This window comes from Pseudomonas sp. R5-89-07 (genome assembly GCF_003851685.1).
GTDB lineage: Bacteria > Pseudomonadota > Gammaproteobacteria > Pseudomonadales > Pseudomonadaceae > Aquipseudomonas.
The window spans coordinates 4,401,252-4,457,644 of the sequence record NZ_CP027727.1 but is presented as its reverse complement, the minus strand read 5'-3'; the positions used below and the strand labels follow the sequence as shown (position 1 = coordinate 4,457,644).

Genomic DNA, 56,393 nt, shown 5'->3' with positions numbered 1-56,393 from the left:
CTGGTCGACAAGAAAGGCGATGAGGCCTGGACCTACACCCAGTTCAAGGCGCCGTTCCCGGTGACGGACCGCGACTCGTATATCCATGTCACAACCACCAAGGCCGCTGACGGTACCGTTACCCGTACATTGCAGGGCGTGCCGACCTACAAGCCGGAAGAAAAAGGCTATGTCCGGGTCGCCCAGGTGGAAGGCTTCTGGAAGCTGGTGCCCAAAGGCGCCAATGAGACCGAAGTGACCTACCAGGTGCACACCGAGCCGGGCGGTAGCGTGCCGTCGTGGTTGGCCAACAAGTTCGTGGTGGACGCGCCCTTCAACACCTTGAAAGCCCTGAAGGAACACGCCGAAAAGTAAGCGCGGCGGATCCTGTGCCTCCTGCCTTGAGTGGAACGTTTGGCAAACCCTCAAGGTCCGATAGATGTGAGCCCACATGCGGGCTTTATCGAGGAGGCATTGATGCAAAAGTGGCAAATTACTTTCGTTGATGATCACGGCGTGCAGTCCGTGGAGCAGTTCAGCTGCGAACATAAGCCCAGCCTCGAAGACGCTGCGCATTTGATCCGCAGCAAGCTGGTGCCCGTCGCCGCTGAACTCGACCTCAATGACCTCGAGGGCCGCAAACCCGAGCCCACGGTCAAGATCCTCAAAGACCAGAACAGTATTCAAATCCTCGACATCTCATCCGCCGTCTGAACATTTCCTCCAAGCCATTCAAGCGCCTCTGGTAGAGGTGATAGCTTCGCGCTACTCTGCAATCGAGATCAGCGAATGAATCGCTAAGGTCTGGTCTTGTCAGCTACATGCTTGTTTTCCTGCGGTGTTTTCATTGCCGTGGTGCCCGCGCCAGCAGCGCGCGGGCTTCAGGAAGCACGGAAAGTCTATCCATCAGTCTGAGGAGGACGTTTCATGAGCACAGCCTATCAAGAAGACATCAGCACCAACGTTCTGCGCCGCATGAAAGAAGGCGGCTTTGACTTCTCACGTTTTCACCCCATCGAGTTCTACGCCATTTTCCCCGATGAAGAACGGGCGCGCAGAGCGGCGGGTCGATTTCGTGGCGAATCCCTGAACGCCCAGGTCAGCGCCCGCGACGATGGTGCCTGGTACCTGGAACTGAGCAAAATCATGTCCGCAACCTACGACGGTATAGGAGACTTCGAGCAGGACTTTGAGGCGGTGGTAGAGCCGTTGGGTGGGATTATCGAAGGCTGGGGCGTCAAGCAGGAGGTGCGTGGGTTACCCATGTAGTGTTTATGAGCAACACAGCGTATCGGCTGGCCTTAGGGTCGGCCGTTTTTGTTTGAGCGACCGAAAAGTTTTCTGAACTTGCATTGGGCTTTTCCGCACCAAAAAAAAAGCCACCCGAATAGGGTGGCTGAAAGGGAAGATCGAGGAGCCGATCAGTTCACGAGCTGACACGTTACTGGCTGGGCAAAGGGTTTAGCTGTAGGACATATCCTGTTCAGCCGATAGACGCGATTATCCGCAGGTGCAGGCGGGCAGTGAAATCAACTCTGGCTATGCTGTTGATAGTCATGGACCGCATTGCCATGAAGCATGCGACAAGGCTGCGCTCATTCCGCGCACCAGGACGGTGCGATGGGGATTCCCGGTTTATCTAACCTTCTGATTTCTGAGTGTTTATGCCGCTGGCACGGGGCTTGCGAAGGTCCATGCGTCCGGGTGACAAGGAGTACGGCATGATCCGCACTTATTACAATGAAATGTACGATGGGGCAGGGCAGGTCCGTCCCCACTACCGCGAGTTCGCCCGCTGGCTGGCCGACACCCCTGCTGAATTGCTGGCCCAGCGTCGGCGCGAGGCCGATTTGCTGTTCCACCGTGCCGGGATCACCTTCACGCTGTATGGGGACGAGCAAGGGACTGAACGCTTGATTCCCTTTGACACCATCCCGCGCAGCATACCGGCGAGCGAATGGCGCATGGTCGAGCGCGGCTGCATCCAGCGGGTCAAGGCGCTGAACATGTTCCTCGCCGATCTGTACCACGAGCAGCGCATCATCAAGGCCGCGATCGTTCCCGCCGAACAGGTGCTGGCCAACGAGCAATACCAGTTGGCAATGCAAGGCTTGAACCTGCACCGTGATCTGTATTCGCACATCTCCGGGGTCGATCTCGTACGCGATGGCGACGGCACTTACTACGTGCTGGAGGACAACCTGCGTACGCCGAGCGGCGTCAGCTACATGCTCGAAGACCGTAAGATGATGATGCGCCTGTTCCCCGAGCTGTTTGCGGCCCAGCGTATTGCGCCAATTGACCATTACCCGAACCTGTTGCTTGACACCCTGAAAAGCGCCAGCCCCCTGGATAACCCCAGTGTGGTGGTGCTCACCCCGGGGCGCTTCAACAGTGCCTTCTTTGAGCATGCTTTCCTGGCTCGGGAAATGGGGGTGGAGCTGGTGGAAGGCGCCGATTTGTTCGTGCGTGATGACCGCGTATTCATGCGCACCACTGACGGCCCCAAAACAGTGGACGTGATTTACCGCCGTCTCGACGACGCGTTTCTCGACCCCCTGGCGTTTAACCCGGCTTCGATGCTCGGCGTGCCGGGCCTGCTTGCGGCCTACCGCTCGGGCAACGTCGTGCTGGCCAACGCGATCGGCACGGGGGTGGCGGATGACAAGTCGGTGTACCCATTCGTTACCGAGATGATCCGTTTTTACCTGGATGAGGAACCGATCCTGCAGAACGTTCCGACCTTTCAATGCCGTAAGCCCGACGAGCTGTCTCACGTACTGGCCAATCTGCCCGAGCTGGTAGTCAAGGAAACCCAGGGCTCCGGCGGCTACGGCATGCTAGTGGGCCCGGCGTCCACGGCGGCGGAAATCGAAGCCTTCCGCGCGCGCATCAAGGCCAAGCCCCACGCCTACATCGCCCAGCCAACCCTGTGTTTGTCCACCTGCCCTACGTTCGTCGAAAACGGCATTGCCCCACGGCATATCGACCTGCGCCCATTCGTGCTGTCCGGCAGGGAAACCCGGGTGGTGCCAGGAGGCCTGACCCGTGTGGCGTTGCGCGAAGGCTCTTTGGTGGTGAACTCGTCCCAGGGCGGCGGCACCAAAGACACCTGGGTGGTCGAGGACTGACTTATGTTGAGTAGAACTGCCTCGGATTTGTACTGGATGTCGCGCTACCTGGAGCGCGCGGAAAACCTCGCGCGCATGCTCGATGTGAGCTACTCGCTGTCGCTGATGCCCCAGGACGGGCGCGGCGATGGCCTGCACGAATTGGCCATGCCGCTGTTGATCACCGGCACCCTGGAGGACTACCACGAGCGTCACGGTGAGTTGCATGCCGAACGTCTGCTGCACTTTTTTGCCCTGGACGCAGCCAACCCGGCCAGCATCTACAGTTGCCTGGGCTCTGCGCGGGCCAGCGCCCATGCGGTACGTGGGCGAATTACCGCCGACATGTGGGAAAACATCAACGCCACCTGGCTGGATATTCGCGATATCGCCCAACAGGGCTTGAGCCGCTACGGCATGAGCCGGTTTTGCGAATGGGTCAAGGAGCGCTCGCACCTGTTTCGCGGCGCCACCTACGGCACCATCATGCGCAACGACGCCTTTCGCTTTATCCGCCTGGGCACCTTTATCGAACGCGCCGACAACACGCTGCGCCTGCTGGATGCGCGTTACGAAATGGCCGGCCACCAGGCAGCCACGGTCAGTGATGGCACCGCCCACGCCTACTACCAATGGAGTGCGTTGCTGCGGGCGTTGTCGTCGTTCGAGGCCTACACCGAGATTTATCGCGACGCTCCGGGCGCCCGGCAAGTCGCCGAACTGTTGCTATTGCGCGCGGATGTCCCGCGCTCGCTACGGGCTTGCAGCGAAGAGATCGACCAGATCCTCGCCAGCCTGCCCGGCCTCAACGGTCGCCCGGCCCAGCGCCTGGCCGCCGAGATGGACGCGCGCCTGCGCTTCACCGCCATCGATGAAATCCTCGAGGAAGGCCTGCACGCCTGGCTGACCGACTTTATCCCCTTGGTCCGCCAGTTGGGCGACGCCATCTACAGTTCCTACCTGGAGGCGGCATGAGACTCTCCATCAGCCACGAAACCACCTACCGCTACGAAGACCCAGTGCGCGCCAGCATCCAATACCTGCGCCTGACGCCCCATGACAGCGAGCGCCAGCATGTGCTGAGCTGGCAGCTCGATCTGCCGCGCCCGGTGCGTGCGCAAGTGGACCCCTTCGGCAACATCCTGCACGTGCTGACCCTGGACGAACCGCACGACGCCATCATCATCGGCGCCCGTGGCCAGGTGGATATCGACGAGTTGCGTGAGGCTGAGCATGAGAGCCAGTCGGCCTTTCCGTTCCTGCGCTGCACGCGCCTGACCGAGCCCGACGAAGCCCTGCGCGGTTTTGCCCAGCAACACTGTCATCAGCGTCGCGACCGCACGGCGTTGATCGACCTGATGCATGCGCTGAACGAGTCGATGATCTACACGCCGGGCGCCACGCAGGTCGACACCTGCGCTGCCGAAGCCTTCGCTGGCCGCGCGGGCGTATGTCAGGACCATACCCATGCGTTCCTGGCCTGCGCGCGCAGCCTGGGGATACCGGCGCGATACGTATCAGGGTATTTGTACACCGAAGACAGCACGCACCTGGCCAGCCATGCCTGGGCCGAAGCCTGGCTGGATGACGCCTGGTACAGTTTTGATGTGACCAACCAACTGGCCCGACCAGAGCGGCACTTGAAACTCGCGGTGGGCCTGGACTACCTGGATGCCTGCCCGGTGCGCGGCATGCGCCGAGGGGGCGGGCATGAGCAGATGCATGCCAAGGTGTTCGTGGCGCCGACGCCAGTGATTTCCGTGCAGCAGCAATAATCCGAAACTGAGCGCATTCAAATGTGGGAGGGAGCTTGCCCCCGATAGCAGTGGGTCAGCCAGTAATTTGTAGCTGACACAACGCTATCGGGGGCAAGCCCCCTCCCACATTTTTGAACTGCGCCACGTTCACGGTTGTGGTTGCTTGCGCCCCGCCATGTGCTTCAAATACCCCACCAGCAGCTCCAGCTCATTGTCCGGCAGCAAACTGGCCGCGAACGCCGGCATCTTCGCCTGCGGCCAATGCCTCAGGCTTTGCGGGTCACGGATATAGCGCTTGAGGAAGTCACCGCCAAAATATTCGGTGGGGTTGTAGGGGATATTCAGGTCCGGCCCGAACTGCGCATCGCCTGCACCATTGAGGCGATGGCAGGCCAGGCAATTTTTCTGGAACAACGCAAAGCCCTGGTTGACCGGATCGTTTGCCGCCAACTGCGGGTCGGGCAGCAGCGCGGGAAAACGCTCGGCCACCGTCTGCTGCTGCTTGATACCGGAAATCTGGAAGGGCCATTGTTCCGGGCTGATATGCCCGACTTGTGGGTCGGTCCATACCAGATAGAACGGCCCTGCACTGGGTTTGCCATCTCCCAGCGGCGGCCATGGATGGGCCGGATCTTCCACCGCCAGCCAGGCGCGAGCGCCGTTTTTTTCCAGTAACGGCGCAGCACTGAGTTCGGCGGCGAAACCATCAAGGGCGACCGCTTGCAGATGGCTCGCAGGTTTCAGGCCAGGTAGGAGAACCGCCAAGGGCACCGCGCGATAGGTCATGTTGCGCTTGTAGGAAACGTCATCGACGATGTGCACCGTCTGCGCGTCCGGGTGTTTGAGCAGGTCTGCGGTCTCCCAGGTCTTGCTGGCGTGGTCCAGTTCGATGGTCAATTGCGCCGCCGAGGCGGGGAGGGCAAGCAGCAGGGCAAACAAGGCGAGGATCGGTTTCAAGGGCAGGCCGTTTCCAGTTGACGGGGCGTTACCATAGCGCAGATTTGCAGGCAAAAAGGCAGCCCCTGCAGCAGGACCGCTATACGCAATGCCCCGGCAGGTGCTGCCAAAAACTGCAGTCCCGATGCGGTGTGTGCACAGGAGAGGTGAATCGCGTCGTCACCCAATAACCTTGGTTAAATTGGGCAAGATCAGAATCAGTGTGGTGGCGAACAGAATAAGTCCCGCCTGACGTACTTTCGAATGTTTGAACATGGCTGACTGCCTTTTGTTGTTATTCCTGAGCGTCAATGCGCACCGGTTAATCCAGTATCGCGATCTGACGTGACACTTTTCCTACAGCTGCTCCAGCAAAACCCGGCAGCAACTTCTTACTGATTCAACCTTAGAGCCCTCGTTCTTCGCCGCATAGATCCATTTCATATCAGCTAAGTACCTTTTAAGCTTAAAAGGGCATGAGGCGTAGTGCCATCTTGGCGCCAACCCCAAGGCTAGACAGCTAAAACGATTAACCCAGGGTTTCCCATAGCTACCTACCGTTCGTCTGAGCGAGGGGGTCAAAAGCAATGAGCGCATCCGTCATTGAAACCGTGTCAATCGGGCCTAAGGTAGGGGCATACACTCATTGTGGTCCGAGGACATCATGACTCAAGCGTTGATCTTTGATGCGATACGCACGCCCCGAGGCAAGGGCAAGGCCGACGGCGCCCTGTACAGCGTCAAGCCGGTGAACCTGGTCGCCGGTTTACTCACGGCGCTGGCGCAACGCAACGACCTCGACACCCGCCAGGTGGATGACATCGTCCTCGGTTGCGTCACCCCGGTGGGCGACCAGGGCGCCGATATCGCCAAGACCGCCGCGCTGGTAGCAGACTGGGATACCAGTGTTGCCGGCGTGCAAATCAACCGCTTCTGCGCCTCGGGCCTCGAGGCCGTCAACCTCGGGGCGATGAAAGTGCGCTCCGGCTTCGAAGACCTGGTCGTCGTCGGCGGCGTTGAATCCATGTCCCGTGTGCCAATGGGCAGCGACGGTGGGGCCTGGGTACTCGACCCGCAAACCAACCTGCACAGCCACTTCACGCCTCAGGGCATTGGTGCTGACCTGATCGCTACCCTGGAAGGCTTCACGCGCCAGGACGTGGATACCTTTGCCCTACAGTCCCAGCAGAAAGCTGCCAGGGCACGCGCAGACGGTTCCTTCAACAAGTCGTTGATCGCGGTGCAGGACCAGAACGGCATTGTGCTGCTGGACCATGACGAATTTATCCGTGGCGAGTCCGCCCTCGAAGGCCTTGGCAAGCTCAAGCCGAGTTTCGAAATGATCGGGCAGATGGGTTTCGATGCCACCGCGTTGCGGGTCTACAGCCAGGTGGAACGCATCCAGCATGTGCACACACCGGGCAACAGTTCCGGCATTGTCGACGGCGCAGCCCTGATGCTGATTGGCTCCGAGGCCAAAGGGCGCGAACTTGGCCTGCAACCGCGAGCACGCATCGTCGCCACGGCCGTGACCAGCACCGATCCCACCATCATGCTCACCGGCCCTGCACCCGCCACCCGCAAGGCCTTGGCCAAGGCCGGCCTGCGCGTCGAGGACATCGACCTGTTCGAGGTCAATGAAGCCTTCGCTTCGGTGGTCCTCAAATTCATCAAGGACATGGGCATCGACGCTGCCCGAGTCAATGTCAATGGCGGCTCGATCGCCATGGGCCACCCGCTGGGCGCCACCGGCTGCGCAATCCTCGGCACCTTGCTCGATGAGCTGGAAGTGCGTCAGCAGCGCTACGGCCTGGCCACCCTGTGTGTGGGCGGTGGCATGGGCATCGCCACCATCATCGAACGTCTCTGAGCCTCAAGGAAACTGTCATGACTGACGCCATTCGTTACGAAAAAGGCCAGGACCAGATCGTGGTGCTGACCCTGGACATGCCCGGCCAGAGCGCCAACACCATGAACGCCGCGTACCGTGAGGCCATGGCGGCCACAATCGCGCGTCTGGAGGCGGAAAAGCACAGCTTGGCCGGGGTGATCATCACGTCGGCAAAGAAGACGTTTTTTGCCGGAGGTGACCTCAATGAGTTGATCCAGGTCGACAAAGCCCACGCCAAGGATTTCTACGACGGTGTAGGCGTGCTCAAAGCCCAGCTGCGCCGTTTGGAATCCCTTGGCAAGCCGGTGGTGGCCGCGATCAATGGTGCGGCCCTGGGCGGAGGCTGGGAGATTTGCCTGGCCTGTCATCACCGGGTCGCGCTGGACGATAAGTCCGTGCAACTCGGTTTGCCGGAAGTCACCCTGGGCCTGTTGCCGGGCGGTGGCGGTGTGGTGCGCATGGTGCGCCTGCTGGGCCTGGAAAAAGCCCTGCCGTACCTGCTCGAAGGCAACAAACTACGGCCGGCGCAGGCACTGCAGGCGGGCTTGATCGATGAAGTGGCGGCAGATCGCGATGAGCTGCTGGCCAAGTCGCGCGCCTGGATTCTCGACCATCCGCAGGCCACGCAGCCGTGGGACACCAAGGGCTACCAGATACCCGGCGGCACGCCGTCGAACCCCAAAGTTGCGCAGATGCTCGCCATTGCGCCGTCGATCCTGCGCAGCAAGACCCAGGGCTGTTTCCCGGCGCCGGAGAAAATCCTTTGCGCTGCCGTGGAAGGCGCCCAAGTGGATTTCGATACCGCGCACCTGATCGAAACCCGCTATTTCACCGAACTGGTCACCGGGCAGGTGGCAAAAAACATGATCGGCACGTTCTGGTTTCAGCTCAATGAAATCAATGCCGGCCGTTCGCGCCCACAGGGCTTCGCACCGTATGTGACGCGCAAGGTCGGCATACTCGGCGCCGGCATGATGGGCGCGGGCATCGCCTATGTCAGTGCCTGTGCGGGTATCGATGTGGTGCTCAAGGACATCAACCTGGCAGCTGCCGAGAAAGGCAAGGCGCATTCGGCCGCGTTGCTGGATAAGAAAGTCGGCCGTGGCCAATTGACTGCCGAGCAGCGCGAAACCACATTGGCGCGCATTCTTCCCACACAGGATGACGCCGACCTGGCCGGCTGTGACTTGGTGATCGAAGCGGTATTTGAAGACCGCGAACTCAAGGCCCGCGTTTCGGCCGCTGCGCAACGCGTGGTCGGGGCTCACGCGGTGATTGCTTCCAACACCTCGACCTTACCCATCAGCGGTTTGGCAGCCGCAGTGCCCGACCCAGGCACATTCATCGGCCTGCATTTCTTCAGCCCGGTGGACAAGATGCCCCTGGTGGAAATCATCAAGGGCGCTCATACCCGCGACGAAACCCTGGCTCGGGGTTTCGACTTCGTACTGCAAATCAAGAAAACCCCGATTGTGGTCAACGACAGCCGCGGCTTTTTCACCTCGCGAGTGTTCGGTACCTTCACCAACGAAGGCATCGCCATGCTCGGCGAAGGCGTGGCGGCTCCGATGGTCGAGACCGAAGCGCGCAAGGCCGGTATGCCGGTAGGGCCACTGGCAGTGTCGGATGAAGTATCCCTGAGCCTGATGAGTCATATCCGCCAGCAAACCACCAAGGACCTGCAAGCCGAAGGCAAGGTAGCGCCGACTCATCCGGCAACGGTGGTGATCGATCTGTTGGTCAACGAATACAAACGCACGGGCAAAGCCGCAGGGGGTGGTTTTTACGACTATCCAACAGGTGGCCAGAAACATCTGTGGCCAGAACTCAAGGCGCGGTTCGAACAGCCGGGCCAACAGATTTCGCCCCAGGACGTGCGCGACCGCTTGCTGTTTATCCAGGCTATCGAAACCGTGCGTTGCTTAGAGGAGGGCGTGTTGATGTCCACAGCCGACGCCAATATCGGTTCGATCTTCGGCATTGGCTTTGCCGCCTGGAGCGGCGGCGCTTTGCAGTTTATCAACCAGTACGGCCTGAACGACTTCATCGCCCGGTCACGCTATCTGGCCGACGCCTATGGCGAGCGGTTTGCACCGCCGACGCTGTTGCTGGAGAAAGCCGCACAGGGTGAAACGTTCGGCTGATCAGAATAGGGGAGGGGCTTGCTTTGAACAGGTGTTTCAAGGCACGCTCTGGGGTGTTCAATATTCCCATCGCCGTGTCAGGTATTTTTTATGTCGCTACGCGTCTGCATCCTGGAAACCGATATTCTGCGTCCAGGCCTGATCGATCAGTACCAAGGTTACGGGCAGATGTTCAAGCGCCTGTTCGCCCAGCAGCCGATTGCCGCCGAGTTCGTTGTTTACAACGTGGTGCAGGGTGAATACCCACCGGATGACGAAGTATTCGACGCGTACCTGATCACCGGCAGCAAGGCTGACTCGTTCGGCACCGATCCCTGGATCCAGACCCTCAAGACCTACGTGCTCCAACGCTATGAGCGCGGCGACAAGTTATTGGGCATCTGCTTCGGCCACCAGTTGCTGGCGTTGCTGCTTGGCGGCAAGACCGAACGCGCCAGCCAGGGCTGGGGCATGGGCATTCACGATTACACGCTCGATGCCAAGGCACCCTGGATGAGCCCGGAAGTGCCGGAACTGACGCTATTGATCAGCCATCAGGACCAGGTCACCAGTTTGCCGGAAAATGCCACGGTCATTGCCTCGAGTGAGTTTTGCCCGATTGCGGCGTACCACATCGGTGACCAGGTGTTGTGCTTCCAGGGCCACCCGGAATTTGTCCATGACTATTCCCGCGAATTGCTCGAGATTCTTCAGACAACCCTGGGCGAAAAGGTTTACACCCACGGCGTGGCCAGCCTTGAGCGCGACCACCACGGTGCGACCGTGGCGGAATGGATAATGCGCTTTGTGGCGCACAAGCCTAAAGCCATCCCGAACGCTTGAAGCTCGCCCACAGGCTGGTGCAGCCCACCGCAATAAACCCGAGCACTGCAAAATAGCCGTAGTGCCATTGCAGCTCGGGCATGTTCTGGAAATTCATCCCATAAATTCCCGCGACCGCCGTGGGGAACGCGAGGATCGCCGCCCAGGCGGCGAACTTGCGCTGTACCACGCTCTGACGGGAGGCCTCCAGCAACACACCAATCTCGATGGTCTGGCTGGCGATATCGCGCAGGGTCGTCAGGTCTTCCATCTGCCGCGTGACGTGGATCTGCACGTCACGGAAATACGGGCGCATGTTCTTGTCGATAAACGGGAAGCTCAGCTTCTGCAATTCCTGGCTGATCTCCACCATCGGCGCCACATAGCGCTTGAGCCGCAGCACGTCGCGGCGCAGGCCGTGAAGGTTCTGAATATCGCGCTCGCTCAGTGAACTGCACAGCACGTTGCGCTCCAGCTCATCGATCTCGGCGTGGATCGCCTCGCTGACCGGCTGGTAGTTTTCGGTGACGAAATCCAGCAGGGCATAGAGTACGAAATCTTCCCCATGCTCCAGCAACAACGGACGCGCCTCACAGCGTTGGCGCACAAAACCGTAGGACGCCGAATGTCCGTTACGTGCGGTGATGATGTAGCCATTGCCGGCGAAGATATGGGTTTCGATAAACTCCAGCTTGCCGTTCTCGCGCACCGGTGAATAGGTCACGATAAACAGCGCGTCGCCGAAGGTTTCCAGCTTCGGGCGGCTGTGCTTTTCCATGGCGTCTTCGATCGCCAGTTCGTGCAGGTTGAACTGGCGTTGCAGGTTGTTCAGCTCTTGAGCGCTGGGTTCTTCCAGGCCGATCCACACAAAGTGGCCGGGTTTGGCAGCCCAGGCCGCGCCTTCATCGAGGGTGATATCAGTGACTTTCTTTCCGGCGCTGTAGACGGCGGCCGCAACGACTCTACCCATGGTGCTGATCACTTCTTATCAATAGGACAGATGTTGGGCAGCTTAGCCTGAATGGCGTTCCGTTGTGATGAAGGTGGTGGCGGGCTTCTTTTGATGGAGACTATGCTTGCTTGCGCTGGGGCGCGTAGCCCCCAAATCACACAGCCGCAGGTGCCCAAGCGTTTTTCAGCTCGCGATCCATCTGCGCAATGCATTCGTCCATCTGTGCCTGACAGGCTTGCATCAAGGCCGGAACGTCGTCCGCAGTCATCCCCGCAGTAGGAATCGGCGCCAACGAGCGTATGAGCACATCCCCACTGTTCCAGCGATTAAGACGCATATGGACGACGTAGTTACTGACACACACCTGCACGATCGGCACACCGGCTGTAATCGCCATATGGAACGCACCCTTTTTGAACGGCAACAAACCTTTGCCCAGGTTGCGCGTGCCTTCGGGAAATACCCAGATGGACGTGTCTGCATGCTGCAAGGTGCGGGTGGTGGTGAGCATGGCACGGCGCGCCTTGTGCGCATTGCCGCGGTCGATCAATACATTGCCGGCCAGCCAGAACAACTGGCCGAACAACGGCACCCATTTCAGGCTTTTCTTGGCGACGCATACAGTGCGGTAGGGCACTACGGTGCCGAGCACAAACAGATCATAGTTGGACTGGTGGTTGGCAACCACCACGCAGGGCCCGGGCTTGTTACGCAGGGAGTCGACATCGGTTTGCACGTTCAGGCGCAGGATCCACATCGCCGGCAGTGCATACAGGCGGGCACACAGGCGGCTGTTGTCCGGATTGAACGGCCGGCAGATCCCCACCAGTACGCCCATTACACCAGCGACTATAAAATGCAGGCCCATCAACAACATACGTAACAGAAAAAGCATCGACACAAGCCCACCGGGACAAAAGGTGGCGCAGTGTACGGATGTGCACTGTATTCGGCAATTGCCCCTGCGGAGGTAGGAGATAGGCGAAGTTTAAGCGCATGTTTCAACATGTGCTGATACAGGCTGTCTAGAGCGGCGCAGGCAGTTTCGGCTTGGACTGTAAGAAAAAGCCCGACTCCAGGTCGGGCTCCAGCACGGCAGATGTGGGGGGAGTTACATCAGGTTATGGCCCTGGTCCTGGATAATTGCATCGTCCAAGGCCTCCAGCAGCGCCTTGCGCACCTTCAACTTGGTTTGCTTGTGCGCGTTCATGTTGATCTTTTTCAATTGCCGCGCCGCTTCCAGCGCTGCCGCGTGCAGTTCTTCCGGCGCCACTACCTTATCGAGGAAGCCTGCTTGCAGAGCGCCTTGGGGGTCAAACATCTCGGCATTGATCACCGACCGATGAAACGCCGACTTGCGCAGACGATCCCGCGCCAACTCGATACCGGCGTGGTGCATGGTCATACCAATCGCCACTTCATTCAGGCCGATGCTGAACGGGCCTTCCACACCGATCCGATAATCCGCCGACAACAGCAGGAACGCACCCTTGGCCACCGCATGCCCAGGGCACGCCACGATCACCGGGAACGGATGCGACAACAGGCGGCGCGCCAGCGTCGAGCCCGACGTCACCAGGCCGATGGCCTCTTTTGGACCGGCCGTCATCACCTTCAAATCATAGCCACCCGACAGAATCCCCGGCGTGCCCGTGATGACCACCACAGCCCGATCCTTCTCCGCCTGATCCAGCGCCGCATTAAATGCACTGACCACGGCAGGAGAAATGGCATTGACCTTGCCATTGCTCAGGGTCAGGGTCGCGATACCGTCTTCGAGGTGGTAGGCAATCAACTCACTCATGACGCGGTTCCTTGTAGGACTTGTTATAGAAGAATGCAGCAGACGTTACCCACCACGCTCGCGCGGGTAAAGCGCCGTGACTGACTGCCCAGTCAGGCTTTGGCAGCATACCCGGCAGCAGAACGCCTGCGGCAGGGCACAATAGCCAGCGTAGACCATGCCGATCCATGCCCGAGATTGGCACAATCACCATCGCGCACAGGCCCGGTTCCAACATACCCGTCTAACCGCATGAAAATTCTGAAAAAAACCTTTGCCATCAGAAAGGCTTTCGACTACATTAGCGCGCCTCGACAGACTGAACTGGTTTGACGAGATACGGTGAAGTGTCCGAGTGGCTTAAGGAGCACGCCTGGAAAGTGTGTATACAAGAAATTGTATCGAGAGTTCGAATCTCTCCTTCACCGCCACATTCGAAACGACAAGACCCCTGAAAACGTTAAAGTTTTCAGGGGTTTTGTGTTTTTAGGATGGCAGAAAAGGCCGATATGGGAACGTCTATGGGAACACTTGGCCGTGTACGAAGAGCCGAGCCAGTCGAGATGAACACACCTACCCCTTGCTAATACCCCCAACTCAAGTGATCATCCGCATCCTATAGGTAGGGGGGGTATAGTATGTCTCACACACATGCACAAAAAGACAACCTGTTGAAACGCGTACGGCGCATTGCCGGACAGGTACAGGCCATCGAGCGAGCGCTGGAGTCAGACGCCGATTGTGCGAAAACCTTGCACGTCGCAGCCGCCACGCGCGGGGCGATGAATGGTTTGATGGATGAAATCATCGAAGCGCACGCTCACGCTCATGTCGCCGACCCTGCGTTGAGCGATGAAGAGCGGGCCAAGGGCGTTGATGAGTTGCTTGAAGCCATCCGCCGTTATTCGAAGTAGGTCTTTTTATGCCAAATTTTGCAGACTTGCTTCAGCAAGGCGGGGCTCACGCTTGGCTTTATTTTCCCAGCGCAATAGTGCTGGGTGCATTGCACGGGCTGGAGCCCGGCCATTCAAAAACCATGATGGCGGCTTTTATCGTTGCCATTCGGGGCTCGGTAAAACAGGCAGTGTTGCTGGGCCTGGCGGCTACGCTGTCGCACACCGCCGTTGTATGGCTGGTGGCCATCGGCGGTATGTACCTGGGCAAAGGCTTGGACGCTCAAACCACTGAGCCGTATTTCCAGTTGGCATCCGCTGCGCTGATTATCGCCATTGCGCTGTGGATGCTATGGCGGACTTGGCGCGGCGAGCAGGTGTTCAAGTTCGAGCAAGACCATGCGCACCACCACGACGGACATGGCCATCATGACGAGGTTCACCGAGTGGATACCGGCCATGGTCGGGTCGAACTGTCGATCTTCGAGGAGGGCACCGCGCCGCGCTGGCGTCTGAAAACACTCACCGGCCATGCCTGGTCTGCCTCGGATGTTCGCCTGACCACAACCCGACCAGACGGCAGCCTGCAAGCGTTTTCCTTCATTGAGCGCGAAGGCTTTGTGGAGTCGTCGTTCGCTATCCCGGAGCCCCATGAATTCAGGGCTCGCTTGAGCCTTGGGCATGCAGGCCATTCTCATGATTACGATCTGCAGTACACGGAGCATGATCACGGGCACGCGCATGCCGAACTGGCAGGGCTGGAATTAGCGAGTGATGGCTATCAGGATGCCCATGAGCGCGCCCATGCTGATGATATCCGTAAGCGCTTTACCAGCCGGGAAGTCACTACGGGGCAGATCGTCATGTTTGGCCTGACGGGCGGCCTGATTCCATGCCCCGCTGCCATTACGGTGCTGCTGCTTTGCCTTCAGGTTAAAGAGGTGGCATTGGGTGGCATGCTTGTCCTGTGTTTCAGCATTGGCTTGGCGATCACGCTGGTCACCGTAGGGGCTGCGGCGGCTATTGGTGCCAGGCAGGCGTCCAATCGTTGGCCTTGGCTGGGCACGGTTGCTCGTCGTGCGCCTTATTTTTCCAGTGTGCTGATTATCGGCGTTGGCCTCTATGTCGGCATTCATGGCTGGATCGGGTTGGGCGCATAAGGTTCACGCCCCATCCACCCCGTGCTTTACCGCAGCAGATGCACGGCCAGGCCGACGAGTGCGCAGCCCATCAGTACCTGGATGACGCCTCGTTTGAAGCGAAACAAGGCCACCGCCGCCGCCATGGCGATCAGTGCAGAGGGCCAGTCCAGGTTGCCGCTCAAACCCTGCGGCCAAAGCACGTGATAGCCGAAGAAGCACGCCAGATTGAGGATCACGCCAACCACCGCCGCGGTAATGGCGGTGAGTGGTGCGGTGAACTTGAGTTGGTTGTGGGTCGACTCCACCAGTGGGCCGCCCGCGAGGATGAACAGGAATGAAGGCAGAAAAGTGAACCAGGTCACCAGGCAGGCAGCGACGGCCCCCGCCAGAAACATTTGATCTGCACCGAACACCTGCGAGACATAAGCCCCGACAAAGCCGACAAAGGCCACCACCATGATCAGCGGCCCTGGTGTGGTTTCCCCTAGCGCCAGCCCGTCGATCATCTGCGTCGGCGTTAGCCAGCCATAATGGCCCACCGCGCCCTGGTAAACATACGGGAGCACAGCGTAGGCCCCACCAAAGGTCAGTAGGGCGGCCTTGGTGAAGAACCAGCTCATTTGGGTCAATGTGCCTTCCCAGCCAAAAAGAGCGGTCAGTACTCCCATCGGCAACGCCCATAGCGCGGCGCCAATCAGCGCAAGCAGTGCCAGTTTCAACCAGCTGAAACGGGCATGCTCCGGCGGCGGGGTATCGTCATCGATCAAGGCCGGGCCGAAGGTTTTTTCGGCGGCGCGATGGCCACCTGCTCTGAATTTCTCGGGCGCCAGACGACCACCGGCATAACCGATCAGCGCAGCGCAGAGCACGATCAACGGGAATGGAACATTAAACGCAAAGATTGCAACGAATGACGCCGCCGCTATCGCCCATAACGCGTTGTTCTTCAAGGCCCGCGAGCCGATTCGGTGGGCGGCCTGCACCACGATGGCAGTTACGGCCGGCTTGATGCCATAGAACAGCCCCGCCACCACAGGCACGTCGCCAAAGGCGATATACATCCATGACAACGCGATCAGGATGAACAATGACGGCAATATGAAGAGTACCCCGGCAATGACCCCACCCCAGGTACGATGCATCAGCCAGCCAATGTAGGTTGCCAACTGTTGGGCTTCTGGCCCCGGTAGCAGCATGCAGTAGTTCAGGGCATGCAGGAATCTGCGCTCGGATATCCAGCGCCGCCGCTCTACCAGCTCCTGGTGCATGATCGAGATCTGCCCGGCTGGGCCGCCGAAGCTGATGAAGCCGAGCTTCAACCAGAACCCGAATGCCTCGCGCAAACTGATCGCTTGCGGCCTCGACAGGTCTTCTCTCACTACCTTGTCCATTGGGTTGTTCCTCTTTCACAAAACCCGGCGAGCAATATTTGAATGTGACGCTCATCTTCAACTCATCGACTTTTCGCGATGACGTCACCCATATATTGATTCAAGTCGCGAAAATCCTTAACGCTCCAGGCGTGTGGCGCTAGCTTCACGCCATTTTCTCGCAAGGTGTTCGGGATCAAATCTCCATTTGGCCGCAGGATTACCGACGACACGATGACGCCCGGATAATCATGCAACCGCTTCTTGAACGCGGAAGTCGTGAGATCAGGTGTAGGAGGGCTGCTTTTATGGGCCAATGGCCCTGTGCCTCGGATATCGGCTCCGTGGCACATGGCGCATCGCTGTAAATACAGGTTTTTCCCGTTGGCATTGTCTGCCATGGACAGAGGGATTTGCGTCAGCGATAAACCCATCAGCGATACGACGAACGATATCTTCATTTTTATAGAGTCTTTTTGAACGGATCAAATGGGGCAAACGCCAGCGAGCCGCGTCACTCTAATCGCTCAGTTGGCAGGTTGAAATCACTTTGATGGTGTTCACGATCCAGTGTCTAGAGATGCAGCCAAGCCAGGTTGCCGAGCACCACCGCCACGCCGCCGGCGGTGTATGACAGGCGCTTGAGCCATTCTTTGCGCGTCAGCAAGGTGATCGCCGCCAGCGAAATCGCGATCTGAATCGCTGTCATGGCCTGTGCCCAGCGATGGTGCTGATGCAGCGCTTGCTCGGATTTGTGGTCCCATTCCCGCGAACTGGCTTCAAGCGTCTCTGCCTGTTTGCGCACCTCTTCCTTCTGGCTTTTATAGCGCTGGATTTCGTCGTTGTAGTGGGCGGCATCCACGCCAGGGATATGCGTGGCCAGTTCCGCCAGGTTCTGGCGGCTGGATTTGGCCTGGTAGTAATTCCATTGGTTGGCGGCTTCGGTCTTGATGATGGCAGCGTTGTTTTTGTCCATCGCCGCCTCGCTTTCGCTGGAGCCGGCCTGGTAGCTGAGCATGGCGCCAACGGTGGCCATGATGGCGGTCATCACCGCGATGCGGCTGGCGAAGCTGTCGCCACGGCCGTGGGCATGTTCGGTGGTGTGTTCAAGGTGTTTTTCGTGAGGGCTGGGAACTTCGAAGGCTTCGGACATGGCGGCGTCTACGAGGGAGCAGAGGGACCCTGATTCTTCACCAGTGTGGCTGTCTCAAGCCTGTCGATAACGTCGGATCAGTCGCGCATACACCGCGATATTGATCAGCAGCACCAACGCGCCCAAGCCCAGTTGGATCTGCGGCGTGAGCCCGGCCGGGTAGATCAGCGTAAGGATGTAATGCTCGATGAAGCCTGCGCCATAACCGTCCTGCCCGGCCATGTGGCGCAACAGGTTTTCCCAGCGAGTGAGCGGGCAGGGCAGGTGAAATACTTCCACGGCAACGCCCCAGGCGGCAGCGGGCAGGTGCAGCCAGATGAGTGATCGCCACTTGAGGGCCAGCAGTCCGCCGAACAGCACGAACAGAATGAAGCCCAGATGGAACAGCACCAGGCTGTCGGCGGCTATACGAAAGAGCATGCTTGGGTTCGCTTTGAGAGGGGCGCGAAGGTGCCGATTGACCGGGAGGAGGTCATAGCTCAAGTTGACAGGCGTTTATACCAAATGCCTTGGCAATCTTTTCCCGCGTGGTCCGACGCGGCTTGTTTACCGCTTCTTGCTGGGCGAATGCAGGTTGTGAAATGCCCAGTCGCTGGGCGACTTCTTCCTGGGTGAGGTTCAGGTGTTCGCGCCAGGCCCGTATAGGCGTTGCTCCATCCACCAAGCGGCTGACGACTGCATGGGGAATCAGATTTGGGTCGTTTTGCTGGGCCACGTAATGTTCATAGGGAATCACTACGAAGGCTGGCTTGCCCTCGGTATTGTGGATGATCTGTACGGCAATAGGTTCGCTCGTCACGTTTCTTGACCTCTTGGATGCTGACCACATGGATGTCCCCGTCCCAGTCGAACACGACTCGGTACTGACCTACCCGAAGCCGATAGCCGTGGGGCCAATTAACCAGCCTCTTGACATTAACTGTATCGGGCATGCGCTCAAGCGCCGACACCGCATCGCGTATCTGTTGCTGATGATAGGTATGCAGCCGAAGCAGCTGTTTGACGGATTTACGCGTCCAGTGGATCGAATTTATTTGAGGTTAATAAGTCTTTTATAAGGTTTGCAAGGTGTATTTTCAGGCTCTGGTCAAAGGCTGATCGCTGTCTCGCACAAACCCTAGACGGGCGCCGCGCACGCAGGTCGACAAAACTGTTGCCTGGTATGAATACCCAATTCGGGATTTACGAAGGTTGCTTGCAAGCAACCAGGGCCGTTATTGTGCTGAATCCTTTTAGTCCTTCCCCCAGGGTTCTGTTGTGATGAATGCACCGCATACCGCTGTCCAAATCAAGGCCGTTATTTTCGATATGGACGGGTTATTGCTGGATACCGAAGGCATCTACACCGAAGTCACGCAAATCATCGCCGAACGCTACGGCCGCACCTATGACTGGGGCATCAAGCAGCACATCATCGGGCGCGGCGCCCAGGACCTGGCAGACTATGTGGTCAAGGCGCTGGACTTGCCGATTACGCCGGCAGAGTTTCTAGAGATTCGCGAACCGCTGATGAGCGAGCGCTTTCCCAAAGCGCTGGGCATGCCTGGCGCCGAGGCGTTGGTGCGGCATTTGAAGGCGCACAACATTCCGATTGCCGTGGGCACCAGTTCGTCGCGCAACTCGTTCGGCCACAAGACCACTTTGCACCGCGAGTGGTTTGGCCTGTTCGACACCATCGTGACCGCCGACGATCCGGAAGTCGGCGCCGCCAAGCCCGCGCCGGATATCTTCCTCACCGCCGCGCGTCGCCTGGGCGTGGCCCCCGAGGATTGCCTGGTCTTCGAGGACTCGCCGTTCGGCGTGACGGCGGCGAAAGCGGCGCACATGACCGCTGTTGCCGTGCCCGATGAAGCCATGGCCGACAGCAAGTATCAGCATGCCGACCTGATCATCCGCAAACTCGCGGAGTTTGATCTGGCTGAGTATGGCCTGCCGCCCATGCCTTGATTCAACGCCGAAAAAATGTGGGAGGGGGCTTGCCCCCGATGCGGGTGGGTCAGTCACAGATAAATGACTGATACACCGCTATCGGGGGCAAGCCCCCTCCCACATGGGTTGTGCAGTGTTGCCAAAACCTCAGGCGCTGAAGCCACCGTCGATGGTCAAGCTGGCGCCAGTGATGTACCCGGCTTCCGGCCCGGCGAGATACGCCACGAAGCTGGCGATTTCCTCCACGTGCCCATACCGCCCCACCGCCATCAGCCCCATCAGACTCTCGGCAAAATCACTGTCTGCCGGGTTCATGTCAGTATCCACCGGGCCTGGCTGTACGTTATTGATGGTGATTCCCCGTGGCCCCAGGTCCCGTGCCAGGCCTTTGGTCAAACCGACCAGCGCCGCCTTGCTCATCGCATACGGCCCACCGCCGCCAAACGGCATGCGTTCGGCGTTGGTGCTGCCGATGTTGATCACCCGGCCACCTTCGCCCATGTGCCTGGCGGCTTCCTGGGTGGCGATAAAGACACTGCGCACGTTGATTGCCAGGGTCTGGTCGAAGTCTTCCAGCGTGAACGCTTCCAGCGGCGCGATGGCCAGCAAGCCCGCGTTGTTCACCAGAATATCCAGGCGGCCGAAGGTGTCGACCGTTACGTTGACCGCGTTGCGAATCGCCGTGGCATCGGCACTGTCGGCATGAATCGCCAGGGCTTTGCCGCCTTCGCTGATCACGCTGTTCTGTAAAGCCTCAGCCTTGGCGGCCGAGCTGACGTAGGTAAAGGCAACGGCGGCGCCTTGTGCGGCGAGGCGCTTGACGATGGCAGCGCCGATGCCGCGGGAACCGCCTTGAACCAAGGCGACTTTGCCAGTGAGGGTAGGTGTGGTCATGTCGATCTCCAAGTAGTTGATGGAGTGAGTATCGACCTCGCTCGTCGGCACCGGTAGAGCGTGATTGCTATAGTCTGTGTAAACCATAAGTTTAGAGTGGGGCGGTATGGAGAGCTTTGGCAGTATCGAATGCTTTGTGCGCAGCGCCGAGGGCGGTAGCTTCGCCGAGGCAGCGCGACACCTTAGCCTGACGCCCGCAGCGGTCGGCAAAAGCGTGGCCAAGCTGGAAGTGCGCCTGGGCGTCAGGCTGTTTCAGCGCAGTACCCGACGCCTGACCCTGACCGAAGCCGGCAAGCTGTTCCTTGATGAGGTCAGTGGTAGCCTGACCACGATTCAAAACGCCGTGGCCAACCTGGCCAGCGCCGAAGGGCGGCCGGTGGGCACGCTGAAGGTCAGCATGGGCACCGTGTTCGGCAATCGGTACGTGGTGCCGCTGTTGGGTGAGTTCATGCAGCGCTTCCCGGCTATCAGCCCGGACTGGCATTTCGATAACCGCCAGGTCGACTTGATCGGCCAGGGCTTTGACGCCGCCATTGGCGGTGGATTTGAACTGCCCCAAGGCGTGGTGGCGCGCAAGTTGACGCCGGCGCACCGGGTGCTGGTGGCTTCGCCGGCTTACCTGGCGCAAAGCCCAGCGGTGCGTGCGCCCGAGGATTTGTCGCGTTGCCAAGGCATCCTGATTCGTTCACCGCAAACCGGGCGGGTGCGTTCATGGCAACTGACCCATCGCGAGCGCGAGCACAGCCCACTGGTGCTCAAGGCCGCGATGACCATGAGCGATTCCGAAGCCGCCTGCTGCGCCAGCGCCCAGGGCCTGGGCATTGCGCTGGTCAGCATGCCGATGGCCGTGCCGTTCCTCGACAGCGGCGCGGTGGTGCGGGTGTTGCCGGACTGGTATGTGGACGACGGCAATATCTCTATCTATTACGCCGAGCACAAACTATTACCTGGCAAGACGCGGGCGTTTGTGGATTTCGTGATCGAGCAGTTTGTCGAGCAGCGGTTGGCTCAACGATTCAGCGCGATCTAACTGGCTTGAAGTGAGCAAAATGTGGGAGGGGGCAAGCCCCCTCCCACATTTCATTTTCAGTGCCCGAACTTGCCGGGCCAACCCAGCACTTTCTTTGGCCTTGGCGTGGCATAGGTCCTGATCTTCGACGTGGACAACCCCAACCGCACCAGCGATTCAGCGATCGTCACCGCCGCCGTCACCCCATCCACCACCGGCACCCCGGTGCGCTGGCGGATCTGCTCATCCAGTCCGGCCATGCCGCCGCAGCCCAGGCAGATCACTTCTGCCTTGTCCTCACTGATCGCCAGTTCCGCCTGGCGCACGATGGCCTCCATCGCAGCCAGCGGGTCTTCCTCGAGTTCCAGCACCGCCATGCCACTGGCGCGCACCGAGGCGCAGCGCTGGTACAGGCCGGCCAGCTTCAGCCGGTCTTCGATCAGTGGCACCGTGCGGTCCAGCGTGGTCACCACCGAATAGGCGTGACCCAAAAACATCGCCGTGCTGGCTGCGGCTTCGGTGATATCCACCACCGGCACGTTGAGCAATTCCTGCAGGCCTTCGCGACCATGCTCACCGTAACCGGCCTGGATCACCGCATCAAATGGCTGGTCATAGGTCATCACGCGATCCATTACCGCGATGGCCGCCAGGTAGCTTTCAAAGTTGCCCTCCACCGACTCGGCGCCAAAGTAGGGGGTAAGCCCGACAATCTCGGTACCCGGCGAGGCCACGCTGCGCGCCTGCTGGGCGATGGTTTCGGTGATGGATTCGGTGGTGTTGACGTTGACCACGAGGATGCGCATGAAATGTCCTTGTTTAATGACTGACGTTGTCGACTGCAATACTTTCGCCGCTGACATCGGCGTAGAACGGCTGGCGCTTGGCGATCAGCAGGTACAGCAACCCTGCAATACCGGCGCCAAACAGCCAGGAGAACGGCGAAACGCTGGCGAACCCGGGCAGCAGTGCCAGCAGGATGGCGATCACCGCTGCCGGCACGAACGCCGCCACAGCGCGCAGGTTCACGCCCCGGCTGTAGTAATAAACCCCGAGTGCGTCTTCGCTATACAGCTGCGGCACATCCACCTGGCTTTTGCGGATCAGCCAGTAGTCGACCATGATCACGCCGTAGAGTGGCCCCAGCAGTGCGCCCAGGCCGGACAGGAAATACACGATCACCAGCGGGCTGTTGTAGAGGTTCCACGGCAGGATCAGCACCGCCACGGTGGCGCTGATCAACCCGGCACGACGGAAATTCAAGTACTTGGGCGCCAGGTTGCTCAGTACAAAAGCCGGCGCGACGAAGTTGGCCATGATGTTCACCGCCACCGTGACGATCAGGAAGGCCAGGCAGCCGAGCACGAGAAAAAAGGTATTGGGAATGGCGGCGATGATTTCGGTCGGGCTTTCGATCACCCGACCATTGAGCTGGAACTGCCCGCCGCACAGCAGCACGGTGATGGCGGCGAACACCAGGATATTCACCGGCAGGCCCCAGAAATTACCCACCAGAATCGTCTTGCGGCAGGGCGAGGAGCGCGCGAAATCGCAAAAGTTGAGGATCAGCGTGCCGTAGATCGCCAGCCACAACGCGCCACCGGCAAAGATATTGCGCCACATCTCGCCGCCGCTCAGCGGCTCGCGGATCGACCAGGCAATGTTGCCTCCTGCCTGGAAGTACATCCAGCCGGCCAGCGAAGCCACGGTGAGTAAAATCACCGGTCCGGCGAAGCCTTCATAGCGACGGACCATTTCCATGCCATAGGCCAGGATCACCAGTTGCACCAGCCAAATCGCCACGAAACACGCCCAGCCTAACGAAGACAGGCCTAGGATCGCGTTGTGGTCATAGTCGGCAAACCCCGGATGAATCGCCGTCAGCAACACGCGGAAAACCACCGATGCCAGGTAGGTCTGGATACCGAACCAGGCAATTGCAATCACGGCGCGGATCAACGCCGGAATCTGTGCACCATGAATACCGAAGCTGATACGGCTGATCACCGGAAACGGCACGCCCGTCTTCTGGCCCATATAGCCCGACAGGTTCATGAAAAAGTACACCAGTGCCGCACCGATCCCCAGGGACAGCAAGATCTGCCAACCGCCCAGGCCCAATGCATACAGGCCGATGGCGAATGAATAGTTGGCGATGTTATGCACGTCGTTGGTCCACAGCGCGAAGATGCTGTAGCGCCCCCAGCGACGACCTTCGACCTTGGTCGGCGCGAGATCCTTGTTGTGCAGGCGTGGGCTGAGCACCAGCGGGCCGGGGCTTGCCGCCTGGGGATTCAGGGCGGAGGAGGGTAGATCCAGTGCGACGTCATTCGAGAGGCTTGTACGCATTCCGGCAGGCTCCAGCGCATCCGCAGCAAGTCGGCAGATGGCAAAGTGTATGTAGGTTTTGTATTTATTGTATACAAAGCGCATTTCACCTTAAGCCACATGCGTGCCAGCTTTCGAACTATCAGAACGCTGGTTAATTTCGTTTTTATCGCTGATTGAAATAACTGGCTGAATTGAAAGCGATATAAATTGACCGTTCGAACAGCTATTTATTTTCGAGAGGAAGGGCGCTGACTTAGGAGGGCGAAGACCGAAAGGAATAAAGTGTTACGTTTTGGTGCGGCTAGTACAGGATTGCACACATAAATGGCACCGATGGTTACAATTATGTGTACACGTTTATGGCCAACACAAAACAAATGTGGGAGGGGGCTTGCCCCCGATAGCGCCGGACCAGTCACCAGTACAGTGCCTGACACTCTGCCATCGAGGGTCCCACATGTTAATTGCGTCAGCCTTTTGTCTTGCTGATGATATTCCCGGCATGCAGCCCGCATTCCTTCTGCGTGGCTTCTTCCCACCACCAGCGGCCTTCACGCTCATGCTGGTTGGGCAAGACCGGGCGAGTGCAGGGCTCGCAGCCGATGCTGATAAAGCCGCGTTCATGCAGGCTGTTGTAGGGCAATTCCAGCATACGGATATAACCCCAGATCTCCTCGCTGGTCATCTGCGCCAGCGGGTTGAACTTGTACAAGGTACGTTCAGGGGTAGAAAACGCCGTATCGATTTCCAACGCGGCCACCTGGCTTCGGGTGCCCGGGCTCTGGTCGCGGCGCTGGCCGGTGGCCCAGGCGCGAACGTCGGCGAGTTTGCGGCGCAACGGTTCGATCTTGCGTATGCCGCAGCACTCGCCATGACCGTCCTTATAGAAGCTGAACAGGCCCTTTTCCTTGACGAAGGGTTCCAGCCTGCTCTGGTCCGGCGAGATCAGTTCGATGTCGATCTTGTAGAACTCACGCACCTGTTCGATAAACCGGTAGGTTTCCGGGTGCAGGCGCCCGGTGTCAAGGCTGAACACCTTGACGTTCTTGTTCAGCTTCCAGGCCATGTCCACCAGCACCACATCCTCGGCGCCGCTGAAGGAAATCCACAGGTCATCGCCGAACTGGCTGAACGCCAGCTTGAGAATGTCCTGGGCGGACTTGTTGGCATAGGTCGTGGCGAGTTCAACGACGTCGAAGGCTTGGTTCATCAGGACGGTTCCTACAGGTCAGTGGCGCTGAGCGCTCTATAGGGGGCGATGGTATCAAAATCCACCCTGCGTTGCGGCGGCGTGCTTGAGTCGCTAGAGTTCGGCAGTCCTTTTGCTCGCTCAACTTGAATAATACGAACGGAGTGTCTTGTGGAAATTGCCTGTCTCGACCTGGAAGGGGTGCTGGTTCCGGAAATCTGGATCGCCTTCGCCGAAAAAACCGGTATTGAATCCCTGCGCGCGACCACCCGTGACATTCCCGATTACGACGTGCTGATGAAGCAGCGCCTGCGCATTCTTGACGAGCACGGGCTCAAGCTCGGTGATATCCAGGAAGTGATTGCCAGCCTCAAGCCCCTGGACGGCGCCATTGAGTTCGTCAACTGGCTGCGCGAGCGCTTCCAGGTGGTGATCCTTTCTGACACTTTCTACGAGTTTTCCCAGCCGCTGATGCGCCAACTGGGCTTTCCGACTTTGCTCTGCCACCGCCTGATCACCGATGAAAACGACCGGGTGGTCAGCTACCAGTTGCGCCAGAAAGATCCCAAGCGCCAGTCGGTGTTGGCGTTCAAGACGCTCTATTACCGAGTGATTGCGGCGGGTGATTCCTATAACGACACCACCATGCTGGGTGAGGCGGACCAGGGGATTCTGTTCCATGCCCCGGAGAATGTGATTCGCGAGTTCCCGCAGTTTCCGGCAGTGCATACGTTTGAGGATTTGAAGAAGGCGTTCATCAAGGCGTCGAACCGGCCGTTGAGCCTTTAAATAATGCGGTGAGGCGGGTGGCCTCTTCGCGGGCAAGCCCGCTCCCACATTCGACCGCGTTCCCACGGGATAAACGCGGGCAAATGTGGGAGCGAGCTTGCTCGCGATGGGCCCACCCAGCGCCGCCTAAATGCCTGCCAGCAACCGCTCATAAGGAATGCACAAACCCTCGTGCAGGCGTTTGATCATGGCCAGGCTCAGCTTGCGCTTGCCGTTCAAAACTTCCGAAACCCGCCCGCTGGGGCCGATAAACGGTTCAAGATCGCGGGCAGTCAAGCCCATTTGTTCCATACGAAATCGGATCGCCTCCACCGGGTCCGAAGGCGGCATCGGGAAATGTTCCGCCTCGTACTTCTCGATAAGAACAGCGAGGATTTCCAGCTCGTCACCTTCGGGGCTGCCGATGGCGGCTCCCCATAGCTGCTCAACGCGGGCGAGCGCAGCGGCCAGATCTTCCTGAGAGTGAATAGGTTTGATGTGCATCACACGGTCTCCGCATTGATTGGGTCGTACTGCGCGTGGGTGCCGACGAAGCGTACGAACCCGAGCTGGCGCTCATAATCGATCGACATGATCACCCGGTACTTGTTGCCACCCACGTTGAATACAACCCGGCCGCCTTTTAGGATGCTTGCAGTCCGCAGCTCTGCCTTGAGCGCCTGTGGCGTCGGATAAGTGGTTTTCTCCAGATGGCGATATAACTCGACCAAGGGCGTTTTTGCATCGGCAAAAGCCGGGTGGCTTTCCCAGAATATTCGTAAGGTTGAGAGCGCAATGATTCGCATCGTCACGACCTCCCGTTTTGGGAGATGTTAGGCCTGAGTGAGCGGAGATGCAATCTCTGAAACAAATCCTGACGGTTGAGCAATCGCATATGTGATCCTTCACAGATGGCCGGTGGCGGCGGAAGTCGGACGCTATCGTCCAGCTAACCGCCGGTCCACCACCGTTCTGATTCAGGATTTTTCGGGTCGGGGTTGCGGCAGGAATGGCTTGGGATCAGAGGCTTTCCAAGGTATGTAATAGCACCCGCACTTTGGTCAGCGACTCCTGGTATTCCGCCTCCCACTGCGAGTCCGCCACAATCCCGCCGCCGCCCCAGCAGCAGACCTGCGCGTCCTTGACCAGCAGGCTGCGGATGGCGATGGAGCTGTCCATTTCGCCGCGCACGTCCAGGTACATCAGCGAGCCGCAGTACAAGCCGCGTCGGGTCGGCTCCAGTTCGTCGATGATCTGCATGGCGCGGATTTTCGGCGCACCGGTGATGGAGCCGCCGGGAAAGCTGCCGGCAATGAGGTCGAGAGCGTCTTTGTCGTCGGCCAATGTGCCAGTCACGCTGCTCACCAGGTGGTGCACGTTGGGGTAGCTTTCCAGGCTGAACAACTCCGGGACGTTTACCGAGCCGATACGGCAACTGCGGCCGAGGTCGTTGCGCAGCAGGTCGACGATCATCAGGTTTTCGGCGCGATCCTTTGCGCTGGCCAGCAGTTCGGCGGCGTTGGCGGCATCTTCTTCAGGCGTCAGGCCACGTGGGCGGGTGCCTTTGATGGGGCGGGTTTCGACGCGACGCTGGCTGACATGCACGAAACGCTCGGGTGACAGGCTCAGCACCGCGCCACCTTCCGGCAGGCTCTGGAACCCGGAAAAAGGCGTCGGGCAGGCCTTGCGCAGCGCGCAATAAGCGGCCCACGGATCACCGATGCAGGGCGCACGAAAGCGCTGGGCGAAATTGACCTGGTAACAGTCGCCCGCCTGGATATAGTCCTGAATACGCACGATGGCCTGTTGATAGGCCTCGGCGGTCAGGTCCGGTGCCATGGGACCCTGCAACTTGAACGCCACGGGTGTGTCGACAACGAAGGCGCTGAACAGGCTGATCAGGCGTTGCCGTTCGCTGTCTGCAAGACTGGGGTGGAACACCAGTTGGCTGGACTGCGCAGGGTGATCGCTGATCAGCGCCCAGGCATACAGCCCGAAGCGCGCGTCCGGCAGGTGCAAGTCGTCTACCGCCAGGTGCGGCATCTGTTCCAGGTGTCGGCCAAAATCGTAACTCAGATAGCCGATCAAGCCGCCGGCAAATGGCAGCTCCACGCCGGCGGGCAATGCCGCTTCGCCCAGGTGTGTCAGGCTTTTGCGCAAGCGTTGCAGGAAATCGCCGCCGCTCTCGTCAGGCTCAACCGCCAAGGTCGCCTCAGGCCAGGCGCTGAGCAGGTCATAACGGCCACGCTCGGCAGCCGGACGGCCGCTGTCGAGCAGCACTGCGCCAGGGGCATGGCGAATCGCCGCAAAATACTCGGCGGGGTTGGCCCGATAGGGCAACGGGTAAACGGAACAGGTCGACATGCGGGGGTGGATCAGCCAGTGGCGCTAAGGGAGGGGATTGTAGTCCCCCGTAGGATTTGCTCCTAGAGGGGATGTCGGGGATAGACCGTTTGAAGGCTGGGTCAGCCTTCCACGGGCGGTATATGGCCAAACATCTCTTGCACAAACTTCACCCGCTCCTCCGGGGTTTCACTCACGCCAGCGGCTTTCAGCTCTTCCAGTCGCGCTTCCACCGCATGGGTGCGCAGGGTCAGGCCGCAGTCGTTGGCGATCTGGATATTCAGCCCCGGCCGCGCATTCAGCTCCAGGATCAGCGGGCCTTTTTCCTGGTCCAGCACCATGTCCACACCGATATAGCCCAGGCCGCACAGCTCGTAGCAGCCGGCCGCCAGTTTCATGAAACCGTCCCAGTTGGGCAGTTGTACGCCATCCACCGCATTGGTGGTGTCGGGGTGCTTGGTGATGATGTTGTTCAGCCAGGTGCCACGCAGGGTCAGGCCGGTGGCGAGGTCTACGCCCACGCCAATCGCGCCCTGGTGCAGGTTGGCCTTGCCGCCGGACTGGCGGGTTGGCAGGCGCAGCATTGCCATCACCGGGTAGCCCATCAGCACGATGATGCGGATATCCGGCACGCCTTCGTAGCTGATGCTCTTGAAGATCTGGTCGGGTACCACGCGGTATTCGATCAGGGCGCGGTCGCGGTGGCCGCCCAGTGAATACAGGCCAGTCAGAATGCTGGAAATCTGGTGCTCGATTTCTTCATGGCTGATGATCTTGCCGGACACCGTGCGATAGCGCCCCTCAAAGCGATCCGCAACCACCAGGATTCCGTCTCCGCCAGCGCCCTGGGCGGGCTTGATCACGAAGTCGCTGCGCCCGCCGATGATCTCGTCGAGCTTGTCGATTTCCTTCTCGGTGGAGATCACGCCATACATTTGCGGCACATGGATACCGGCCGCCATGGCCCGCTCCTTGGTGATGATCTTGTCATCCACGATCGGGTACAGGCTGCGCTTGTTGTACTTGAGCACGTAGTCGGCGTTACGCCGGTTGATGCCCATGATTCCCCGCGCTTCCAGGGCCTTCCAGGTTTTCCAGAAGCCGAACATTACGAGTCAGCCTTCAAGAACGCCTTGAAACGTACCAGCTCGGTCAGGCGGTAGCCGCGATAGCGCCCCATGGCCAGCATGAAACCCACCAGGATCAGCAGGATCGCCGGGAAGGTGAACACGAAGTAGATCAGCTCCGGCACGCTCATGATGATGTGCGCCAGGGAGGCCGCGAACAGCGTGCCGATTGCCACTTTCAGCGCATGGTTGGCGCCGCGCTCTTCCCAGGTGATCGACAGGCGTTCGATGGTCATGGTCAGGATCACCATCGGGAACAGTGCCACCGACAAGCCGCGCTCCAGGCCCAGCTTGTGGCTGAACAGGCTGATGGCGGCAATCAGCACCACCACGAAGGTCAACACCACCGACAGCCTCGGCAGCATCTGCAGCTTCAGGTGTTCCAGGTAGGACCTGAGCGACAGCCCCAGCGCCGTGATAATGGTGAACAGCACAATCCCGAAGCCCAGCTGCGTCTCGCGGAACGCCAGGGCAATCAGCACGGGGGTAAAGGTGCCGAGGGTCTGCAGGCCGATCAGGTTGCGCAGGATCAGGATCACCAGCACGCCAATCGGGATCATCACCATGATCATGAACGTCTGCTGGGTTTGCAGCGGCAGGCCGTACAGCGAGTATTCGAGGAAGTTGGCGTCGGTGTTTTCGTCGGTCAGCTTGGCCAGGCGGATGGCATTCATCTCGCTGTTGTTCAGGCTGAAGGTGACCATGGCTTTCTTGCCGCCATCGACCGTGATCAGGTTTTCATCGCCGGTCCACCACAGCAGGCGGTCGGCGGGCAGGCCTTGTTCACCGGTTTCCGGGTTGAAGTACAGCCAGTCGTTACCGTTGAAGCTGCGCAACCACAGTTCCGGGGATTGCGGCTGGTCGGCGACGAGGCGGATGGTATGGACTTTTTCCACCGGAACGTGGGCGATGGACAGCAGCAACTCAACGATCTTGGCCTTGTGCGACGTCGACGCGTCGCCCGCCAGCAGCAGTTTTACGTTGTCATCGTTGAGGTTGTTGGTGCGCTTGATGGCTTCGGTGATGAAAGTCTCGACGTCCGCCGAGTGCTGGCGAATCGGCGCGAGCAAGGCTTCGGCGGCGATTTTTTCCGGGCCTTCCACGGCGATGCTGTCGCGGAAGGTCGGGCCCTTGATCTTGACCTTTTCACCGCTGTAGCGCTTGGTCAGTACCAGGCGGTAATACAGGGTCTGGTTGCCCTTGGCGCGGCGCGCCGACCAGGTGACCTTGCGGTTGCCGTCCGCACGGTTGACGCTCACCCCGTAGTTGTTTGAAATAAAACTCTCATTGAGGCTCACGAAGTCGCGGCTCAGCGGCGGCACGAACATCGAAATCTTTACCGGGTCCTTGGGGTTGGCGACGAACTCGACCTTCGCGTCGATGTTCCACAAGTCGTCGGTGGCGTCCTCGGTAACAGGGATACCCAGCACGAAGATCTGGTAGGCGGTGACCGAAATACCCAGCACCACCAAAATGGTGATCAGGATTTTCAGGTGCAGGGTCAGAGAGCGCATTCGGTTTACTCGGCGGTATGAGCGTCGGCGGCGCAGGCAGGTTTGCCTGCTGCATATTTAAGGCTGGGGTCGATCAGCGCATCAAAGCGCTTCAGCGCTTCGGAGCCGATCAGCAGCGGGTATTGGAAGGTGCTGCGGTCAGTCAAGTTCACTTCGATGCTGCGTAAAGCGCTGCCCATGCAGATATCCAGGGCAATCACCGGACGAGCGGTGTACTGCTTGTCCTCCTCCGGGTCGTAATCACCGGCGCGGCGCTTGATCTTGCTGACGCGGGCCAGGGGACGTTCGATGGGGTGGGAGTGGGCGGCATCGATGGCCAGGTAGAAGCGTACCCAGGATTCGCCGTTGCGCTTGAAGCGTTTGATATCGCGCGCACTCAGCGAGGCGGTCTTGGCGCCCGTATCGAGTTTGGCCGCGACTTCGAGGTCGATGCCCGCCAGCTTGGCGTATTCATTCAGGCCATACACCGTCTTCTCGGCGGCAACGCCAAGGCTCGGTATGGACAGCAGGCAAAACAATAGGGGGAAGGGCTTGAGTCTCATAATTCCTGAGGCGATGCAGTGCGAAATTCAAGGCGACTGGCATTACTGCGCAAGCTCCCTCGTGCGCCATTTCATCTCGCGATGTCAGGCAAATGCGGCGGGCATTCTAACATGATGCTTTTTTGGCGCCAGCGCTGGCAGGCGGCCATGCTCAGTGGCGCATAACGGAGGTTATTAGACGATTGTCGACAATATTGATTTATTCTTTGACTAAGTGGTGAGGATTGGCTAGTTTTTGCCGCATTGCTTTCAAAGGTGTCGACAATATGTTGGATCAATCGGAAGCTCCGCCGGCGCTGTCGGAAGAATCCCAAACGATGTCGGAAAACGTCTTCCGACGAATCCAGGCCGCCATCGTCAAGGGTGAGATCGCCCCCGGCACCAAGATCTCCGAACCGGAGTTGGCGCGTACCTACGGCATCAGCCGTGGCCCGCTGCGAGAGGCGATTCACCGCCTCGAAGGCCAACGCCTGCTGGTGCGCGTGCCCCATGTCGGCGCACGGGTGGTGTCGTTGAGTCACGCCGAGCTGATCGAGCTGTATGAAATTCGCGAATCACTGGAAGGCATGGCGTGCCGGCTGGCCGCCGAGCGCATGACCGACGCGGAAATCGAAGAATTGCGCCAGGTCCTGCACACCCACGAACGGGATGCCGCGTTCCAGGCCGGTGTCGGCTATTACCAGCAGGAGGGTGACTTCGACTTCCATTACCGGATCATCCAGGGTGCCGGTAACCGCACCCTGACCCAGATGCTGTGCGGCGAGCTGTACCAATTGGTGCGCATGTACCGCATCCAGTTCTCCGCCACGCCCAATCGTCCACGCCAGGCCTTTGCCGAGCATCATCGCATTCTGGACGCGATTGCCGACCGCGATGGTGAACTGGCCGAACTGTTGATGCGCCGCCATATCGGCGCTTCCAAACGCAACATCGCCCGTCACTTCCCGGACGGCGCTCCCCAATAAATAGAGGTGAGTCATGAGTTCCACGAACAACAGCACCCCAGGCCAGCGTTTCCGTGACGCGGTCGCCAGTGAACAGCCGTTGCAGGTCGTCGGCGCCATCAACGCCAACCATGCTTTGCTGGCCAAGCGCGCCGGCTTCAAAGCGATCTATCTGTCCGGCGGCGGCGTGGCCGCGGGCTCCCTGGGCGTTCCGGACCTGGGTATCACCGGCCTGGATGACGTGCTGACCGATGTTCGCCGCATCACGGATGTGTGCGACCTGCCGCTGCTGGTGGACGTGGACACCGGTTTTGGCTCCTCGGCGTTCAACGTGGCGCGCACCGTCAAGTCGATGATCAAGTTTGGCGCGGCGGCCATCCACATCGAAGACCAGGTCGGCGCCAAGCGCTGCGGCCATCGTCCCAACAAAGAAATCGTGTCCCAGCAGGAAATGGTCGACCGCATCAAGGCTGCCGTCGATGCGCGCACCGATGACAGCTTCGTGATCATGGCGCGCACCGATGCCCTGGCCGTGGAAGGTCTGGAGTCCGCCCTGGAGCGTGCCGCCGCGTGCATCGACGCTGGCGCCGACATGGTGTTCCCGGAAGCAATCACTGAACTTGAGATGTACAAGCTGTTCGCCTCGCGGGTGAAAGCGCCGATCCTGGCCAATATCACTGAATTCGGCGCGACTCCGCTGTACACCACCGAACAGTTGAAATCTGCCGATGTTTCCATCGTGCTGTACCCACTCTCGGCCTTCCGCGCCATGAACAAGGCCGCCGAGAACGTTTACACCGCGATCCGTCGCGACGGTACGCAACAGAACGTGATCGACACCATGCAAACCCGCATGGAGCTTTACGATCGCATCGACTACCACACCTTCGAGCAGAAGCTCGACGCGCTGTTTGCCGCCAAAAAGTGACAAACGCGCCTCCTTGAATAACTACAAAATTGGAGAAGAACCATGGCTGAAGCAAAAGTATTGAGTGGTGCCGGCCTGCGTGGCCAGGTGGCCGGGCAGACCGCACTGTCGACCGTGGGCCAGGCCGGTGCCGGCTTGACCTACCGCGGCTACGACGTACGTGAACTGGCCGCCGATGCGCAATTTGAAGAAGTCGCTTACCTGCTGCTGTACGGCGAACTGCCTACCCAGGCCGAACTGGCTGCCTACAGCGCCAGGCTGAGCAAGCTGCGCGACTTGCCGCAAGCCTTGAAAGAAGTGCTCGAACGCATCCCCGCCGACGCCCACCCGATGGACGTGATGCGCACCGGTTGCTCGTTCCTGGGCAATATCGAGCCGGAAAAAGACTTCAGCGTGCAGCGTGACGTCACCGACCGCCTGCTCGCCGCCTTCCCGGCGATCATGTGCTACTGGTACCGCTTCAGCCACGATGGTAAACGCATCGATTGCGTCACCGACGAGCCAAGCATCGGCGGGCACTTCCTGCACTTGCTGCACGGCAAGAAGCCGAGCGACCTGCACGTCAAAGTGATGAACGTGTCGCTGATTCTCTACGCCGAGCACGAATTCAACGCCTCGACCTTTACCGCACGGGTTTGTGCTTCGACCCTGTCCGACCTGTACTCCTGCGTCACTGCCGCCATCGGCTCCCTGCGCGGGCCGCTGCACGGCGGCGCGAATGAGGCGGCGATGGAGATGATCCAGCGTTTCGGTTCGGCCGAAGAAGCCGTCGAAGGCACCCTCGGCATGCTGGCGCGCAAGGACAAGATCATGGGCTTCGGCCACGCGATCTACAAAGACAGTGACCCACGCAATGAGGTGATCAAGGGCTGGTCGAAACAACTCGCCGACGAAGTGGGCGACACCGTGTTGTTTGCGGTCTCCGAAGCCATCGACAAGACCATGTGGGAGCAGAAGAAATTGTTCCCCAACGCCGACTTCTACCATGCCTCGGCGTACCACTTCATGGGCATCCCAACCAAACTGTTCACGCCGATCTTCGTCTGTTCGCGGCTCACCGGCTGGGCGGCGCACGTGTTCGAGCAGCGCGCCAATAACCGCATCATCCGTCCAAGTGCCGAGTACATCGGCGTAGAGCAGCGCAAGTTCGTGCCAATCGAACGTCGCTGAAGACCGACGATCCCGAAGTGACAATCGAATCAAATGTGGGAGGGGGCTTGCCCCCGATGGCAGTCTGTCAGTCGATACAGCAGGTACTGAACCACCGCTATCGGGGGCAAGCCCCCTCCCACATTTGGACTGCATTTCACACCTGGATCAGTCGGCTCCTTTTGTAACCACCGTGACCGAGTCCTGACGATGAACACTGAATTTCGCAAACCGCTCCCCGGCAGCCGCCTGGATTACTTCGACGCCCGTGCGGCTGTCGAGGCGATCACCCCCGGCGCCTACGCCACCTTGCCGTATACCTCCCGCGTACTGGCGGAGAACCTGGTGCGTCGCTGCGACCCGGCCACCCTCAACGCATCCCTGAGCCAACTGATCGAACGCAAGCGTGACCTCGATTTCCCCTGGTTCCCGGCCCGGGTGGTATGCCATGACATTCTTGGCCAGACCGCGCTGGTGGACCTCGCCGGCCTGCGCGATGCCATCGCCCTGCAAGGCGGTGACCCGGCGCAGGTCAACCCGGTGGTGCCGACCCAGTTGATCGTCGACCACTCCCTGGCCGTCGAAGCCGGTGGTGCCGACCCGCAGGCATTCGAAAAGAACCGCGCCATCGAAGACCGCCGCAACGAAGATCGCTTTCACTTTATCGAATGGACCAAGAAGGCCTTCAAGAACGTCGACGTGATCCCGCCCGGCAACGGCATCATGCACCAGATAAACCTTGAGAAAATGTCGCCGGTGATCCAGGTGCGCGACGGTGTGGCCTTCCCGGATACCTGCGTCGGCACCGACAGCCACACCCCCCATGTGGATGCCCTGGGCGTGATCGCCATCGGCGTCGGCGGCCTTGAAGCCGAGAGCGTGATGCTCGGCCGTGCCTCATGGATGCGCCTGCCCGAAAGCGTCGGCGTGGAGCTGACCGGCAAGCTGCAGCCCGGTATCACCGCCACCGATATGGTGCTGGCGCTGACCGAGTTCCTGCGCCAGCAGAAAGTCGTCGGCGCCTGGCTGGAGTTCTTCGGCGAAGGGGCTTCGGCACTGACCCTGGGCGACCGAGCCACCATCTCTAACATGGCCCCGGAATACGGCGCCACCGCGGCGATGTTCTACATTGACCAGCAGACAATCGCCTACCTGAAACTCACCGGTCGCGAAGAGGAACAAGTCGCCCTGGTGGAGCAATACGCACGCCACACCGGCCTGTGGGCGGATGACCTTAAAGGCGCGCAATACGAGCGCGGCCTCACCTTCGACCTGTCCAGCGTGGTGCGCAACATGGCGGGCCCGAGCAACCCTCACGCCCGCGTCGCCACCCGTGACCTGGCGGCAAAAGGCATCAGTGGCCAGTGGGACGACGTACCGGGGCAAATGCCCGACGGCGCCGTGATCATCGCCGCCATCACCAGTTGCACCAACACCAGCAACCCGCGCAACGTGATCGCCGCAGGCCTGCTGGCGCGCAACGCCAACCGACTCGGGCTGACGCGCAAGCCGTGGGTCAAGTCATCCCTGGCGCCGGGTTCGAAAACCGTGGCCATGTACCTGGAAGAAGCGGGCCTGGGCCATGAGCTGGAAGCACTCGGTTTCGGCGTGGTGGCCTTCGCCTGCACCACCTGCAATGGCATGTCCGGCGCGCTCGACCCGGTGATCCAGCAGGAAATCATCGACCGCGACCTTTACGCGACCGCCGTGCTGTCGGGCAACCGCAACTTCGATGGGCGTATTCATCCGTACGCCAAGCAGGCCTTCCTCGCTTCGCCGCCGCTGGTGGTGGCCTATGCGATCGCCGGCACCATTCGTTTCGATATCGAGAAAGACGTGCTCGGGCTCGATGCCGACGGCAAGGAAATTCGCCTGCAGGACATCTGGCCAAGCGACGAAGAGATCGATGCGGTGGTCAAGGCCGCGGTCAAGCCTGAGCAGTTCCGCGCCGTGTACATTCCGATGTTCGCGATTCACGAAGACACCGGGCCCAAAGTCACCCCGCTGTATGACTGGCGCCCGCAAAGCACCTACATTCGCCGCCCGCCGTATTGGGAAGGCGCACTGGCCGGTGCACGTCCGCTCAAGGGCATGCGTCCGCTCGCCGTGCTGCCGGACAACATCACCACCGACCACCTGTCGCCGTCCAACGCCATCATGCTCGACAGCGCCGCTGGCGAGTACCTGGCGAAAATGGGCTTGCCGGAAGTCGATTTCAACTCCTACGCGACTCACCGGGGCGACCATCTGACCGCGCAGCGCGCAACCTTCGCCAACCCGAAGCTGTTCAATGAAATGGTGCAGGAGAACGGCAAGGTCAAGCAGGGCTCGCTGGCGCGTATCGAGCCGGAAGGCAAGGTCACGCGCATGTGGGAAGCCATCGAAACCTATATGGAACGCAAGCAGCCGCTGATCATCATCGCCGGCGCCGATTACGGCCAAGGTTCGTCCCGCGACTGGGCGGCCAAGGGTGTGCGACTGGCCGGTGTGGAAGCGATTGCCGCCGAAGGCTTCGAGCGTATCCACCGCACCAATTTGGTCGGTATGGGCGTGCTGCCGCTGGAGTTCCTGCCGGGCACCGACCGTCACACGCTCAAGATCGACGGCAGCGAAACCTACGACGTGGTCGGCGAACGCACGCCACGCGCGCAATTGACCCTGGTGATCAACCGCAAGAATGGCGAGCGTGTCGAAGTGCCGGTGACCTGCCGCCTGGACACCGCTGAAGAAGTGTCGATCTACGAGGCGGGCGGCGTGTTGCAACGTTTTGCCCAGGACTTCCTGGAATCGGCGGCGACTGCCTGAGAGGACAACCATGGCACCTGTAGCGCAAATCAAGATCCCCGCCACCTATATGCGTGGCGGCACCAGCAAGGGGGTGTTCTTCAGCCTCCGGGACCTGCCGCCGTCGGCGCAGGTGCCGGGCGCTGCCCGCGACGCCCTGCTGTTGCGGGTGATCGGCAGCCCCGATCCGTATGACAAGCAAATCGACGGCATGGGGGGTGCCACCTCCAGCACCAGCAAAACCGTGATCCTGGCCAAGAGCACGCGCGCCGACCACGACGTCGACTACCTGTTTGGGCAAGTCTCCATCGACAAACCCTTTGTCGACTGGAGCGGCAACTGCGGCAACCTCTCGGCGGCGGTCGGTTCGTTCGCCATCAGCGCCGGCCTGGTCGACGCAGGCCGCGTGCCCCACAACGGCGTGGCCGTGGTGCGCATATGGCAAGCCAATATCGGCAAGACCATCATCGCCCATGTGCCAATCACTGACGGCGCGGTGCAGGAAACCGGTGATTTCGAACTGGATGGCGTGACCTTTCCCGCCGCCGAAGTACAGCTGGAGTTCATCGACCCTGCGGCGGAAGAAGAGGGCGGCGGGGGTTCGATGTTCCCCACCGGCAACCTGATCGACGAGCTGGACGTGCCGGGTGTTGGCACCTTCAAGGCCACGCTGATCAATGCCGGTATCCCGACGATTTTCATCAATGCCGAGGACCTGGGCTACACCGGCACCGAACTGCAAGGCGCGATCAATAGCGACCCTAAGGCCCTGGCGATGTTCGAGACGGTGCGCGCCTATGGCGCGTTGCGCATGGGCCTGATCAAGCACCTGGACGAAGCCGCCCAACGCCAGCACACGCCGAAGGTGGCGTTCGTGGCCAAGCCTACGGACTACGTGGCGTCCAGCGGCAAGGCAATCAAGGCCGGCGATGTGGATTTGCTGGTACGGGCGTTGTCCATGGGCAAACTGCACCACGCAATGATGGGCACGGCGGCGGTGGCGATTGGCACGGCGGCGGCAATTTCCGGAACGCTGGTCAACCTGGCGGCAGGCGGTGTGGAGCGCAGTGCGGTGCGCTTCGGGCACCCGTCGGGCACCTTGCGCGTCGGCGCCGAGGCGACTCAAGTGAACGGTGAGTGGGTGGTGAAAAAAGCCATCATGAGCCGCAGTGCGCGGGTGTTGATGGAAGGCTTCGTACGCGTGCCCGGCGACGCCTTCTAAAACCCAACACTAATCCCTGTGGGAGGGGGCTCTTTCAAGGCAGGCATCCAAGACCTGCCTTCAATAACCGTAAGCCCGAGGACTGACCCCAACCTATCTCTGGAGAACTGCCATGAGCGCCAACGTCGACCAGAACAACCGCCCCGATTACGATCAGGTCTTGCAGGACATTGCCGATTACGTCCTCACCTACCGGATCGAATCCGAGGCCGCCCTGGACACCGCCCGCAACTGCCTGATGGACACCCTCGGGTGCGGCCTGCTGGCCTTGCGCTTTCCCGAGTGCACCAAGCACCTGGGGCCGCTTGTCGAAGGCACCGTGGTGCCGTTCGGGGCACGGGTGCCGGGCACCGCGTTGCGGTTGGATCCGGTCAAGGCTGCCTGGGACATCGGCTGCATCGTGCGCTGGCTCGACTACAACGACACCTGGCTCGCGGCTGAATGGGGTCATCCCTCGGACAATCTGGGTGGCATCCTCGCGGTGGCCGATCACCTGTCGCAAAAGCGCGTGGCCAATGGCGACGCACCGCTGACCGTACGTGCGGTGCTGGAAGCCATGATCATGGCCCACGAGATCCAGGGGGTGATCGCCCTGGAAAACGCCTTCAACCGCGTCGGCCTCGACCATGTGCTGCTGGTGAAAGTCGCCTCCACGGCGGTCACCGCCAAGCTGATGGGCGCCAACCGTGAGCAACTGCTCGCGGCGTTATCCCATGCGTTTGTCGATGGGCAGGCATTGCGCACTTACCGCCATGCGCCGAACGCCGGTTCGCGTAAATCCTGGGCGGCGGGCGATGCGTCGAGTCGCGGGGTGCGCCTGGCGGATATCGCGTTGCGCGGCGAGATGGGCATTCCCGGCGTGCTGAGCGCGCCACAGTGGGGCTTCTACGACGTGTTGTTCAGCCATACCAACAAAGACCTGGCGCTCAAGCCAGAAGAGCAACGCAGGTTCAGCCTGTCCCAGCCCTACGGCACCTACGTGATGGAAAACGTGCTGTTCAAGATCAGCTTCCCCGCCGAATTCCACGCGCAGACGGCCTGTGAAGCGGCGGTCATCTTGTACCCACTGGTCAAGCAACGCCTGCATGCCATCGAGCGCATCGTGATCACCACCCACGAGTCGGCGATTCGCATCATTTCCAAGGTGGGCCCATTGGCCAACGCCGCAGACCGTGACCATTGCCTGCAATACATGACCGCCGTGCCGTTGGCCTTCGGCGATCTGGTGGCCGAGCACTATGAAGACCAATTCCACGCGGCCCATCCGATCATCGACGAACTGCGCGAGAAAATGGTCATCGTTGAAGACCCGCGTTACAGCCGCGAATACCTGGAGGCCGACAAGCGCTCCATCGCCAATTCGGTGCAGGTGTTCTTCAGCGATGGCACCTGCACCGAGCAGGTCGCGGTGGAATATCCGATTGGCCATCGCCGTCGTCGGGAGGACGGAATCCCGCTGCTGGAAGACAAGTTCAAGGCCAACCTGGCGACACGCTTCCCCGCGCAGCGCAGCGCCGAGATTTTTGCGTTGTGCAAGGACCAGGCACGACTGGAAGCAACGCCCGTCAACCGATTCATGGACCTGTTCATGATCTGAAAAACACCACACAACCCAATGTGGGAGGGGCTTGCCCACGATAGCTGAGTGTCAGCCAACAGATTCATTGACTGGTCCACCGCGATCGGGGGCAAGCCCCCTCCCACATTTTCTTGCTTGTGTTCAGCCTTCAAACCGCAAAATCACCCTACGGTTGTGCTTGCTCTTTTTCTCGATCTTCTCGCAGAACACCTGGCCGATTTCCTCGGTATTGAGCACGTGGGTACCGCCGCAAGGCTGGATGTCGATGCCCGGAATTTCGATCACCCGTACCGAACCCTGGATGATCGGCGGCGCAACGGCCTGGGTGCGGGTGATCTGCAGCAGGGTCGAGTATTCGGTGGCCGGCATCGACAGGGTCTGCACGGCGTGAGCCTGTTCGATCAGGGCGTTGAGGTCGCGGGTGATGCTGTCTTTGTCCAAGGTCATTTCCGGCAGGTCGAAGTCCAGGCGGCCCTTGTCCGCGCTGATGCTGCAGCCTGTGACGGGCGCGTCGATGATGGAACACAGCAAATGCAGGCAGGTGTGCATCTTCATATGCTGGTAGCGGCGCTCCCAGTCCAGGCCGGCGTCTACCTGAACACCGGCGGTCAGTTGCGCCGGGCAATGCTCCACCTGGTGCCAGATGATCGAGCGCAGCACCGGATCGCGCACGGTGCCGGTGACCACCACGCGCGTGCCATCGGCCAGGGTAAGGTGGCCGGTGTCACCCGGTTGCCCGCCGCCGGTGGGGTAGAACAGCGTGTGCTCCAGGGCGACGCCTTGCTCGCCGACGGCAATCACCCGAGCGCTGAAGGCATTTTGATAAGGAGCGCTGTCGAACAGCGCCAGGGTTTCCATGGTATGCACGGACATGTTCAACCTCCGACGATCAGTGGGCTGGCTTGCAAAAGGTGACGCACCATCGCACTCAAGCCAGGGGGGGAGAGCAGGGTGATTTCGAACTCCGGCCCGCAGACTTTCAGGTTCAGCGGCAGGCGCGGCAGTTGTTCGCCGATGTCGAGGCGGCGCAGGCGAAACTGCAGGTGATGACGCTCCTTCACCGTGGGTTCGAGCAGCAGCCCTGGCAGCGGATGAAAATCGGCGTCCAGCACCGTTACCTTATGGCCGGCATCCACCTCGCCGACCACATGCAAGCGCTCATCCAGGGCGAACGCGCCGAGGTAGTTGCTGTGATCCGATTCATTGTTTTTCTGCAGCTGGATCTGGTTGACCACCTTGACCTTGGTGCCCGCCGGCACGTCCTGGGTAATGACGCAGGAGGGGCTGATAAACACGTTGTCACCGATCTGCACATAACCCAGCACCCGCGCGCCGGAGCCGACTTCGACATTGTTGCCCAGGCGTGGATGGCGCTTGCCGTCCGGGTTGTTGGCGATGCCGCGAGCGCCGAGGGTGACGCCACAGAGGATGTAGCAGTCATTACCGATCTCGCAGGTTTCGCCGATGACCGTGCCGTAGCCGTGGTCCAGCACAAAGCGCCGGCCAATGCGCGCCGCCGGGTGAATCTCGGCCCCGGAAAGAATCTTGCCCTGGTTGCTGAGCTTGAGGGCCATGCGCGTAAAGACGCCGTGCGCGGGCTCCGGAAAATGCCACACCTGGTGCGCAAGCCGGTAGAACAACACCGCCTTGAACGACGCGTAGGACTCCAGGATCAACTCGCCACGCCCGCGTGACGCCGGGTCGCGATAGGCGTAGGCGATCAAGTCCTCGGCGACCGCCTGGGCGGTGTCCTGGATCAGCGGCGCCAGGTGCGGTTCCAGCTGTTTCATCTGCGCAGGCGTCAGGGTTTGGATGAGGTGGGTCAGCAACTCATCGTGCAGCTGTTGCATGTCGATAAAGCCTCCCATGGAGGCACCCCCGCATTCTGATGGGTTGGGTAACCGGTTATTCGAAACTGGGCAGGTAGCTGTCGGCATTGTCGTAGACCATGGTCAGCACCACCGTTTCGGGCGGCAGCTCCGGGGCGAGTTGGGCGATGGCAACCATGTTGGCGGCCGAGGACAGGCCCAGGCTGATGGCGTCGGTGCGCATGATGCGTTTGATCATGTCCAGGCACGCCGAGTGCGACACCTTGAGCATTCCGTCCAGTACGTCCAGATTGAGAATGCTCGGGATCAGGCCGATCGACAGGCCCTGGATCGCGTGCGAGGCGTGCTGGTCCTTGAGCAGGTCGCATTCCTCCGGCTCCACGCCCATCACGCGGATCGCCGGCCAGGCAGCCTTGAGGGTTTCGCCGATACCGGTGATATGCCCACCGGTGCCGATGCCGCTGACGAAGTAGTCCACCTGCCGCTCACCGAAGGCACGAATGATTTCCGGCGCGGTGGTGTCGCGGTGGGTTTGCGGGTTGGCGCCGTTGCGTTGCTGGTTGAGCATTACGTAGTTGGGGTTTTCCAACTGCAGCTCCATGCACTTTTCGCCGTGGGAATTGTTACCGAGGCGGCTGTCCGACAGTACAACCCTGGCGCCGTACAGGCGCAGCAGTTTCTGCTTTTCGGGGCTGTAGTTGTCCGGAATCACTAGCACCACTTTGTAGCCGAGCACGTTGCCGGCCATCACCAGGCCGATGCCGGTATTGCCACCGCTGGGCTCGATGATGGTTTGCCCGGAGTCGCGCATCAGCACGCCTCGGCGTTCGGCGTCGAGGATCATGCCCAGGGCGATGCGCGCCTTGTGGCTGCCGCCCGGGTTGAGGGATTCCAGCTTGGCGTAGACCTCGATACCGAGGTCTTCGGAAAACTGCGCCAGGCGTACGATCGGGGTATGGCCGATCACGTCGAGAATGGAGTTATGCAGCATCAGTCGGCCCCCGCTCAGTACAGTGGCATGTCAGGTTCGACGTCGCGCACCCAGTGTTTCATGCCGCCCTGCAGGACTTTGGTATTGGCAAAGCCTGCCGCCAGCAAGGTGCTGGCAGCCTGCTCGGCACGGGTGCCGGCATAGCAGATCAGGTAATGGGTGTTGTCGCGGCTCAGGCTGGCGAGCTGCCCGTCCAGCTCGGCCAGGGGGATGTGCACCACGCCCGGCAATTTGCACACTTCCAGTTCGCTGGCGTCGCGTACGTCGAGCAAGACGTCGGCGCTGCGGTGGCTGTCGATCACTTGCTTGAGCACGCGGGGCTCGATGTAGCGCTCTTCGGCCAGGGACGGCTGGCTCGGCACGGCATCGGCGCATACCGTTGGTGCGGCGGTTTCGCCGTGGCGCCGTTCCGAGCAGCACGGGCAGTCGGTGCGGCGCTTGAAGCGGATTTCGCTGAATTTCATGGCCAGCGCATCGAAGCGCATCAAGCGGCCGGACAAGGGCTCGCCAATGCCAATGAGCAACTTGATCGCCTCGGTCGCCTGGATCATCCCCACCACACCCGGTAACACGCCGATGACCCCGCCGGCGCTGCAGTTGGGCGCCAGCTCTGCGGGCGGGGCCTTGGGAAACAGGCAGCGGTAGCACGGCCCGCCTTGATAGTTGAGCACACTGATCTGCCCGTCGAAGCGGTAGATGGCGCCATACACCAGGGGTTTGCCCAACTGCACGCAGGCGTCGTTGACCAGGTAGCGGGTGTCGAAATTATCCGTGCCGTCGATCACCAGGTCGTAGGCGCCCACCAGCTCCAGGGCGTTGTCGGCAGTGAGCGCCGTGTTGTGCGCATTGATCTGGATGTGGCGGTTGAGGTCCTGCAGGCGTTGCTTGGCCGACTCCACTTTGGGCATGCCCAGGGTGCTGTTGCCGTGGACGATCTGGCGTTGCAGGTTGCTGCTTTCCACCACGTCGAAATCCACCAGGCCCAGGGTGCCGATGCCGGCCGCCGCGAGGTAAAGACTGATGGGCGAGCCCAGGCCACCGGTGCCGATGATCAGCACCTTGGCTTTTTTCAGGTTCAACTGGCCTTCACGGCCGACACCGGGCAGCGTGATGTGGCGCACGTAGCGTTGCACCTCTTCGTTGCTCAAGGTATCGACGTCGATACCGCCGGAGGTGGCCAGCAGCACTTCGATCCGGGCTTGTTTGGGCAGTGAATCGTCGGGCTCGATCAGCTCCTCCTCGGCGGTGTACAGGAAGTGCTCCTTGAGCTGGTTGTTCTTCTCGTGAAACAGATGCTGGCGCAACTGTGGGTGACTGTCGCAGAGGTTTTCAATGACTTCGCGCAATGTCGATCCGGCGCCCTCGAGGGTCGATTCCGGCAGCTTGGCCACGCGAACCAGAATGTCGGGGAAAGAGACAGCGTTCATGGACAACTCCGTGTGCAGGTCGTTGAAAGGTTGAAGGGCGAAATGTTTGCCATCCCAGGCAAACAGCTTTGAACCCAGGGCCTGGCCTTGGCGAACATCCACCACCAGATAACTGACGGGGTAGATCGGCTCGCCCAGGAACAGCGCCTTGTCCTGGTCTTCATCGCTGAAATAGGCACCGACATCCGGGTGCGAGTGGTAGATCACCACCACCGGGTTGTCGCTGCGAAACGCCTTGTTCATCAACAAGGTATCGGCGACTGAAAAGGTGTAGCCGCTCGCCGCGCTGCGCGGGTACATCTGCGGGTTCTTGTGGTGCAACTCGTTCTGGATATTGCTGCCCAGGTACACACTGCCGTCGGCGAAGATGAAGCCACAGCATTCCTCGGGATAGCTGCGGCTGGCGTGGGCGTAGATCTGTTCCAGGGCTTCGGGGCGGAGCACTTCCATGTTTCTCTCGCGTCGCTGGGTAAGGGGCGGGGGGCTCAATTTTTCTTGGCCAGCAGTTTTTCGATCGGCAGCTTGGTGATCGCAAAGCCGGCCAGCAGGATCGCCGAGTACAGCATCAGGTCACGGGAAATTTCCACGCCCTCGTACCAGGCGCCGATGATGACCGCGAACACCGGAAAGATGATGAACACGAACGACAGGATGATTGGGCTCAGGCGCTTGAGCAGCATGAAATACACAATGAAGCCGCCTACCGACGCCACCAGCCCGAGGTAGAACAACGCGCTCCAGGAGCGCAGGGTGATGTCGTCGAAGGTCGGGGTTTCAAACCACAAGCCGGCCACGAACAGCATCAGCCCGGCAATGCCGATGGGCAGGGTGTTGTAGGTGATGACACTGATGGCGCTGCCTTTTTGCTTGGTAATCACGTAGCACAAGGCGTGCATGATCGCTGCGGTGAGAATCGCCAGTACCCCGAAGAACTCGGCATGGTCCAGGTGCAGGCCCTGGCTCTTGATGATCATGTAGAGGCTGCCGAAACCGATACCGATGCCGACCACCTGAGAGAAGTAGATGCGCTCACGCAGGAAAAGCGCGGAAAAGATCAGGATGAACACCGGCATGCAGCTGAACAGCAGGGCCGTCAGGCCGGACGAGACATGCATCTCGCCGTAATTGAGCAGGTAATAGGGGATGCTGAAGTAGGACAGGGTCACGAACACGAAGAACCAGCGACTTTCCCGTGGAAACACAATCCGCTCGCGGCGCACCAGGGCAAAACACAGGAATAACGGGAATGCGATCAGGAAGCGCAGGCCGGCGGAGGTCAGTGGTGGCACGCTTTCCACCGCGATCTTGATGCCCAGCCAGGTAGTGCCCCAGCTCAGGCACACGATCAGGAACATGACACTGGTGATCAAGCCGGCCAGCCACTGTTTCCGGCTGTTGGTTTTTGCGGTGTTTTCAAGAACGGCGGACATTGGCATCGTTTATTGCTTCCCTGAGCCGGAATTGAACTCTATATTGAACTTGTTATAAGTGATTCAATCCGGTGATTGAACCCGCAAAAGCACACTATTAGGGCGAATGATGACTGTCAAAACAAATATTGACATGGTGTCAATTATGCGTGAGGGGTTGTCCAACGGTCAGGGCGTGAAGTACAAGCGCCTGTCCGATGTCATGGAAAGGGGCATCCTCGAAGGTACGATTGAACCGGGAAGAAAACTGCCGCCCCATCGGGTGCTTTCCGACAATCTGGGTGTCACTATCGGCACCATCAGCCGGGCCTACGGTGAGCTGGAGCGTTTAGGGTTGGTGGTGGCGCGTGTGGGTGACGGCACCTTCGTGCGCAAGCGTGGGATGGAGCGCCAGCGTGATGAAGGCTTTCGCAACTTCAGCGAGGAGCCGCGCCAGTACTTCGATATGAGCCGCAACATGCATATCCCCGGGCAGGAAACGGTGTTCCTTGCCCAGAGCTTCCAAACCCTGTCGACCAACGGCAAATTCCTTCAGGACATCAGCGCCTACACCCCGGATGCAGGCCTGCCGCGCTATCGTGCAGCCGGTGCGCAATGGCTGGTGCAGCGCGACTTCCATCCGATTCCCGAGCAGGTGATCTGCGTCAATGGCGGCCAGCACGGCCTGCTCTGCGCAATGATGGCGTTGCTGCGCGCCGGCGACACGGTGGTTACCGAGCAACTGACCTATCCGGGGCTGATCACTGCCGCGCGCATGCTGGGTGTGCGGCTGATCGGGCTGGAAATGGATGACGAAGGTGTGCTGCCGGGCGCGCTGGATGAAGTCTGTCGAAATCACCGGGTTTCGGCGCTTTACTGCACACCAACCATCCAGAACCCTACGACGGCGGTGTTATCGGTGGCGCGTCGGGAGGCTCTGGTCAAGGTCTGTCGCGAGCATAATTTGCTGATTCTAGAGGACGAGGCCCACGGCGTATTGGTGGAGGACCGCCCGCCACCGCTGAGCGCCTTTGCGCCCGAGCGCACGATTCTGATCAGCAGCCTGAGCAAGGCGGTGTCGGCTGGGCTACGAGTCGGGTATGTGCATGCACCTCCAGCGCTGGTCAGCCGCGTCTCGGCGGCGTTGCGCTCGACCTGCTGGATGGCCACCCCTGTGACCCTTGAGCTGGCGACCCAGTGGATCGAGAACGGCACGGCGGAATACCTGCTGCGCCAGCAGATCAACGAGATCAGCCGGCGCAAGGCATTGGTCGAAGGCTTACTGACAGGCCTGGTCTACCGTACCCACCTTAATAGCCCACACTTCTGGATCGAAGTCCCGGAGCCATGGCGCGCGTCGGAAATCGAGGCGGAACTCAAGCAGAACAATTACCTGATCGCCACCGCCGAGGCGTTCGCCGTGGGGCAGACGGCGGTGCCGCAGTTTATCCGGGCAAGTATCTGCAATACCTCGGGGGATGACCAACTGCTGCGCGAGGGGTTCGATGCACTGGCGACGGCGCTGGGGCAGGGTGGCGGCCGGTTTCACCTGTAGGTTACTAAGCTTCAAGCTTCAAGCTTCAAGCTTCAAGCTATAAGCTGGCTTGCCGCTTGCCGCTTGAGGCTGGCACTCGCCTCACTTGAACCGCCGCTCCACACCTTTCTCCACCAGAATCTTCGCTGAAATTTCTTCCACCGAAAAATGCGTGGAATTGATGTGCGCAATATTCTCGCGGCGGAACAGATTTTCCACTTCGCGCACTTCGAACTCGCACTGGGCGTAACTCGAATAGCGGCTGTTGGGCTTGCGTTCATTGCGGATCGCCGTGAGCCGGTCCGGGTCGATGGTCAGGCCGAACAGCTTGTGCGAATGCGCGCGCAGGGCGGCTGGCAGCGTCAGGTGTTCCATGTCGTCTTCGGTCAGCGGGTAGTTGGCCGCGCGGATACCGAATTGCATAGCCATGTACAGGCAGGTCGGCGTCTTGCCGCAGCGCGACACGCCGACCAGGATCAGGTCGGCCTTGTCATAGTAGTGCGTGCGGGCGCCGTCGTCGTTATCGAGGGCGAAGTTCACCGCCTCGATACGCTCCATGTAGTTGGAATTATGACCAATGGAGTGGGACTTTCCGACGGAGTAAGAGGAATGTTCGCTCAGCTCCTGTTCCAATGGCGCCAGGAACGTGGAGAAAATATCGATCATGAAACCATTCGACGTTGCGAGAATCTCACGAATGTCCTGGTTGACGATGGTGTCGAAAATGATCGGGCGAAAGCCGTCTTTTTCGGCCGCCAGATTGATTTGTTGTACCATGGCCCGCGCTTTATCCACGCTGTCTATATAAGGCCGTGTGAATTTGGCGAAGGTAATGTTTTCGAACTGCGCGAGCAGGCTCTGGCCCAGTGTTTCGGCCGTGATGCCGGTGCCATCGGAAATAAAGAAAGCAGATCGTTTCATTTGAGCCCTGGGCCTTAAGCTGATGGCGAATCTTGGATATGATAGGCGCGATTTTGCCGTCCCGCAGTGGGCCGCATTCTCACTTATTTTCCAGGTCCAGGCCACAAGCGCTGGCGTTTGCTCCTACTGAGCAACCCGCGTCCTGAGCTTTTCCAACACAGAAAGTGGAGAGATCACCTTGGTAGAGTACGTAGTTTCCCTCGATAAGCTCGGCGTCCATGATGTAGAGCATGTGGGGGGCAAGAACGCATCCCTCGGCGAGATGATCAGTAATCTTGCAGGCGCTGGTGTCTCGGTGCCCGGTGGTTTCGCCACCACGGCCCAGGCTTACCGCGATTTCCTCGAGCTGAGTGGCCTCAACGCCCAGATCCACGCCGCGCTGGACGCCCTGGACGTCGATGACGTCAATGCCCTGGCCCGGACCGGCGCCCAGATCCGCCAATGGATCATGGAAGCCGAGTTCCCCGAAAAGCTCAACGAAGAAATCCGCACCGCCTTCGCCACCCTGTCCGCCGGTAACCCGGATATGGCCGTCGCCGTGCGCTCCTCGGCCACCGCTGAAGACCTGCCGGATGCCTCTTTCGCCGGCCAACAAGAAACCTTCCTCAATATCCGCGGCGTTGAAAACGTGATCCGCGCGGCCAAGGAAGTGTTTGCCTCACTGTTCAACGACCGCGCCATTTCCTACCGCGTACACCAGGGTTTCGACCACAAGCTGGTGGCCTTGTCTGCCGGTGTACAGCGCATGGTGCGTTCGGAAACCGGCACCGCCGGCGTGATGTTCACCCTCGATACCGAATCGGGCTTCCGTGACGTGGTGTTTATCACCGGCGCCTACGGCCTGGGCGAAACCGTCGTACAAGGCGCGGTGAACCCGGACGAATTCTATGTGCACAAGCACACCCTTGAGGCCGGCCGCCCGGCCATCCTGCGCCGCAACCTGGGCAGCAAGGCGATCAAGATGATCTACGGCGACGAGGCCAAGGCCGGTCGTTCCGTTAAAACGGTGGACGTCGACAAGGCCGAGCGCGCGCGTTTCTGCCTGACCGACGCTGAAGTCAGCGAGCTGGCCAAGCAAGCGATGATCATCGAAAAGCACTACAAGTGCCCGATGGACATCGAGTGGGCCAAAGACGGTGACGACGGCAAGCTGTACATCGTGCAGGCCCGCCCCGAAACCGTGAAGAGCCGCACCTCGGCCAACGTCATGGAGCGCTACCTGCTCAAGGAAACCGGCACTGTGCTGGTGGAAGGCCGTGCCATCGGCCAGCGCATCGGCGCCGGCAAGGTACGCATCATCAAGGACGTGTCCGAAATGGACAAAGTCCAGCCAGGTGACGTGCTGGTGTCCGACATGACCGACCCGGACTGGGAACCGGTGATGAAGCGCGCCAGCGCCATCGTGACCAACCGTGGCGGGCGCACCTGCCACGCGGCCATCATTGCCCGTGAGCTGGGGATTCCTGCCGTGGTCGGTTGCGGCAACGCCACGCAGTTGTTGAAAGACGGCCAGGGTGTGACCGTGTCCTGCGCCGAAGGCGACACCGGGTTCATCTTCGAAGGTGAGCTGGGTTTCGACATCAAGCAGAACTCCATCGACGCCATGCCGGACCTGCCGTTCAAGATCATGATGAACGTCGGCAACCCGGACCGCGCTTTCGACTTCGCGCAGTTGCCGAACGCCGGCGTGGGCCTGGCCCGCCTGGAGTTCATCATCAACCGCATGATCGGCGTGCACCCCAAGGCCCTGTTGAACTACGACGGCCTGCCGCTGGACATCAAGGAAAGCGTCGACAAGCGCATCGCCGGCTACAACGACCCGGTGGGCTTCTATGTCGAGAAGCTGGTGGAAGGCATCAGCACCCTGGCGGCGGCGTTCTACCCGAAAAAGGTCATCGTGCGCCTGTCGGACTTCAAGTCCAATGAATACGCCAACCTGATCGGCGGCAAGCTCTACGAGCCCGAAGAAGAAAACCCGATGCTGGGTTTCCGTGGCGCCTCGCGTTACATCAGCGAAGCGTTCCGTGACTGCTTCGAACTCGAATGCCGCGCCCTCAAGCGCGTGCGCAACGAGATGGGGCTGACCAACGTCGAGATCATGGTGCCGTTCGTGCGCACCCTGGGCGAGGCGAGCCAGGTGGTCGACCTGCTGGCCGAAAACGGTTTGACGCGCGGCGAGAACGGCCTGCGGGTCATCATGATGTGCGAGCTGCCGTCCAACGCCATCCTGGCTGAAGAGTTCCTGGAGTTCTTTGACGGTTTCTCCATCGGCTCCAACGACCTGACCCAACTGACCCTGGGCCTGGATCGCGACTCCGGAATCATCGCTCACCTGTTCGACGAGCGAAATCCTGCGGTCAAGAAGCTGCTGGCCAACGCCATCCAGGCCTGCAACAAGGCCGGCAAGTACATCGGTATCTGCGGCCAAGGCCCTTCCGATCACCCAGACCTGGCTAAATGGCTGATGGAGCAGGGTATCGAAAGCGTCTCGCTGAACCCCGATTCCGTGCTTGAAACCTGGTTCTTCCTCGCCGAAGGCCAAGCGTCGGCGTAACATCGCTACGTCAAAAGTGCCGGTCACTCGCTTAGGGTGGCCGGCATTCTTATCTGTACAGGGCGGAATTCCTACCGGACGCCGCCCTTTTTTGTGCAAGAACCTTATGCAAAGCAGCAGCAACCTGTTTCCTGTCGCCCTGATCAGCGCTGAACGTCGTGGCGACCTGAGTGAAGATGTGTACCGTCTCAAGCCCTGTAACAGCCCCGACGGTACCGTCGAGCTGGCGGTTACCCGGTTGGGCCTGGCCGATGTCCCGGAAAACCGGGGCACGCCGGTTATTTTCCTGCATGGCAGTTTTTCCAATCGGCGCTTCTGGTATTCGCCCAAGGGTATCGGCCTGGGGGCTCACCTGGCACGCCGGGGATTCGATGTGTGGATCCCGGAAATGCGCGGCCATGGCCTGTCCAAGCGCAACCATGACTACGCTCGCAACCGTGTCGCCGACTACGCTCGGTACGATTTGCCAGCCATTGGCGCGTTTGTGCACGAGCAAAGCGGGCAGGCCCCGCATTGGGTCGGCCATTCCCTCGGTGCCACAACGTTGGCGGCAGCGCTGGGCGGGCAATACCTGAACGCGCAGTCAGTGGCGTCGGCGGCGTTATTCGGCTGCCAGGTCAGCCGCACCCATTGGCCGTTGAAAATTCCACCGGTGGAGTGGGGCGCTCGGCTGGTTTTGAAGCGTCTTGCCCAGGTGTCCGGCCCACGCTTCAAGCGCGGCCCCGAGGACGAGCCGGCCGGTGTGATGATCGAAGCCATGCGCTGGAATGGCCTGTTCGGCCGCTTCGGCGATGCCGAGCGTGATTGGTGGAAAGGCCTGGCAGAGGTCGACGTGCCGCTGTTGGTGGTCAGCGCAGCGGGCGACCAGCAAGATCCGGACTGGGCGTGCCGCAAGCTGTTCGAGCAGGTCGGCAGTGAGCATCGACAGTACCTGTGCCTGGGGCGTCGACAGGGGTTTACCGATGACTTCGGGCATGTACAAATGCTGGTCAGCAAAGCCGCACAGGCCGAAGTCTGGCCTTTGGTGGAGCGTTGGTTGAAAGACCCGCTGACACCTTTGTTCGGTACACGGCCCGAGGTGGCTGCCGCAGTTTGACGAAGCGCTCTACCAAGGGCGTTTCACTCTTGAGTGGTTGCGGCTAAGATATGACGCATCAGGCGCTTCTGGTCATATTCAGTCGCGTAACCGCTATTGCGTTACGCTCAAGTGAGTCTGATCATGGCCGCCGTCGCTTGCCAGCCCTTAAAGAATGACGGCTGCAAGACGTTTTCTGATGCACACCGTGGGCTGTTCGACCTCTTCTTTGACGACAGGAGTTTCTCGATGAACCATTACGTGACCCCAGACCTGTGTGACGCTTACCCGGAGCTGGTACAGGTGGTCGAGCCGATGTTCAGCAACTTCGGTGGCCGAGACTCCTTTGGTGGCGAAATTGTCACCATCAAATGCTTCGAAGATAACTCCCTGGTCAAGCAACAGGCCGACCAGCCGGGCGCCGGTAAGGTATTGGTAGTCGATGGCGGTGGTTCGCTACGGCGTGCATTGCTGGGTGACCTGATCGCCGAGAAAGCCGCGAAAAACGGCTGGGAAGGCATGGTGATCTACGGTTGCATCCGCGATGTCGATGTCATTGCCCAGACCGACTTGGGCGTGCAGGCCCTGGCTTCCCACCCGATGAAAACCGACAAGCGCGGCCTGGGTGACCTGAACGTGGTGGTGACCTTTGCGGGCGTGACGTTCCGCCCGGGTGAATACGTGTATGCCGATAACAACGGTGTGATCGTTTCGCCCAGCCCACTAAAAATGCCTGAATAAATAGCGGTAGTCGAAAGGGGTGAGGATGTTCGAGGAAGAAAACGCGCAATGGGGGCTGGTGCATGCCCTGGTGCTGGACGGTAAAGGCGGTGCGCGTTCGATTGCCCGGACTGAGCTTGACGAGTTGCAACTGCAGCCCCAGGAAAGCCTGTGGCTGCATTGGGATCGCAGCCATCCGCAAACCCAGACCTGGCTGCGCAAATCCAGCGGCTTGAGCGAGTTTGCCTGTGACCTGCTGCTGGAAGAAAATACCCGCCCGCGCCTGTTGCCGTTGCCGGACGCCGAGCTGCTGCTGTTTCTGCGCGGGATCAATCTCAATCCCGGCGCGGAACCGGAGGACATGGTTTCGGTACGCATATTCGCAGCAGCCCATCGTGTGATTTCCCTGCGTTTGCGCCCGTTACGGGCCACCGACGAGTTGCTGGTGCAGTTGGCTGAGGGAAAAGGTCCCAGAACCGCGTCTGAACTCATCCTTTATATGGCGCAGTACCTGACCAATAAAGTGCAGGATCTGGTCGCCGGGCTGTCCGAAATCGTCGATTCCGAGGAAGAAAAACTCGATGCCGACGAACGGTATACTCCGGAGCACGGCAGTGTCTTGCAGATCCGTCGGCGAGCGGCTGGGCTCAAGCGTTTCCTGGCACCGCAACGGGATATTTTCGCGCAGCTGACGCGCATCAAGTTGACGTGGTTCTGTGACGACGACGCCGACTATTGGAACGAGTTGCACAACAGCCTGACCCGTTATCTGGAAGAGCTCGAATTGGCTCGGGAGCGCGTAGGGCTGGTGCTTGAGGCCGAAGACCGGCGCTTGAGCCTGCGCATGAACCGCACGATGTACCGCTTCGGGATCATCACCGGCATCTTCTTGCCGATGAGTTTTCTGACCGGCTTGCTGGGCATCAATGTGGGGGGAATACCGTTTTCCAACAGCCCCTACGGATTCATGATTGCCTGTCTGCTGATGGCTTCGGTGGCCCTCGGGCAATGGTGGCTATTTCGACGATTGCGCTGGGTTTGAACTGGATATGAGCTGAACGTAGGAATGGGTTGATGTGACCCGATGAATTTTACCCTCGTCTTTTAAATCACTTGCGAGAGGTCTCTATGCACGATCCGTTCGAACAGTCTTTGCGTGACATGCTCAATGCTTCGCCATCCAACCGCGATGACGACGCTTGCCTGGGCCGCGTACTGAAAACCGCCAACCGTCAGGTTGGGGCGGGTGACCTGTTCGGTCTGCTCGGGCGTTGGGTGCCGGCATTGATGATGGCCCTGAACAACGGTTCGGCCCATGTGTCTCCGGTTTCCCGTGGTAAACCTCTTGCTCGCACTGCTGATAAGGCTGATTGAATATGGAACTTGATCTCTGGACCCAGAGCCTGGTCACCGCGATGACCGCATTGTGGACCAAGGTGGCGAATTTCATTCCCAACCTGTTTGGTGCCCTGGTCCTGGTATTGCTGGGCTTTGTCGTGGCCAAGTTGCTCGACACTCTGCTATCCAAATTGCTCGCCAAACTCGGGCTCGACCGCCTGATGGCCGGCACCGGCCTGACCAAGCTGCTGGGCCGCGCCGGGCTGCAAGTGCCTATCTCTACCTTAATCGGCAAGATCGTCTATTGGTTCGTTCTACTTATTTTTCTGGTTTCTGCGGCTCAGTCCCTTGGACTTGAGCGAGTTTCAGCTACGCTCGACATGCTGGCACTGTATTTGCCGAAGGTTTTCGGCGGCGCGCTGGTGTTGCTGGTAGGTGTTTTGCTCGCGCAACTGGCCAATGGGCTGGTGCGCGGAGCTGCTGAAGGCGTGGGGCTGGACTATGCAGCAGGCCTGGGGCGAATTGCCCAGGGACTGGTGATTATCATCAGTATTTCCGTCGCGATCAGCCAGTTGGAGGTCAAGACTGACCTGCTGAACCACGTTATCGTGATTGTTTTGATTACCGTTGGTCTGGCCGTTGCACTGGCCATGGGCTTGGGAAGTCGGGAAATTGCTGGACAGATTCTTGCGGGAATCTACGTGCGTGAGCTATATCAAGTTGGGCAACAGGTGCGTGTGGGCGAGGTCGAAGGGCAAATCGAGGAGATCGGCACAGTCAAGACGACGGTGCTGACCGATGACGGAGAACTGGTGTCGCTGTCGAACCGGATTCTCCTGGAGCAGCAGGTCAGTAGCCGCTAAACCGGCAAACCCTGCTAATGTACGCCGCCGCAAACCGGGCTGACCGGGTTGCAGCGGACATTGACCTGACTGCCGGCACGACTTGTTTTGAATAAAGCCCAAACGCTGTCCACGCGCTATGACCCCCGTGAGCTCTCTGATGAGGAGTTGGTCGCGCGTTCGCACACGGAGCTGTTTCACGTAACACGCGCGTACGAAGAATTGATGCGCAGATATCAACGCACTCTGTTCAACGTTTGTTCAAGGTATTTAGGGAACGATAGAGATGCGGATGATGTCTGTCAGGAAGTGATGCTCAAGGTGCTGTACGGCCTGAAGAACTTCGAGGGTAAATCGAAGTTCAAGACCTGGCTCTACAGCATCACGTACAACGAGTGCATCACGCAGTATCGCAAGGAACGGCGAAAGCGTCGCTTGATGGACGCTTTGAGTCTGGACCCCCTTGAGGAAGCGTCTGAAGAGAAGGCGCCGGCACCCGAGGAAAAGGGCGGACTCGATCGCTGGTTGGTGCATGTGAACCCGATTGACCGTGAAATTCTGGTGCTACGTTTCGTCGCAGAATTGGAATTTCAAGAAATCGCTGACATCATGCACATGGGTTTGAGTGCTACAAAGATGCGTTACAAACGTGCTCTTGATAAATTACGTGAGAAATTTGCGGGCGAGACTGAAACTTAGTGCGTAGCAAATATCTCTTACGTGTAGGCAAGTTCTGTTAGACTTGTCGCCGAGTTGTCCCCCGGTTTGTGGGACTGCTTTACAATCACCAGATGGGGATTTAACGGATGAAACTGAAAAACACCTTGGGCTTGGCCATTGGTTCTCTTATTGCCGCTACTTCTTTCGGCGTTCTGGCACAAGGCCAAGGCGCAGTTGAAGGCGAGCTGTTCTACAAGAAGCAGTACAACGATAGCGTCAAGCACATCGAAGACGGCTTCAATCCTGGCGCTCGCATCGGTTACTTCTTGACCGACGATCTGTCCTTGAACCTGTCCTACGACAAGACTAACCACACCCGTTCGAACGACGGTACTGGTAGCCAGAAGATCAAAGGTGATACCGGCAGCCTGGTTGCCCAATACCACTTCGGTCAAGCTGGCGTTGACAGCCTGCGTCCATACGTTGAAGGCGGTTTCGGCCACCAGAGCCGTGGCAACGTAAAGGCTGACGGCCACAGCGGTCGCGACCAGACTACTTTCGCTACCGTCGGTACCGGCGTGAAGTACTACTTCACCAACAACCTGTACGCTCGTGCTGGTGTTGAAGCTGACTACGGTCTGGACAACGGCAAGTGGGACTACTCCGCACTGGTTGGCCTGGGTGTGAACTTCGGCGGCAACGCTGGCGCAGCTGCTCCAGCTCCTACCCCAGCACCAGCTCCAGAGCCAGTTCCAGAGCCAGAAGCTCCGGTTGCTCAGGTTGTTCGTGTTGAGCTGGACGTTAAGTTCGACTTCGACAAGGCCGTTGTTAAGCCTAACAGCTACGGCGACGTCAAAAACCTGGCCGACTTCATGGCTCAGTACCCAGACACCAACGTAGAAGTTGCTGGTCACACTGACTCCGTAGGTC

Annotated in this window: 54 protein-coding genes, 1 tRNA gene and 1 pseudogene (2 of these 56 cut by a window edge); 30 read left to right on the top strand and 26 right to left on the bottom strand. The window is 59.9% G+C overall.

Features of this window, described 5'->3' with window-relative positions:
- From C4J94_RS20295 to C4J94_RS20270, 6 genes are all read left to right on the top strand, one after another.
- Positions 1–354, top strand: partial view of an START domain-containing protein gene (locus tag C4J94_RS20295; protein WP_124387777.1) — the 3' portion only. Its footprint begins 252 nt before the window's first position; 354 of the gene's 606 nt are visible here — the last part of the coding sequence; its start codon lies beyond the left edge, outside the window; the stop codon is at positions 352–354.
- A 102-nt stretch (positions 355–456) separates the two neighbouring features.
- Positions 457–693 (top strand): hypothetical protein, encoded by a 237-nt coding sequence (locus C4J94_RS20290; RefSeq protein ID WP_124387776.1) that lies wholly within the window; start codon positions 457–459, stop codon positions 691–693.
- Between the two features lie 213 nt (positions 694–906).
- Positions 907–1,248, top strand: a complete 342-nt coding sequence (locus C4J94_RS20285; RefSeq protein WP_057721151.1) for a ribonuclease E inhibitor RraB — start codon at positions 907–909, stop codon at positions 1,246–1,248.
- A gap of 452 nt (positions 1,249–1,700) precedes the next feature.
- Positions 1,701–3,110 (top strand): circularly permuted type 2 ATP-grasp protein, encoded by a 1,410-nt coding sequence (locus C4J94_RS20280; protein WP_124387775.1) that lies wholly within the window; start codon positions 1,701–1,703, stop codon positions 3,108–3,110.
- A gap of 3 nt (positions 3,111–3,113) precedes the next feature.
- A complete protein-coding gene (locus C4J94_RS20275) occupies positions 3,114–4,064 on the top strand; it encodes an alpha-E domain-containing protein (protein ID WP_124387774.1) in 951 nt (316 codons plus the stop codon).
- On the top strand, positions 4,061–4,864 hold the full coding sequence (locus tag C4J94_RS20270; RefSeq protein WP_124387773.1) for a transglutaminase family protein: 804 nt from the start codon (positions 4,061–4,063) through the stop codon (positions 4,862–4,864). The genes C4J94_RS20275 and C4J94_RS20270 overlap by 4 nt, the downstream gene beginning before the upstream one ends.
- A gap of 129 nt (positions 4,865–4,993) precedes the next feature.
- On the opposite strand, the gene C4J94_RS20265 is transcribed toward C4J94_RS20270, so the two are convergent.
- Positions 4,994–5,803 (bottom strand): cytochrome c, encoded by an 810-nt coding sequence (locus tag C4J94_RS20265; RefSeq protein WP_124387772.1) that lies wholly within the window; start codon positions 5,801–5,803, stop codon positions 4,994–4,996.
- A gap of 643 nt (positions 5,804–6,446) precedes the next feature.
- On the opposite strand from C4J94_RS20265, the gene C4J94_RS20260 reads away from it, so the two are divergent.
- The 3 genes from C4J94_RS20260 to C4J94_RS20250 all read left to right on the top strand — a co-directional run bounded on the left by C4J94_RS20260 (position 6,447) and on the right by C4J94_RS20250 (position 10,639).
- The gene (locus C4J94_RS20260; protein ID WP_124387771.1) at positions 6,447–7,652 is read left to right on the top strand and encodes an acetyl-CoA C-acetyltransferase; all 1,206 of its coding nucleotides are present in this window, start codon (positions 6,447–6,449) and stop codon (positions 7,650–7,652) included.
- Between the two features lie 17 nt (positions 7,653–7,669).
- On the top strand, positions 7,670–9,817 hold the full coding sequence (locus tag C4J94_RS20255) for a 3-hydroxyacyl-CoA dehydrogenase NAD-binding domain-containing protein (RefSeq protein WP_124387770.1): 2,148 nt from the start codon (positions 7,670–7,672) through the stop codon (positions 9,815–9,817).
- A gap of 90 nt (positions 9,818–9,907) precedes the next feature.
- A complete protein-coding gene (locus C4J94_RS20250; RefSeq protein ID WP_124387769.1) occupies positions 9,908–10,639 on the top strand; it encodes an amidotransferase in 732 nt (243 codons plus the stop codon).
- Here C4J94_RS20250 and C4J94_RS20245 read toward each other — a convergent pair.
- From C4J94_RS20245 to C4J94_RS20235, 3 genes are all read right to left on the bottom strand, one after another.
- A complete protein-coding gene (locus tag C4J94_RS20245; protein ID WP_057721881.1) occupies positions 10,617–11,588 on the bottom strand; it encodes a magnesium and cobalt transport protein CorA in 972 nt (323 codons plus the stop codon). The two genes, C4J94_RS20250 and C4J94_RS20245, sit on opposite strands and share 23 nt — an antisense overlap.
- Positions 11,589–11,724: 136 nt before the next feature.
- Positions 11,725–12,465, bottom strand: coding sequence for a 1-acyl-sn-glycerol-3-phosphate acyltransferase (locus C4J94_RS20240; RefSeq protein ID WP_124387768.1), 741 nt, complete (start codon positions 12,463–12,465; stop codon positions 11,725–11,727).
- Positions 12,466–12,681: 216 nt separating this feature from the next.
- Positions 12,682–13,374: a crotonase/enoyl-CoA hydratase family protein gene (locus C4J94_RS20235; protein WP_124387767.1), complete on the bottom strand. Its 693-nt coding sequence runs from the start codon at positions 13,372–13,374 to the stop codon at positions 12,682–12,684.
- 320 nt (positions 13,375–13,694) lie between these two features.
- Here C4J94_RS20235 and C4J94_RS20230 point away from each other — a divergent pair.
- The 3 genes from C4J94_RS20230 to C4J94_RS20220 all read left to right on the top strand — a co-directional run bounded on the left by C4J94_RS20230 (position 13,695) and on the right by C4J94_RS20220 (position 15,406).
- Positions 13,695–13,784 (top strand) — tRNA-Ser (locus C4J94_RS20230).
- Between the two features lie 207 nt (positions 13,785–13,991).
- On the top strand, positions 13,992–14,267 hold the full coding sequence (locus C4J94_RS20225) for a metal/formaldehyde-sensitive transcriptional repressor (protein WP_124387766.1): 276 nt from the start codon (positions 13,992–13,994) through the stop codon (positions 14,265–14,267).
- An 8-nt stretch (positions 14,268–14,275) separates the two neighbouring features.
- Positions 14,276–15,406: a nickel/cobalt efflux transporter gene (locus C4J94_RS20220; RefSeq protein WP_124387765.1), complete on the top strand. Its 1,131-nt coding sequence runs from the start codon at positions 14,276–14,278 to the stop codon at positions 15,404–15,406.
- A 26-nt stretch (positions 15,407–15,432) separates the two neighbouring features.
- Here C4J94_RS20220 and chrA read toward each other — a convergent pair whose 3' ends face one another.
- The 6 genes and pseudogenes from chrA to C4J94_RS20190 all read right to left on the bottom strand — a co-directional run.
- Positions 15,433–16,779 carry a chromate efflux transporter gene (gene chrA / locus C4J94_RS20215; protein WP_124387764.1) on the bottom strand — a complete coding sequence of 449 codons (1,347 nt, stop codon included), beginning with the start codon at positions 16,777–16,779 and terminating at the stop codon, positions 15,433–15,435.
- 62 nt (positions 16,780–16,841) lie between these two features.
- Positions 16,842–17,219 (bottom strand): cytochrome c, encoded by a 378-nt coding sequence (locus C4J94_RS20210; protein WP_124387763.1) that lies wholly within the window; start codon positions 17,217–17,219, stop codon positions 16,842–16,844.
- 113 nt (positions 17,220–17,332) lie between these two features.
- Complete coding sequence (locus C4J94_RS20205; RefSeq protein ID WP_124387762.1) at positions 17,333–17,911, bottom strand: DUF4337 domain-containing protein; 579 nt, start codon at positions 17,909–17,911, stop codon at positions 17,333–17,335.
- A gap of 54 nt (positions 17,912–17,965) precedes the next feature.
- Complete coding sequence (locus C4J94_RS20200; protein ID WP_124387761.1) at positions 17,966–18,331, bottom strand: DUF2784 domain-containing protein; 366 nt, start codon at positions 18,329–18,331, stop codon at positions 17,966–17,968.
- A 52-nt stretch (positions 18,332–18,383) separates the two neighbouring features.
- Complete coding sequence (locus C4J94_RS20195; protein WP_124387760.1) at positions 18,384–18,740, bottom strand: helix-turn-helix domain-containing protein; 357 nt, start codon at positions 18,738–18,740, stop codon at positions 18,384–18,386.
- A pseudogene (locus C4J94_RS20190) lies at positions 18,694–18,945 on the bottom strand (type II toxin-antitoxin system RelE/ParE family toxin); the annotation flags it as partial. The pseudogene C4J94_RS20190 and the gene C4J94_RS20195, both read right to left, overlap by 47 nt.
- 226 nt (positions 18,946–19,171) lie before the next feature.
- Between C4J94_RS20190 and C4J94_RS20185 the strand changes: the two are divergent.
- Positions 19,172–19,858: an HAD-IA family hydrolase gene (locus tag C4J94_RS20185; RefSeq protein ID WP_124387759.1), complete on the top strand. Its 687-nt coding sequence runs from the start codon at positions 19,172–19,174 to the stop codon at positions 19,856–19,858.
- Positions 19,859–19,987: 129 nt separating this feature from the next.
- On the opposite strand, the gene C4J94_RS20180 is transcribed toward C4J94_RS20185, so the two are convergent.
- Positions 19,988–20,734, bottom strand: a complete 747-nt coding sequence (locus C4J94_RS20180) for a 3-oxoacyl-ACP reductase family protein (RefSeq protein ID WP_124387758.1) — start codon at positions 20,732–20,734, stop codon at positions 19,988–19,990.
- Positions 20,735–20,840: 106 nt separating this feature from the next.
- On the opposite strand from C4J94_RS20180, the gene C4J94_RS20175 reads away from it, so the two are divergent.
- On the top strand, positions 20,841–21,764 hold the full coding sequence (locus C4J94_RS20175; RefSeq protein ID WP_124387757.1) for a LysR family transcriptional regulator: 924 nt from the start codon (positions 20,841–20,843) through the stop codon (positions 21,762–21,764).
- A 56-nt stretch (positions 21,765–21,820) separates the two neighbouring features.
- Here the strand turns inward: C4J94_RS20175 and C4J94_RS20170 are convergent, their stop codons facing one another.
- From C4J94_RS20170 to C4J94_RS20160, 3 genes are all read right to left on the bottom strand, one after another.
- Positions 21,821–22,549 (bottom strand): aspartate/glutamate racemase family protein, encoded by a 729-nt coding sequence (locus tag C4J94_RS20170; RefSeq protein WP_124387756.1) that lies wholly within the window; start codon positions 22,547–22,549, stop codon positions 21,821–21,823.
- 13 nt (positions 22,550–22,562) lie between these two features.
- Positions 22,563–24,092, bottom strand: a complete 1,530-nt coding sequence (locus C4J94_RS20165) for an NCS1 family nucleobase:cation symporter-1 (protein ID WP_124387755.1) — start codon at positions 24,090–24,092, stop codon at positions 22,563–22,565.
- A gap of 451 nt (positions 24,093–24,543) precedes the next feature.
- Positions 24,544–25,284 carry a phosphoadenylyl-sulfate reductase gene (locus tag C4J94_RS20160; protein ID WP_124387754.1) on the bottom strand — a complete coding sequence of 247 codons (741 nt, stop codon included), beginning with the start codon at positions 25,282–25,284 and terminating at the stop codon, positions 24,544–24,546.
- A gap of 150 nt (positions 25,285–25,434) precedes the next feature.
- Here C4J94_RS20160 and thrH point away from each other — a divergent pair, with 150 nt between their 5' ends.
- On the top strand, positions 25,435–26,052 hold the full coding sequence (gene thrH / locus C4J94_RS20155) for a bifunctional phosphoserine phosphatase/homoserine phosphotransferase ThrH (protein WP_124387753.1): 618 nt from the start codon (positions 25,435–25,437) through the stop codon (positions 26,050–26,052).
- A gap of 126 nt (positions 26,053–26,178) precedes the next feature.
- On the opposite strand, the gene C4J94_RS20150 is transcribed toward thrH, so the two are convergent.
- The 6 genes from C4J94_RS20150 to C4J94_RS20125 all read right to left on the bottom strand — a co-directional run bounded on the left by C4J94_RS20150 (position 26,179) and on the right by C4J94_RS20125 (position 31,557).
- Positions 26,179–26,535, bottom strand: coding sequence for a type II toxin-antitoxin system HigA family antitoxin (locus C4J94_RS20150; RefSeq protein WP_124389025.1), 357 nt, complete (start codon positions 26,533–26,535; stop codon positions 26,179–26,181).
- Positions 26,535–26,837, bottom strand: coding sequence for a type II toxin-antitoxin system HigB family toxin (locus C4J94_RS20145; protein WP_124387752.1), 303 nt, complete (start codon positions 26,835–26,837; stop codon positions 26,535–26,537). The genes C4J94_RS20150 and C4J94_RS20145 overlap by 1 nt, the downstream gene beginning before the upstream one ends.
- A 214-nt stretch (positions 26,838–27,051) precedes the next feature.
- Positions 27,052–28,395, bottom strand: a complete 1,344-nt coding sequence (pabB, locus tag C4J94_RS20140) for an aminodeoxychorismate synthase component I (protein ID WP_124387751.1) — start codon at positions 28,393–28,395, stop codon at positions 27,052–27,054.
- Between the two features lie 101 nt (positions 28,396–28,496).
- Complete coding sequence (locus C4J94_RS20135; RefSeq protein WP_124387750.1) at positions 28,497–29,483, bottom strand: alpha-L-glutamate ligase-like protein; 987 nt, start codon at positions 29,481–29,483, stop codon at positions 28,497–28,499.
- The gene (locus C4J94_RS20130; protein ID WP_124387749.1) at positions 29,483–31,015 is read right to left on the bottom strand and encodes an inactive transglutaminase family protein; all 1,533 of its coding nucleotides are present in this window, start codon (positions 31,013–31,015) and stop codon (positions 29,483–29,485) included. The genes C4J94_RS20135 and C4J94_RS20130 overlap by 1 nt, the downstream gene beginning before the upstream one ends.
- Before the next feature lie 5 nt (positions 31,016–31,020).
- Positions 31,021–31,557 carry an ATP-dependent zinc protease gene (locus C4J94_RS20125; protein WP_124387748.1) on the bottom strand — a complete coding sequence of 179 codons (537 nt, stop codon included), beginning with the start codon at positions 31,555–31,557 and terminating at the stop codon, positions 31,021–31,023.
- A gap of 266 nt (positions 31,558–31,823) precedes the next feature.
- Here C4J94_RS20125 and C4J94_RS20120 point away from each other — a divergent pair, with 266 nt between their 5' ends.
- From C4J94_RS20120 to prpD, 6 genes are all read left to right on the top strand, one after another.
- Positions 31,824–32,522: a GntR family transcriptional regulator gene (locus tag C4J94_RS20120; protein WP_124387747.1), complete on the top strand. Its 699-nt coding sequence runs from the start codon at positions 31,824–31,826 to the stop codon at positions 32,520–32,522.
- Positions 32,523–32,535: 13 nt separating this feature from the next.
- Entirely contained in the window at positions 32,536–33,429 is an 894-nt protein-coding gene (gene prpB, locus C4J94_RS20115) for a methylisocitrate lyase (protein ID WP_124387746.1), read from the top strand.
- 42 nt (positions 33,430–33,471) lie between these two features.
- On the top strand, positions 33,472–34,599 hold the full coding sequence (gene prpC, locus C4J94_RS20110; protein WP_124387745.1) for a 2-methylcitrate synthase: 1,128 nt from the start codon (positions 33,472–33,474) through the stop codon (positions 34,597–34,599).
- Between the two features lie 189 nt (positions 34,600–34,788).
- Positions 34,789–37,383, top strand: a complete 2,595-nt coding sequence (gene acnD, locus C4J94_RS20105) for a Fe/S-dependent 2-methylisocitrate dehydratase AcnD (protein WP_124387744.1) — start codon at positions 34,789–34,791, stop codon at positions 37,381–37,383.
- A 10-nt stretch (positions 37,384–37,393) separates the two neighbouring features.
- Positions 37,394–38,584: a 2-methylaconitate cis-trans isomerase PrpF gene (gene prpF, locus C4J94_RS20100; protein ID WP_124387743.1), complete on the top strand. Its 1,191-nt coding sequence runs from the start codon at positions 37,394–37,396 to the stop codon at positions 38,582–38,584.
- Between the two features lie 112 nt (positions 38,585–38,696).
- Complete coding sequence (gene prpD / locus C4J94_RS20095; protein WP_124387742.1) at positions 38,697–40,181, top strand: 2-methylcitrate dehydratase; 1,485 nt, start codon at positions 38,697–38,699, stop codon at positions 40,179–40,181.
- Positions 40,182–40,304: 123 nt separating this feature from the next.
- On the opposite strand, the gene C4J94_RS20090 is transcribed toward prpD, so the two are convergent.
- The 5 genes from C4J94_RS20090 to C4J94_RS20070 are packed head-to-tail and all read right to left on the bottom strand — an operon-like array spanning position 40,305 to position 45,789.
- Positions 40,305–41,036, bottom strand: coding sequence for an alanyl-tRNA editing protein (locus C4J94_RS20090; RefSeq protein ID WP_124387741.1), 732 nt, complete (start codon positions 41,034–41,036; stop codon positions 40,305–40,307).
- A 2-nt stretch (positions 41,037–41,038) separates the two neighbouring features.
- Positions 41,039–42,031 carry a serine O-acetyltransferase gene (locus C4J94_RS20085; RefSeq protein ID WP_124387740.1) on the bottom strand — a complete coding sequence of 331 codons (993 nt, stop codon included), beginning with the start codon at positions 42,029–42,031 and terminating at the stop codon, positions 41,039–41,041.
- Positions 42,032–42,068: 37 nt separating this feature from the next.
- Positions 42,069–42,983: a PLP-dependent cysteine synthase family protein gene (locus C4J94_RS20080; RefSeq protein ID WP_124387739.1), complete on the bottom strand. Its 915-nt coding sequence runs from the start codon at positions 42,981–42,983 to the stop codon at positions 42,069–42,071.
- Positions 42,984–42,997: 14 nt separating this feature from the next.
- On the bottom strand, positions 42,998–44,860 hold the full coding sequence (moeB, locus tag C4J94_RS20075) for a molybdopterin-synthase adenylyltransferase MoeB (protein ID WP_124387738.1): 1,863 nt from the start codon (positions 44,858–44,860) through the stop codon (positions 42,998–43,000).
- Positions 44,861–44,895: 35 nt separating this feature from the next.
- Complete coding sequence (locus C4J94_RS20070; RefSeq protein ID WP_164485620.1) at positions 44,896–45,789, bottom strand: DMT family transporter; 894 nt, start codon at positions 45,787–45,789, stop codon at positions 44,896–44,898.
- A gap of 160 nt (positions 45,790–45,949) precedes the next feature.
- On the opposite strand from C4J94_RS20070, the gene C4J94_RS20065 reads away from it, so the two are divergent.
- Entirely contained in the window at positions 45,950–47,374 is a 1,425-nt protein-coding gene (locus tag C4J94_RS20065) for a PLP-dependent aminotransferase family protein (protein ID WP_124387736.1), read from the top strand.
- A gap of 81 nt (positions 47,375–47,455) precedes the next feature.
- Here C4J94_RS20065 and C4J94_RS20060 read toward each other — a convergent pair whose 3' ends face one another.
- Entirely contained in the window at positions 47,456–48,274 is an 819-nt protein-coding gene (locus C4J94_RS20060; RefSeq protein ID WP_003193298.1) for a pyruvate, water dikinase regulatory protein, read from the bottom strand.
- Between the two features lie 178 nt (positions 48,275–48,452).
- Between C4J94_RS20060 and ppsA the strand changes: the two genes are divergently transcribed.
- The 8 genes from ppsA to C4J94_RS20020 all read left to right on the top strand — a co-directional run.
- Positions 48,453–50,828 carry a phosphoenolpyruvate synthase gene (ppsA, locus tag C4J94_RS20055; protein ID WP_124387735.1) on the top strand — a complete coding sequence of 792 codons (2,376 nt, stop codon included), beginning with the start codon at positions 48,453–48,455 and terminating at the stop codon, positions 50,826–50,828.
- Positions 50,829–50,934: 106 nt separating this feature from the next.
- Complete coding sequence (locus tag C4J94_RS20050) at positions 50,935–51,924, top strand: alpha/beta fold hydrolase (RefSeq protein WP_124387734.1); 990 nt, start codon at positions 50,935–50,937, stop codon at positions 51,922–51,924.
- A 228-nt stretch (positions 51,925–52,152) separates the two neighbouring features.
- Positions 52,153–52,644 carry a ribonuclease E activity regulator RraA gene (gene rraA / locus C4J94_RS20045; protein ID WP_124387733.1) on the top strand — a complete coding sequence of 164 codons (492 nt, stop codon included), beginning with the start codon at positions 52,153–52,155 and terminating at the stop codon, positions 52,642–52,644.
- A gap of 25 nt (positions 52,645–52,669) precedes the next feature.
- Positions 52,670–53,665: a zinc transporter ZntB gene (locus tag C4J94_RS20040; RefSeq protein WP_124387732.1), complete on the top strand. Its 996-nt coding sequence runs from the start codon at positions 52,670–52,672 to the stop codon at positions 53,663–53,665.
- 86 nt (positions 53,666–53,751) lie between these two features.
- Positions 53,752–53,997: a hypothetical protein gene (locus C4J94_RS20035; protein ID WP_003230316.1), complete on the top strand. Its 246-nt coding sequence runs from the start codon at positions 53,752–53,754 to the stop codon at positions 53,995–53,997.
- Positions 53,998–53,999: 2 nt separating this feature from the next.
- A complete protein-coding gene (locus C4J94_RS20030) occupies positions 54,000–54,824 on the top strand; it encodes a mechanosensitive ion channel domain-containing protein (RefSeq protein WP_003193288.1) in 825 nt (274 codons plus the stop codon).
- 87 nt (positions 54,825–54,911) lie between these two features.
- The gene (gene sigX / locus C4J94_RS20025) at positions 54,912–55,502 is read left to right on the top strand and encodes an RNA polymerase sigma factor SigX (protein WP_003193286.1); all 591 of its coding nucleotides are present in this window, start codon (positions 54,912–54,914) and stop codon (positions 55,500–55,502) included.
- 107 nt (positions 55,503–55,609) lie between these two features.
- A protein-coding gene (locus C4J94_RS20020) for an OmpA family protein (protein WP_124387731.1) crosses the window boundary here: on the top strand, positions 55,610–56,393 show its 5' portion. It continues 197 nt past the right edge of the window; 784 of the gene's 981 nt are visible here — the first part of the coding sequence; the start codon lies at positions 55,610–55,612; the stop codon falls past the right edge of the window.

What these genes read in the sequence shown, in the direction of transcription:
- C4J94_RS20290 (WP_124387776.1), top strand. Translation starts at nt 457, where the DNA reads ATGCAAAAGTGGCAAATTACTTTCGTTGATGATCACGGCGTGCAGTCC.
- C4J94_RS20285 (WP_057721151.1), top strand. Translation starts at nt 907, where the DNA reads ATGAGCACAGCCTATCAAGAAGACATCAGCACCAACGTTCTGCGCCGC.
- C4J94_RS20280 (WP_124387775.1), top strand. Translation starts at nt 1,701, where the DNA reads ATGATCCGCACTTATTACAATGAAATGTACGATGGGGCAGGGCAGGTC.
- C4J94_RS20275 (WP_124387774.1), top strand. Translation starts at nt 3,114, where the DNA reads ATGTTGAGTAGAACTGCCTCGGATTTGTACTGGATGTCGCGCTACCTG.
- C4J94_RS20270 (WP_124387773.1), top strand. Translation starts at nt 4,061, where the DNA reads ATGAGACTCTCCATCAGCCACGAAACCACCTACCGCTACGAAGACCCA.
- C4J94_RS20260 (WP_124387771.1), top strand. Translation starts at nt 6,447, where the DNA reads ATGACTCAAGCGTTGATCTTTGATGCGATACGCACGCCCCGAGGCAAG.
- C4J94_RS20255 (WP_124387770.1), top strand. Translation starts at nt 7,670, where the DNA reads ATGACTGACGCCATTCGTTACGAAAAAGGCCAGGACCAGATCGTGGTG.
- C4J94_RS20250 (WP_124387769.1), top strand. Translation starts at nt 9,908, where the DNA reads ATGTCGCTACGCGTCTGCATCCTGGAAACCGATATTCTGCGTCCAGGC.
- C4J94_RS20245 (WP_057721881.1), bottom strand. Translation starts at nt 11,588, where the DNA reads ATGGGTAGAGTCGTTGCGGCCGCCGTCTACAGCGCCGGAAAGAAAGTC.
- C4J94_RS20240 (WP_124387768.1), bottom strand. Translation starts at nt 12,465, where the DNA reads ATGCTTTTTCTGTTACGTATGTTGTTGATGGGCCTGCATTTTATAGTC.
- C4J94_RS20235 (WP_124387767.1), bottom strand. Translation starts at nt 13,374, where the DNA reads ATGAGTGAGTTGATTGCCTACCACCTCGAAGACGGTATCGCGACCCTG.
- C4J94_RS20225 (WP_124387766.1), top strand. Translation starts at nt 13,992, where the DNA reads ATGTCTCACACACATGCACAAAAAGACAACCTGTTGAAACGCGTACGG.
- C4J94_RS20220 (WP_124387765.1), top strand. Translation starts at nt 14,276, where the DNA reads ATGCCAAATTTTGCAGACTTGCTTCAGCAAGGCGGGGCTCACGCTTGG.
- chrA (WP_124387764.1), bottom strand. Translation starts at nt 16,779, where the DNA reads ATGGACAAGGTAGTGAGAGAAGACCTGTCGAGGCCGCAAGCGATCAGT.
- C4J94_RS20210 (WP_124387763.1), bottom strand. Translation starts at nt 17,219, where the DNA reads ATGAAGATATCGTTCGTCGTATCGCTGATGGGTTTATCGCTGACGCAA.
- C4J94_RS20205 (WP_124387762.1), bottom strand. Translation starts at nt 17,911, where the DNA reads ATGTCCGAAGCCTTCGAAGTTCCCAGCCCTCACGAAAAACACCTTGAA.
- C4J94_RS20200 (WP_124387761.1), bottom strand. Translation starts at nt 18,331, where the DNA reads ATGCTCTTTCGTATAGCCGCCGACAGCCTGGTGCTGTTCCATCTGGGC.
- C4J94_RS20195 (WP_124387760.1), bottom strand. Translation starts at nt 18,740, where the DNA reads ATGTGGTCAGCATCCAAGAGGTCAAGAAACGTGACGAGCGAACCTATT.
- C4J94_RS20185 (WP_124387759.1), top strand. Translation starts at nt 19,172, where the DNA reads ATGAATGCACCGCATACCGCTGTCCAAATCAAGGCCGTTATTTTCGAT.
- C4J94_RS20180 (WP_124387758.1), bottom strand. Translation starts at nt 20,734, where the DNA reads ATGACCACACCTACCCTCACTGGCAAAGTCGCCTTGGTTCAAGGCGGT.
- C4J94_RS20175 (WP_124387757.1), top strand. Translation starts at nt 20,841, where the DNA reads ATGGAGAGCTTTGGCAGTATCGAATGCTTTGTGCGCAGCGCCGAGGGC.
- C4J94_RS20170 (WP_124387756.1), bottom strand. Translation starts at nt 22,549, where the DNA reads ATGCGCATCCTCGTGGTCAACGTCAACACCACCGAATCCATCACCGAA.
- C4J94_RS20165 (WP_124387755.1), bottom strand. Translation starts at nt 24,092, where the DNA reads ATGCGTACAAGCCTCTCGAATGACGTCGCACTGGATCTACCCTCCTCC.
- C4J94_RS20160 (WP_124387754.1), bottom strand. Translation starts at nt 25,284, where the DNA reads ATGAACCAAGCCTTCGACGTCGTTGAACTCGCCACGACCTATGCCAAC.
- C4J94_RS20150 (WP_124389025.1), bottom strand. Translation starts at nt 26,535, where the DNA reads ATGCACATCAAACCTATTCACTCTCAGGAAGATCTGGCCGCTGCGCTC.
- C4J94_RS20145 (WP_124387752.1), bottom strand. Translation starts at nt 26,837, where the DNA reads ATGCGAATCATTGCGCTCTCAACCTTACGAATATTCTGGGAAAGCCAC.
- pabB (WP_124387751.1), bottom strand. Translation starts at nt 28,395, where the DNA reads ATGTCGACCTGTTCCGTTTACCCGTTGCCCTATCGGGCCAACCCCGCC.
- C4J94_RS20135 (WP_124387750.1), bottom strand. Translation starts at nt 29,483, where the DNA reads ATGTTCGGCTTCTGGAAAACCTGGAAGGCCCTGGAAGCGCGGGGAATC.
- C4J94_RS20130 (WP_124387749.1), bottom strand. Translation starts at nt 31,015, where the DNA reads ATGCGCTCTCTGACCCTGCACCTGAAAATCCTGATCACCATTTTGGTG.
- C4J94_RS20125 (WP_124387748.1), bottom strand. Translation starts at nt 31,557, where the DNA reads ATGAGACTCAAGCCCTTCCCCCTATTGTTTTGCCTGCTGTCCATACCG.
- C4J94_RS20120 (WP_124387747.1), top strand. Translation starts at nt 31,824, where the DNA reads ATGTTGGATCAATCGGAAGCTCCGCCGGCGCTGTCGGAAGAATCCCAA.
- prpB (WP_124387746.1), top strand. Translation starts at nt 32,536, where the DNA reads ATGAGTTCCACGAACAACAGCACCCCAGGCCAGCGTTTCCGTGACGCG.
- prpC (WP_124387745.1), top strand. Translation starts at nt 33,472, where the DNA reads ATGGCTGAAGCAAAAGTATTGAGTGGTGCCGGCCTGCGTGGCCAGGTG.
- acnD (WP_124387744.1), top strand. Translation starts at nt 34,789, where the DNA reads ATGAACACTGAATTTCGCAAACCGCTCCCCGGCAGCCGCCTGGATTAC.
- prpF (WP_124387743.1), top strand. Translation starts at nt 37,394, where the DNA reads ATGGCACCTGTAGCGCAAATCAAGATCCCCGCCACCTATATGCGTGGC.
- prpD (WP_124387742.1), top strand. Translation starts at nt 38,697, where the DNA reads ATGAGCGCCAACGTCGACCAGAACAACCGCCCCGATTACGATCAGGTC.
- C4J94_RS20090 (WP_124387741.1), bottom strand. Translation starts at nt 41,036, where the DNA reads ATGTCCGTGCATACCATGGAAACCCTGGCGCTGTTCGACAGCGCTCCT.
- C4J94_RS20085 (WP_124387740.1), bottom strand. Translation starts at nt 42,031, where the DNA reads ATGGGAGGCTTTATCGACATGCAACAGCTGCACGATGAGTTGCTGACC.
- C4J94_RS20080 (WP_124387739.1), bottom strand. Translation starts at nt 42,983, where the DNA reads ATGCTGCATAACTCCATTCTCGACGTGATCGGCCATACCCCGATCGTA.
- moeB (WP_124387738.1), bottom strand. Translation starts at nt 44,860, where the DNA reads ATGGAAGTGCTCCGCCCCGAAGCCCTGGAACAGATCTACGCCCACGCC.
- C4J94_RS20065 (WP_124387736.1), top strand. Translation starts at nt 45,950, where the DNA reads ATGACTGTCAAAACAAATATTGACATGGTGTCAATTATGCGTGAGGGG.
- C4J94_RS20060 (WP_003193298.1), bottom strand. Translation starts at nt 48,274, where the DNA reads ATGAAACGATCTGCTTTCTTTATTTCCGATGGCACCGGCATCACGGCC.
- C4J94_RS20050 (WP_124387734.1), top strand. Translation starts at nt 50,935, where the DNA reads ATGCAAAGCAGCAGCAACCTGTTTCCTGTCGCCCTGATCAGCGCTGAA.
- rraA (WP_124387733.1), top strand. Translation starts at nt 52,153, where the DNA reads ATGAACCATTACGTGACCCCAGACCTGTGTGACGCTTACCCGGAGCTG.
- C4J94_RS20040 (WP_124387732.1), top strand. Translation starts at nt 52,670, where the DNA reads ATGTTCGAGGAAGAAAACGCGCAATGGGGGCTGGTGCATGCCCTGGTG.
- C4J94_RS20035 (WP_003230316.1), top strand. Translation starts at nt 53,752, where the DNA reads ATGCACGATCCGTTCGAACAGTCTTTGCGTGACATGCTCAATGCTTCG.
- C4J94_RS20030 (WP_003193288.1), top strand. Translation starts at nt 54,000, where the DNA reads ATGGAACTTGATCTCTGGACCCAGAGCCTGGTCACCGCGATGACCGCA.